Consider the following 55,696-nt stretch of genomic DNA (forward strand, 5'->3'; position numbering starts at 1 on the left):
ACGTACGGGTCCAGGCGGAGGTCCTGGACCTGTTGCGCCGGCTGCAGCGGGACCGCGGGCTCGGCGTCCTCCTGGTCACCCACGACCTCGGGGTCGTCGCGGACCTGTGCGACCGCGTCGCCGTGATGAGCGGCGGCCGGATCGTGGAGACCGGCACCGTCGAACAGGTCCTGCACTCGCCCGAGGACCCCTACACCCGCACGCTGCTCGATGCCGTCCTCGACGAGGCTCCGGCACGTGGCCCCTGGCAGCCCCGAGAGGCGAGGAGCACCGCCGTATGACCGCCGCCGACGTCACCGAGACCGCCGACCCCGCCGTCGCGGCGGACGCCCTGCTCCAGGTGCGGAACCTGCGGGTGTCCTTTCCCGGCCGCGGCCGGCGCGCCCCGCGGACCGAGGTGCTCAAGGGGGTGTCCCTCGACATCCGGCCGGGCGAGACGCTCGGCCTGGTCGGGGAGTCCGGGTCGGGCAAGACCACCATCGGCCGCGCCGTGCTAGGCCTGGTGCCGGTGCGGTCCGGCACGATCAGCTTCGACGGAGAGCCCATCCACGCGGCCGGCCGCGCCCGCCGCCGCGCGCTGAGCCGGGACCTCCAGGTCGTCTTCCAGGACCCGTACACCTCCTTGAACCCCTCGCTCACCGTCGGGGACACCCTCGCCGAGCCCCTGGTCGCGCACGGGACGGGTCCGCGAGAGGCCCGGGAGCGGGTCCGTGACCTGCTCGACCGCGTCCACCTGCCCGCGGACGCCGCCCACCGGCTGCCCCGCGAGTTCTCCGGGGGCCAGCGGCAGCGCGTCGCCATCGCCCGGGCGCTGGCCCTGCGTCCCCGGCTCGTCATCTGCGACGAGCCGGTCTCGGCACTCGACCTGACGACACAGCGGGCCGTTCTCGACCTGCTGCTGGACATCCAGGAGGAGACCGGGACGGCGTATCTCTTCGTGACGCACGATCTGTCCGTGGTGCGCTTCATGAGCCACCGGGTGGCGGTGATCCACCGCGGGGAGATCGTGGAGACGGGTGACGCCGCCGGCGTCACCCGGGCTCCCCGGCACGCCTACACTCGGGCGCTGATGCTCTCCGCGCCCGTGGCGAACGTCGCCGCACAGCGCCGGCGCAGGGAGGCGGCGGCGAGCCTTACCGACTGACGGGGGACGACGAAGGCCCGGAAATCACTTCGCCCGGGCTCGCCCGTCAGGTACGGTCGTGGATGTTTTCACTGCCGGCAGCCCGTGAACTTCGCGCGTGGGCTGACCGGCGGTTCCCCGGCCGAGAGCAGGTTTCCTATGGCATGTCGTATCAGTGAGCTCGTGCTCGGTTGCCGTGACCCCGAGTTGCTGGCGCGGTTCTGGTGCGAGGTCCTGGACTACGTCGTGCTGGATCGCGAGGACGACGGCACGCTGGAGATCGGACCGCGCGAAGGGTTCGGTGGTCCGCAGCCGACGATCATCCTCAGCTATCGGGAGGAACCGGAGCCGGGGAAGTCCCGTCTGCACATCGACGTCAACGCCACCGACCGCGATCAGGACGCCGAGCTCGAACGGCTCCTGAAGCTCGGCGCGCGCCCGGCAGACATCGGCCAGACGGGGGAGGAACAGTGGCACGTGCTGGCCGACCCCGAGGGCAATGAGTTCTGCCTGCTCAGGGCCCGCCTCGCGCCGCTCTAGCCGTGTGGCGGAGCTGAACCGCCCCGCCGTCAGCGGGCGCGGCGGGAAGCACCGTCGCCGCGCCCACCGGGGGGATCGGCCGCCGAGTCCGGGGCTCGGCCGCCGATCGTCAGCTCGACCTCGTCTCGCGTTCGGACGAACTCCCGGACCAGCCATCGGTGACCGTCGATGGGCGTACCGGCCCCGGTGGTGTAGGCGGGGACGGCGAGCAGGGGCCCTGCCCGGTCGTCGGCACGCAGCTCCGCCTCGGTGACCACGTCGTCCGCGAAGCGCAGGACCAGGCCGATCCGGCTCGGGGCCGCGGCGAAGGCATGAGGGTCGGGGAGTCCCTGGACACGGCAACGGGCACCCGGGAACAGGTGCGTATGACCGCACAGGGCCAGGAAGGTGCCCGGCTCCCCACGTCCCGTCGCGGACCTCGTCATCGCACCGTTCTACCGTGCACGGACGCCGGGCGCCTCCCGGGACGCGACGTGCGCGGCACGTCGCCCCCACCCGCATCTCCTTTCACCGACGTCCCAGGATCTGCGACACGCCGTGTGGGCGCTGTGGCGGCTCAGTACGGACGCCGAGGCGTTGGCCCCGGCGTCACTGCGCACCGTCCTTCTCGACCGCGCCGCCGCGATGGCCGCCCGTTACGAGGCCGCGCATGCGGTGAGCGTCGTTCCCTCTAGACGAAATGCTGGTTCGCCGAACCGTCGCACTTCTGGATCCGCAGCGGCTCGCCAGGACCGGCCAGGGTGAGGCAGAGTCCCGGCGCTGCCGCCGGCCGGATCGTGGCCCCGTCACGGACGAACTTCTGGTGCGTCCCGCCGTGGCAGTTCCACAGGACCAGGCCCGTGCCGGCCGGGTATGCGGTGTCGGGGACGTCCAGGCAGCGGTCCTGGGTCAGCTCGGTGTGGAGGGTGCCCCGTGCCGGGTCGTACCACCAGCCCTGGTTGCGGCCCCCGTGGCACTGCCAGCCGAGGACGCGGGTGCCGTTGGCGCTCTCGGCGGCACCGGCGTCCACGCAGGTGCCGGTGGCCCGGTTCGTCAGCGGCCGGTAGACCGCGTCCCACGCGTACGGGAAGAGGACCGGCTTCCCGGAAGAGTCGACGTCCGCGCAACTCGCCTCGCGGGCGCCCGAGTCGTACAGCTGCGTGAGGCAGGCGGCGAAGGCGGCGTGGCCGCGCTGGTTGGGGTGGAAGGACTGGCGGAGCGAGTTCTCGTCCGGCGTGCCCGGCTTGGAGAGGTCGATGTAGGCGCCCCTGGCCCAGGTGTCCTCCATGCACACCTCATGGCCGTGGAAGAGCCGGGAGTTGTCGAGGTAGACCGCACCCGTGTCGGCCGCGGCCTCGCGCATGCCGCGTTCGAAGGCGGGGACCGCGCTGTTGCGGCCCCAGGCGGTGTCGGAGTCGTACCCCAGGCCGCCGCAGGCGAGCTTGCCGGAGAAGTTCGGGTTGTCGCGGAAGTCGGGGCCGATGGGGCTGGGATAGCCCATGACGACGAGCTTGTAGTCGCCGTCGGCGTATCCCGCGTCCCTCATCACGCTCTTCAGGTCGCGCACGGTCTGCTCGACCTTGGGCACGAGGGCGTCGACGCGGGCCTGCCATCCGGGGGCGTACTTGGGTTCGCAGGCACCCTGGAGGAGCAGGTAGCGCGTGACGCAGTCGGTCATCACGGGGCCGAACTGGAGGTCGTCGTTGGCTCCGGCGACCAGCACCACCATCTTGACGCGGGTGTTGCGCGCCTTGATCGCGAGGCTGTCGCTCTGCACGAGCTCGTCGGCGTACTGCTTCGACCCGCCGATGCGGATGTTCCCGGTGTACGCGCCGGAGCACGACACGTTGAACGTGAGGTCGGCGGGGATGCCGGTGCGGTGGATGGCGGCGTCCGGCGAGCGGTGGCACCAGTTGTCGGGCCCGTTGGTGCCGGGTTCGTAGGTGCCGATCCCCTCGCCCGAGATCTCGCTGTCGCCCAGCGAGATCAGGCTGGTCCTGCGGTCGCCGAGAGGTCGCTCCGCCGGGTTTCCGTAGAGCTTGGTGGCCTCGGCCGCGCGGATGGCCTCCAGCTCGGGGGAGAGCGGTACGGAGGAGACGGACTCGGCGGAGCCGGGCCGGGCGGCCTGCGCGGGAGGGGCGGCGGTGATGCTTCCGCATGCCACCGCCACCGCCGCTGCGGCAGCCGTCAGCCAGTGGTGTCTGTGCCGTGTGCCCTTCACTGCACCTCCTGGTGGTGGGGTTACCAGGGGTTGTACCGGCCGGTAGGCACCGTGGGAACACGTGAAACAAGACAACTGCTCAACTTTTGCGGGGAGTGACGACGACGGTGACGTGCGCACCGGGCCGGGCCCCCACGCGGGCGGTCGACGCGCGGTTCCCCGGGAGCACGGAGGTGGCGGTCCGGGCGCCCCTGGTCAGTTCGAGGCGCCAGCCGCCTGCCCGGGGCGGCACGGAGATCTCCGTGACACCGCCCCCGGCCCGGTACGACAGCCGGAAGACGCCGGTGTCCGGCTCGTACGCCTCGGCGGTGATCCGGCCGGCGACCGCCGGGGCGTAAGGCGCCGCGGTCTGCTCCTTGTTGGTGCGGAAGCGTCCCTCGGCGTCGACGGCGCAGTACCCGCCGCCGTAGCACCAGACGTAGCCCGCCCAGCCGGAGCTGTAGCGGTTCAGGGACGAGAGGGCGTCGCGGTAGAAGCGCCCCATGTTGGGCAGGGAGTTGTTGAGCGGGCCCCACTCCCCCACCACGACGGGGACGCGGTACCGGCGCGGGTAGACGGTCACCGCGGCCTCGTACGCCTCGATCCAGCCGGCCGACGGGTCATGGTCGGCGCCCGCCTCCATCGCCGTGTTGTAGAAGTGGGGCGCGTAGACGGCCTTGGGGTCGTCGATGCGGCCCAGACCGGTGGGGACGCCCTCCCCGACGATGGGGGTCGGTTCGAAGAAGACCCAGGAGTCGTCGTCGACGGAGCGCACGGCGTCGGCGAGGCGGTTGTACAGCGGGGTGAGCTGGTCGCGCTCGATGCGCCGGGCGGCCGTCGGCAGGTCCTCGCCCTGCGCGATCTCGCCCATGGGCTCGTTGATCAGGTCGTAGCCGAGGACGGCCGGATGGTCCCCGAGGCGTCCGGCCAGCACCCGCCACATGTCCGCCTGGGCGCGCCGCAGGTCCGGGTCCTCGTAGAGGTGGGTGAACGCGCGCTGCACGGCCGGTTCGAAGTACTCGGCGAACCAGTCGTCGGGGTGCGGGGTGAACGGCAGACCGTCGGTCCGCGTCGCCCACCCGGGGATGCCGCGGTGTCCGAACGCGGGCCCGAAGACGTCCTGGTGCGCGTCGATCAGCACCTGGATGCGGTGCTTGTGCGCCCAGTCCAGGATGCGTTCGATCCTGCGGAGGTACCGCTCGCTGTAACGGCCCCTCTCGGGTTCGAGGTCGTCCCAGAAGACCAGCAGCCGCGCGAAGTTGAATCCCCGGGCCCGCAGGTCCCGGAAGTGACGTTCGCCGATGGCGGAGAGAGCGGCCTCGCCGTGGTGGGCCTTGTCCTCGACGTTCCAGCCGCGCAGCGTCAGAGCGCGGCCCCGGTCGTCCGTGAGCCGGGAGATGCCGGGGAGTGGATCGCGGTGGTCCTGGACGGCGGGCTTCGCGTGGGCGGCTCCGGTGGACAGCAGGACGGTGCAGACGAGCGCGGCGAACAGACGGCGGTACATGAGACCTCCGGCACGGTCGGTCGGCAGTGCGGCAGATCACATCAGGAAAGCTGAGGATTGTTCAAGAGTGCGGGCCCGCGTGAACGAGGTCACCCCGGCTCGACCGGGCCGCCGGCTCGCCCGCCGATCATGCGTCCGCGCCTCTTGCCGAGGGGGCGACAGGACCGTTACGTTCCCGGCGAGCAGGTTCATCTACGCGCGTCACTCCTCAGGGGGAGCTCCATGCACCTACGCAAGGCCGTCCTGTCCACGATCGCCCTGCTCGGCGCGGGAGTCGCGGTCGCCGCTTCCACGGGCGTGACCGCCGCCCGGACCGGTGACACGGCGGCGCCCACGGCCGCCGGATGGCAGCAGGTCGGACTCGACATCAGAAGCGGCGTCAGCGGGCTCGCCGTCACCTCGCACTCGGGCCGCACCTACCGCGCCCTGGTCGTCCTCGACAACAAGCGCCCCGGCGAGAACCGCATCGCCCAAGTCACCTACCGGCCCGGCGAGTCCGGACACGCGACGGACGTGCACCCACTGGAGTGGAAGGGCGGTGCCGAGCCGATCGACCTCGAGGCGCTCGAAGCCGTGCCGGGCGCCTCCGACGAATACCTCGCCGTGGCGAGCCGGGGCCTCGTCTACCACCTGAAGAGCACCGATGACGGCAAGGCGGTCGAGGTCCGCGACCTCTCGCCGCTCCCGGCGATCGGCCGGGGGGACAACTTCGAGGGCTTCACGCTCGTTTCGCAGCACGGCGGACTCGCGGCGGTCTGGGCGGACCGGGGCGAGGGCAACGACCGTCCGGCGACGCTCTACGCGGCACCGCTGTCGTTCAACGAGTACGGGGAGTCGACGTTCGGTGCCGTGACCAAGGCCGTCTACCGTGCGCCGTATCCCGCGGGCGACGTCCGGCACGCCTCCGACCTCTCCGTCACCGACTCGGGCCGCCTGCTGATCTCTTCGGCGTCGGACGAGGGGGACGACGGGCCGTTCGACTCGGCGGTGAGTGACGCGGGCTCGGTCTCGGTCGACCGGTCGGGCCGGGTGCGGCTGAGGGTGGCCAGGCATCCCGAGGTGCTGCGGAAGTTCGAGGACCACAAGGTCGAAGCCGTGGACTGCGTGTCCGGTTCCGGCACGGCGGTCCTCGGCACGGACGACGAGAACGCCGGCGGTGCGGTGACGACTGCCCGCATCTGCGACTGACCACCCGTTCGGCACGAGGTCCTCCGGCATGCCGACCCCGCCGAATTCGCCCCCGGCGTACGCCGTTCCGTGTGATTCCCGGTGGGCGCCGGTTCCCGGAGGACCGGCTGAGCGGCCTATCGTTACGGGCATGGCCTTCCACCTGACGACGGAACCCACCGTCTTCCGCGCAGCGCTCCGGGAGCAGTTCGAGACCTTCCTCGACGAGCATCGGAGCGCGCTGCACGACAGCCTGAACGGACTGACGGAGGAGCAGGCGCGCCGGTCGCTGGTCACCTCCAAGACCACCTTGCTGGGCCTCGTCAAGCACGCCACGTTCGTCGAGAAGGTCTGGTTCGACGAGGCGATCACGTGCCGGCCCCGCAGCGAGATCGGGATTCCGGGCACGCCCGACGAGTCGTTCGATCTCCACGACGACGACACGGTCGTCTCGGTCCAGCGTGCCTACCAGGAGACCTGCGCGGCGTCCCGTCGCGCCACGGCCGACCTGACGCTGGACGACCTCGTCCGGGGCAACCGCCGAGGCCCGCTGCCGCTGCGCTGGGTCTACCTGCACGTCCTGCGGGAACTGGCCCAGCACTGCGGCCACGCGGACATCCTGCGCGAGCAGATCCTCGGCGGCCCGACACGCACCGTCTGACGGCCGGCCACGGGGCTCTGCCGAGAGCGTCCACCGCCCGGGCGTCGACGGAACCTGTGGCACGATCATGTTGATCTTGTGCACCTTTACGGTCGACGGCATGGAACCCGGACAAGGCCCCCATCTCTGCACGTGATCCGGGACGGCTCCGTGATAACACGAAGTGATCACTTCCGAGAGGGGCCTACGATCTCATGGGTATCTTCAGCCGCCGCCCGTCCACCTTGGTCGAGCCCACGTCGACTGTCCGCTCCCATGCGCACGTTGCGGAGGGCGAGACCGACGGTGTCACACTCGACCCGACGCTGCGGTCCCTGACCGGGCAATGGACCATCGACCGCCCGCACAGCCGCATCGGGTTCTCCGTACGGCACGCCATGGTCACGACGGTGCGCGGGGCTTTCACCGACTACGACAGCACCCTGTACTTCGACGGAGTCCGGCCTTCCGAGTCACGGGCCGACCTCGTCATCCGGGTCGCCAGCGTCGACACGGGTGTGGAACAACGGGACGCGCACCTCATCGGCGCCGACTTCTTCGACGTACGACGCTTCCCGGAGATGGTGTTCCGCAGCACCTCCACCACGCACGAGGGCGGGGAGAGTTTCCGGATGACGGGCGATCTGACCATCCGTGACGTCACCCGGCCCGTCGACCTCCAACTCGACTACCTCGGCTCCGTCATGGACCCGTTCGGGTTCGAACGCGCCGGCTTCGACGGCACGACCACCATCGACCGCACCGAGTGGGGCCTGGTCTACAACCAGCGCCTGAAGGCAGGCGGCACGATGGTGAGCGAGAAGGTCCGGCTGCAGTTCGACATCTCCGCGATCCGGGCGACGTCGTAGCAGTCGGCTCGACAGGCGGAGCCACTGCGCCGGTCATCCCGCGGAGGCGGGCCCCGGCGGCAGGTGGACGGTCATGATCAGGTGGCAGGTCTCGTCCCCCGCACCGCGGTAGGTGTGGGGGGCGTCGCCGTCGAAGGTGGCGGTCTGTCCCGCGTGGACGGGGTGCTCGGCGCCGTCGACGACGAGGGTCATCCGCCCTGACGTCACACTGACCGTCTCGACGACTCCGGCCTGGTGGGGGTGGCTGGGGTACTCCTCGCCCGGCTGGAGCCGCCAGCGCCAGACCTCGACCGGGGCGGGGCCCGACGTCGTCAGCATCAGCCGGGCTTCGCTTCCCCCCTCCCCCGCCCACAGCGGCATCACCGCGTCGGCGGACACCACACGGACACGGCCTTCGGCCGGCCCCTCCATCAGGGCGGACACCGAGACGCCGAGGGTGTCGGCCAGCCGCACCAGGGTCGCGAAGTTCGGATTGCCCTGGGCCTTCTCCAAGCCGACCAGAGCCCCCTTGCTGACCTTCGCGCGCCGGCCCAGCTCGTCCAGGGACAGGCCGGCGCGGGTGCGGGCAGCCCTGACGTTGTGCGCAAGCGTGCGGAGAGCCGCCTCTGTCTCGGTCATCCGATCCCCATCCCGGCGAGTGGACCACTTCAATGCACCGCCCGGTCGTTTGGTTGACAGCGGGCGGTCGTTTCAGTGTACGGTCTAGTCGTTCCACTGAGATAGTAAGGGATGTACGCCCGTGATCGCTCTGCTGCTGGCCCTGGGCAGCTCCCTCGCCTACGGCTGCGCCGACTTCCTCGGCGGCCTCGGTGCCCGCAAGGCGCATGTCCTGCGCACCGTCATCGTGGCGGCGCCCGCCTCCCTCGCGGTCGAGCTGCTGCTCTGGCCGGTGCTCGGTGCCACGTTCAGCACCGGCGCACTCGCCTGGGGCACCGCGTCCGGCGTCGCCTCGGCCGCCGCCTTCGCCCTGCTCTACCGGACGCTGGCGATCGGGCCGATGAACGTCCTGTCGCCCCTCACCGCACTCGTCTCCGCCGTGCTCCCGGTCGGCGTCGGCCTGCTGCAGGGTGAGCGTCTCGGCCCCGCCGGTCTTCTGGGCCTGCCGCTGGCGCTGGTCGCCGTGGTGCTGGTCAGCGCCGGACACGGCGGCGGAGCGGCCCGGCCGTCGCGCACCGCGCTGCTGCTTGCCTTCGGCGCGGGCGCTGCCATCGCACTGCAACTGGTCTTCCTGCACCAGGCGCCGTCCGACAGCGGCGTCGCCCCGCTGATCATCGGCCGTGCCGTCTCCTCGGTCGTCACCCTGGCCGCGGCCGGACTGATGTTCCGCAGGCTCGGGACGGAGAAGCCCGCGTACGCGGTGTCGGCCGCCGCCGGTGTGCTGGACTCAGTGGCGAACCTGCTGTTCCTGCTCGCCGCCCGCAGCGGGGACCTGGCCGTGGTCGCCGTCGTCACCGCCCTCTACCCCGCCGGTACCGTCCTGCTCGCGCGCGGTGTCCTCGCGGAACGCGTCCACCGCGGCCAGCTCGTCGGCCTGGGCACCGCCGCCGTCGCCGTCAGCCTCCTCGCCCTCACCTGACCCGCGCCCCTCACCACCGCCGCGCAAGGAGTACCGCATGTTCATCCAGCCCTGGGACGCCGGCCTGGACGACGCCGAATGGCAGACCTGGATCGCCGAGGGACACGACTTCGGCATCCTCAGCGTCAACGGCCTGCCCGGCGAGCCGCCCGTCGCCGTCCCCACGCACTTCACCGGCGGCCCCGGCCACCTACTGATCCACTTCGCCCGGCCGAATCCCGTCTGGAAGGCGATCGAGAACGACCCGAACGTCCTGTTCACCGTCTTCGGCGACTACGCCTTCGTCCCCGGTCCCTGGCGTGCCAGGCCGGACACCCCGCCCGACGACGGCGTCCCCACCAGCTACTACACCGCCGTCCAGTTCACCTGCCGCGCCACGGTCGTCGACGAGCCCGAGGCCAAGGCCGAGCTGCTGCGACGCCAGATGGCGCATTTCCAGCCCGACGGCGATCACGCGCCCCTCGCCGTCGACCGGCCTCCGTACGGCCGGATGCTGTCCGGCATCCGCGGGCTGCGTCTGGAAGTGACCGATGTGCGGGCGAAGTTCAAGTACGACGACCACAAGCCCGTCGGACACCGCGCCGCCGTCGCCGACCACCTCACCGACCGTGCCCGGGGCCTCGACCTCCCCACCGCGGCCCAGCAGCGCCGCCGCCTGGACCGCATCGGCACCTGGCAGCCCTGAGCGCTCCGCGAGGAGGGCCGTACTGCGGCTGCCGGTCCGTCGTGGCCGTCGCGCGGTTCCCCGCGCCCCTTTCGGACGCGGCCCCTCCGGGACGCCGGAAAGACGCCCCGGAACTCCGGCAGGCGACCGCCCGCTCGGATACCACCCCGCCCCCGCACGAAGGACGGAACACCGCCTCCCATGATCACCTTCCGCATCTCCCCCGATGTCGCCGACGCCTTCCCCGACACCCTCGTCGCCCTGGTCACGGCCGACGGCCTGCGCGGCGGTGAACCCTGGCCCGACACCGCCGCCGCCCTGGGGTCACTGGAACAGCAGCTCGCCGACGGCACCTGGCAGCCCGCCGCTGAGACCGACCCCCGTATCGAGGCCTGGCACACCGCCTACCGCTCCTTCGGCACCAATCCCCGCCGCGTCCGCCCGAGCGTCGACGCCCTCGGCCGCCGCATGACCAAGAAGGGCACCCTGCCCCGCATCAACCCGGCGGTCGACTCCTACAACACCGTCTCCGTCCGCCACGGCCTGCCCGCCGGTGCCTTCGACCTCGGCCACGTCACCGGCGACGTCGAGATCCGGTACGCGGACGGCACCGAGGAGTTCACTGCGCTCGGCGAACCCGGCACCGTCGAGAATCCCAGGCCCGGCGAGGTCATCTACGCCGATGCCGCCGGCGTCCTCACCCGTCACTGGAACCACCGCGACGCCCACCGCACCCGCGTCACCGAGGACTCCACTCACGTCGCATTCGTCCTCGAAACCCTCCACGCCACCCGCGACGGCCACCTCCTCAAGGCGGCAGCCGAGGAACTGCGGGGCCTGCTCGTCCGGCACGCCGCCGAGACCCGGATCCTCCACCTCAGCCGGGCCCAGCCCCGGGCCACGGTCTGACCGCCGGCCGTGCCGCACAGCTCGCCGCCGGTGTCGGGCGCGCAGGGTTGCTCCTCACTCAACCGCTCCGCTGACGCAGGGCGGCTGCCGCGAGGTTCTCGAGGGCCTCGCGGGGCACTTCGCCTCCGCACACGAGCCGGTCGAAGACCAGCCCGTCGACGCAGGACAGCAGCGTGCGCGTGCGGTTCTCGACGTCCGTCACGCCGTGCCCGGCGAGGAACGACCGGACGGCCTCGCGGCCGGCGTTCTCGCGGGGTACGAGGATCTCCCGCAGTTCCGGGTCGCGCACGCTCTCCACGGCGCAGGCGTAGCGGGCGATCGAGCGGCGGCGGCCCTCGCCCGTGAGTCGCTGCCGGACGAGCAGCGCCATGCCGTTCACCAGGTCCTCGGCGGTGCGGAGGGGCGGGAGCTGCTCGGCCGTCGTGTGCAGCTCCGCCTGGTCCAGCTGGACCAGGCGCGTGACGAGTGCGGTGAGCAGCGCGGCCCGGGTACGGAAGTACGCCGACGTGGTGCCGGGCGGCATGCCCGCCCGGCGGTCCACCGCACGGTGGGTCAGGCCGCGGATCCCTTCGTCGGCGAGGACGTCGAGAGCCGCGTCTGCGAGAAGGGTGCGCCGATCCGTAGCCATGCCCCTTTTCTACACCTGTAGGGATTCGGCTAGGATCACCTTCTACAGGTGTAGAAGAAGTGGGGGCTCGCCATGGGTGACACAGCAGTGGTCGTCGGAGGGGGCATCGGCGGACTGGCCGCCGCGATCGGTCTGCGCCGCGCCGGATGGGAGGTGACCGTCGTCGAGCGCGCGCCCGTGCTCGACGACGTCGGGGCGGGCATCTCGCTGGCCGCCAACGGCCTTCGGGCACTGGACGAACTCGGCGTGGGCAAGGCGGTGCGGGAGGCGTCGCGGGGCCAGTACAGCGGCGGCACCCGCACGCCACGGGGTGGCCGACTGGCCCGGATGGACGGCGCGGCGCTGGAGAAGGCGGTCGGCACGCCCATCATGGGCATCCCCCGCGCCACCTTGCACCGGCTGCTGCGCGAGGCCCTGCCTGCCGAAACACTGCTGATCGGCTCCGAGGCCGACTCGGTTCGGCAGATCGGCCCCGGGACGGTACGCGTCGGTTGCGGCGACACGGTCCTGGACGCCGATCTGGTGGTGGCGGCCGACGGCATCGGCAGCACGGTCCGCGCCCGCCTCTTTCCCGCCCACCCCGGCCCGGCCTACAGCGGCTCGACGGTGCTGCGCGCCATCACCGAGCATCCTGTCGCACTGCGCACGGACTTCGAACTGACCTGGGGACACGGCGCCGAATTCGGGCACATCGCGTTCCCCGACGGGCGCGCCGAGTGGCACGCGGTCCTCAACCTTCCCGCGGGAACACGGTTCGCCGACCCCCTGGCCGAACTGCGCCGACGATTCCGCGCCTGGCACGACCCGATACCCGCCCTGCTCGACGCGACCCGAGCCGACGCCGTACTGCACCACGACGTCAACGAACTGCGCACACCGCTCCCCGCGTACGCGGTCGGCCGGATCGCGTTGCTCGGTGACGCGGCACACGCGATGACCCCGAACCTGGGCCAGGGCGCCTGCCAGGCGCTGGAGGACGCGGTCACCCTGGCCGCCGCGCTCATCACGGAGGCCGGCACGGACGCCGCGCTCGCCCGGTACGACGCCGAGCGCCGGCCCCGCAGTCAGGCCGTCGCACGCGCCGCCCGGCAGGCCGGGCGGATGGGCCAGCAACTCTCCCACCCGTTGTCCGTCGCCCTGCGCAACACGGCGATGCGACTGACGCCCTCCCGCGCCGCCATGCGCATGATCCTCCGCCACCACGACTGGACTCCCCCGCGGCTGAGCCGATCCGAGTGAGCGCGGGCCGACCCGTCCGCAGGAAGACGGCGATCTTCGGAACCGGTTTGCCGGAAAGCGGGTTCGTCCCGTGACGGCAGGAGTTACAGTCGGCGGGCAGTGTTGCCCGGCGGCGGGGGCCCCTACCGGGAGCCGTGAGTCATGGGCCGTCGGTCATCGTCGTGAACCGTGAGCCGTCGTAGAGGTGGTAGCCCCGTGAGCATCGTCGACCTGGCCGCACTCGGTGACTCCTTCACACGCGATCCGTACCCTGTGTACGCCCGCTTACGGGCCCAGGGTCCCGTGCACCGCATCCGGATGCCGGAGGGGAACGCGGAGGCCTGGCTCGTCGTCGGCTACGAGGCCGGGCGCGCCGCGCTCGCGGACCCGAGGCTGTCGAAGGACTGGAGCAAGGCGTCCCCCTCGCTTCCGCTCGGCGCCATCTCCTCCGGCCCGCACATGCTCAGGGCCGACCCACCCGACCACACGCGGCTGCGCAAGCTGGTCGCCCGGGAGTTCACCGCCCGCCGGGTGGAGGAACTCGCCCCGCGCATCCAGAAGACCACCGACGCCCTCCTGGACCGGATGCTCGCGGCGTCCGACGGGCGCGCCGACCTCGTCGACGCCCTGTCCTTCCCGTTGCCCATCTCCGTCATCTGCGAACTCCTCGGAGTTCCGGACCTCGACCGCGATTCCTTCCGCACGTGGTCGAACGACGCCCTCGGCGCCACCGACCCCGAAGCCCGCAGGGCGGCCGCGGCGTCGATGGCGCGGTACCTGGAGGAACTGCTCGCGAGCAAGCGGCAGCAGCCGGGCGACGATCTCATGAGCGCACTGATTCACGGTCCGGACGGCGACGGCGGTGGCGGCGACCGGCTGTCTCCCGACGAACTCCTGGGTATGGCGTGGCTGTTGCTGGTGGCGGGCCACGAGACCACCGTGAACCTCATCTCCAACGGTGTCCTCGCCCTGCTCACGCATCCCGAGCAACTGGCCGCGCTCCGCGCCGACCTCACGCTCATCGACTCCGCCGTCGAGGAGATGCTCCGCTACGACGGACCCGTGGAGACCCCGACGTACCGGTTCACCACCGAGCCGCTGACCATCGGCGACACGGTCGTTCCCGGGGGCGGAGAGCTGGTCCTCGTCGCCCTGGCCGACGCCGACCGCGATCCGGCGCGCTTCGCCGGGCCCGAACGCTTCGACATCACGCGCGACGCCCGCGGCCACGTGGCGTTCGGCCACGGCATCCACTACTGCCTCGGCGCACCGCTGGCCCGCCTGGAAGCGCGCATCGCGATCCGAACGCTGCTGGAGCGCTGCGAGAGCCTGGACCTGGACATCCACCCGGCTGCCATCGCCTGGCGCCCAGGGCTGATGATCCGTGGCCCGCTGCGTCTGCCGGTGCGGTTCACCTCGTAGGCACGTCCGAGCGGAATTGAGCTACGGCTTGCGAGCCAGCCCCGCGGCGATGAGGCGCTCCCAGACGGTGAGTTCCCGCTCGCCGTCGCCGCTCCACGGACCGTCACCCTCGTCAGGACGCCAGAGGGACGCCGGGACGACGCCGGGGGCGAGGATCTCCAGGCCGCCCAGCAGGGACTCGATCTCCTCGTCGGTCCGCCACCGGCCTCGGCCGAAAGTCCCCTGGAGTACTTTCTCGGCCTCCGCCGTCTCGAGGTTGTGCCCGGAACGGAAGTGGCTGACGAAGAAGTGGCTCCCGGACGGCACGTGGTCGCGCCAGTAGCGGACGATGTCGCCGGGACCCTCCTCGTCGTTGACGTGATGGAGAATGGCGCTGAACATGACGGCGACGGGGCGGTCGAAGTCGATCAGCGCCTGGGTGTCCGGGTGGGTACGTACACCCTCGGGGTCACGCACATCGACCGGCACGACCCGCGTCCGGTCGTTCTCCTCCAGCAAGGCCCGCCCGTGCACCAGCACTTGGGGATCGGTGTCGACGTACACGACCTGGGACTCGGGGGCGTACCGTTGCGCGACCTGGTGCACGTTGTCGGCGGTCGGAAGACCACTGCCGAGGTCGATGAACTGCCGTATCCCGGTGGTCGTCACGATCTCTCGCACCGCCCGCGTCAGGGCCGCACGGTTGGCGAAGGCGATCGCCACCGAACCAGGGAGGTCACGCTTGAACACGTCTCCGACGGCCCGGTCCACGGCGTAGTTGTCCTTGCCGCCGAGCAGGTAGTCGTACACGCGGGCGATGCTGGGTTCGGTGCTGTTGATGGAGGAACGCTCTCCCGTCATGGCGCCCATCCTCTCCCGCGACGACGACCGCTCACCACCACTTCGGCAACACCCCGGGTTAGGGCCACGCGTGTATCGCGCGTCGGGCCGGGTAGGCGCCTCAACCGGATCATCTGATTCCGTTTTTAGTCTGCCGTCGCGTGAAGCCGGAGGAACGATCATGAACAAGCCGATGCCGATGCGGCACGCCGTGACCACGGGGATCGCAGCCATAGGAGTCGGAGGTGCGCTTCTGGCCGGCGCGGGCTCGGCGACGGCGGCGGCCCCGCAGCACCGTGGGCACGCCGACCGTCCTGCCACGGTGACAGCCGGGCACCAGCACGCCCGGAGGTCCGCCTCGCACCAGCGCATCGACCCGTGGGTCATGGACCAACTGCGCATGTTCGATCCCGCGGCCGCCCGGCGGATCGCGGTGTACGACCCCTGGGTGAAGGACCAGCTGGCCCAGTTCGCCGGGCCGGTCGACTGAGCCTCCGCCCGGGCGGCGCGGCGACCGACGCCGCGCCTTCCGTCCGGCGCCACGCGCCGCCGTCAGGCCCCGTCGAGGGCGGCGGCGACCCGACTCATGACGCGCTGCCAGTGCTCCCGTCGCCGTTCACGCTCCTCCGGGCCCGCCAGGTGCTCCTGGTGGAATCGCAGCATGGTGCGGGCCCCTTCGACGGCGGGAGCCAGGGCGACCTGGACCGTGGTGGTGCCATGGGTGACGCGGATCTTCTTGCCGGCGTGGTAGCCGCGCACCTCGCCGGCCACTCCTTGGGTCGTCCGGTAGGGAGTTCCCCGTTCCGGGGAGAGGACCGTGCCGGGGCCGAGCCAGAGGGCGAGCCCCTCGGCACCGCTGATGAAGTCCCATACGACGGACGGGGGGTGGGGAAGGGTGCGAGACACCCCGATCTGCCAGCCGGCGTCCTGGGTGAGTCCTGTGGGCATGGTGGTCATCCTTCCTCGGTGTGGCGGGCACGCAGGGCCCTGACCTTGTGGCGGTTGCCGCAGTGCTCCATGGAGCACCAGCGGCGGCGCCCTGGCCGTGAGGTGTCGACGTAGACGAGGTGGCAGTCCTCGGCGGCGCAGGTGCGGATGCGGTGCGCGAAAGGGCCGGTCAGGAGCTCGACGGCGTCCCGGGCGACAGTGGCGGCCAGGTGGGTGCCGGTAGGGGTTCCGGCCCACTGCCGCTCGCCGGTCGGGGTGATGGCGGGGGCCAGGGCCGGACGGGCGGCGGCCTCGTTGACGACCTCCAGATCGCCCGGCGGACGTGGCTCGTCACGGGTGTGCGCGATGACCACGCGGAACAGCGCGTCGCGCAGCCTTCGCATGCCGCTCACCTCGTCCGCCGAGATCTCCAGCGCGGGCGTCGGGGTCAGCCGCGACCGTTCCGCCCAGCCGGCCAGGTCGGCAGGCTCGTGCAGGACCTCGTACCGGCGGTAGGGGCCGGGACCTCCGGTGGTCAGCAGTTCCAGGCACAGTGCGCCGGGGTCGAATCGGTAGGCGACGCCGGTGTGCGAGTGCAGCGTCAGCCCCTTGGCGGGGGTCGAATCCATGTAACCACTATAACTGGTTACGTGAGGACGGGGTGGAGTTCGGCCATCTCCGGCACACGTTCGCCGGGCCGGCGGTGGTGTGGAGCGCTTGACCCTCACGTGGCGTGATGCCGCATGGTCGGGGGCGTGGAAGAGCATCTGACCGTGGGACGGGTGGCCGAGCTGGCCGGCGTGAGCGTCCGCACGCTGCACCACTACGACGAGATCGGCCTCGTGCGGCCGTCCGCGCGGACCGCCGCCGGATACCGGACCTACTCGGCGGGCGACGTGGAGCGACTGCGGGAGGTACTCGCCTACCGGCGACTGGGCTTCGGGCTGCGTGAGATCGCGGATCTGGTCGACGACCCGGCCACCGACGCGGTCGCGCACCTGTACCGGCTGCGCGGCCTGCTGATGGAGCAGCGCGACCGCGCCGCCGCCATGGTGACGGCCATCGACAGGGAACTGGAGGCACGGGCCATGGGGATCAGGACGACACCCGAGGAGCAACTGCGGATGGTCGGCGCCCAGTTGTACGAGACGATCGGGTCCGCCTACCCGGCGACACGACGCACCGAGCCGCGGATCGCCGCGCAGGTCTGGGACGCGCTCGGGGACGCGCGGACGGTACTGAACGTCGGTGCCGGCACCGGCTCCTACGAACCGCCGGACCGCGACGTGACCGCCGTGGAGCCGTCGGCGGTCATGCGGGCGCAGCGTCCCGCGGGCGCGGCGCCGTGCGTGGCCGCCGCCGCGGAGAACCTTCCGTTCGCGGACGGTGCCTTCGACGCCGCGATGGCCTTCAGCACCGTTCATCACTGGCACGACCCGATCGCCGGGCTGCGTGAGATGCGCCGCGTGGCCCGCCGCGTGGTGGTGTTCACGCACGACGCCGGTGACACCGGCTGGCGTCACCGGTTCTGGCTGACCCGCGACTACCTGCCCGACGTCGCCGGCCTCGTCGCCGACCGGCCGTCGGTCGACCGGCTGGCTCACGCGATCGGGGCCCGCATGGAGCCGGTGCTCATCCCGTGGGACTGCGCCGACGGCTTCTTCGAGGCCTACTGGCGCCGGCCCGAGGCGTACCTGGAGGAACAGGTACGCCGCGCGGTGTCGGTGTGGACCAGGGTCGGGCCGGAGGCCGAGCGGCGGGCCGTGCGCGGACTCCGCGACGACCTGGCCTCGGGCCGGTGAGCCGAACGCAACCGCGACCTCGTCGCCCTCGACTCGGCGGAGCTCGGCCTGCGCCTGCTCGTGGCCTGAGCCTCCCGCCGTGCACCGGCGGCCGTGCCCGTGCGGCTGCAGCCGTCCTCCCTCGGCCCCGCCACGCCCGGGGGAAGGCGCAGGCTCACCGTGGCGGTGCGCCCGGTCCGTCGACCAGCAGCTCCCGCGCCCGGTCGGCGGCCTCACCGAACGGGTCGGGGAAGACGCCCAGCCCGTGCGCGACCAGCGCCCCCTCGTGCAGCAGCATCAGCGCTCGCGCCAGCCGGTCCGCGCCGGACTCGTCGACCTCCCGGGCGAGGCGGGTGAACAGGTCGAGCATCCACCGCTTCTGCCCGGTGATGACCGCGTACGCCGGATGGGCCGGGTCGCCGATCTCCGCATGGGCGTTGATCATGCTGCACCCCCGGGGGCCGTGTTCCGCCGCCCACGCTCGCGACGCCTCGAAGACGGCCAGGACCCGGGCGGCCGGCCCCTGCCCCGCGACCGCGTCCAGATGGCCGCCGAGGAGTTCCCGCCAGCGCTCGTCGCGTCCGGCCAGGTACTCCACGACGATCTGCTCCTTCGAGCCGAACCGGTCGTACAGCGTCTTCTTGGTCACCCCGGCCTCGGCGGCGATGAGGTCCACGCCCACGGCATGGATGCCGCGCGCGTAGAACAGCCGCTCCGCGGCTTCCACCACGCGGCGCGCCCCGGGCGTCATGCGGACGCGGCGCGGCGTCTCCATGGTCTCCATGGGTCACAAGTATACCGCTCTGTATAGTGGGCACCCGAGACCAGTAAACCGATCTGTATACCTTTCTCGTCCACGGGATGTGATCCACGTGAACGCCCTGCTCTCGGCCGCCTTCGTACTGAGCTGGAGCTCCGGTTTCATCGGCGCCAGACTCGGCGCGGGAACCGCGGACGCCGCCACGCTCCTGATGTGGCGTTTCCTGCCGCTCGCGCTGGTCCTCACCGCCGTCGCCCCCGTCTCGCGGGCGGCATGGCGAGGGCTGAGGCTCCGGGACGCCGGCCGGCAGATCGCCGTCGGCGCGTTGTCGCAGAGCGGGTATCTGCTCAGCGTCTACTACGCCATCCAGCTCGGTGTCTCCAGCGGCACCACCGCGCTGATCGACGGCGTACAGCCCCTCGTCGCCGGCGCGCTCGCCGGGCCCCTGCTGCGGCAGTACGTCTCGCGCCGGCAGTGGGCCGGGCTGTGGCTGGGGCTGGCCGGGGTCGCCACGGTCACCCTGGCCGACGCGGCGGCGACGGGCACCGACGTCGCCTGGTGGGCGTACTTCGTGCCCTTCCTCGGCATGCTGTCACTGGTGGCGGCCACCTTCCTGGAGGGCCGCTCACGCGTGCCGGTCGCGCCCCGGACGGCGCTGACGCTCCACTGTGTGACCAGTGCCGTCCTCTTCTCCGGGCTGGCGGTCGGCACCGGGGTGGCGGTTCCGCCGGCCGACTCCTCGTTCTGGGTGGCGACCGCCTGGCTCGTCGTGCTGCCCACGTTCGGCGGGTACGGGCTGTACTGGCTGATCCTGCGCCGGTCCGGCATCACCGCGGTCAACACCCTCATGTTCCTCATGGCCCCGGTCACGGCGGTGTGGGGTGCCCTGATGTTCGGTGAGCCCTTCGGTGTGCAGACCGCCCTCGGCCTGGCCGTCGGCCTCGCGGCCGTGGTCGTCGTCCGCCGCGGAGGTGGCGCGCCCCCGGCGCGTCCCACTCGGTCCGCCGCGGACCACGCGGTCGAGTCCTGCGCCGAGAGGCGCTGACCTCCGACGGCGTCGGCGCCGACCACCGCGGTCAGCCGCCCTCGGGCGCGTCCACGACGGCACCGTTCTCGTCGATCATGTGGGTGCGCCAGTACACGTCCCACTTGTCGTCGACCTGCTGCGGAACCTTGCCCTCGGGGTAGCGCGTGTAGCCCTGAGGAGGCTGCTCGCCGTCCGGGACGCACCCGGAGCCGGTGCCTCCGATCGACGTGACCGGGTACTCGCCTCCGCTGCAGATGTCCTCCCGGTACTCCAGCGAGCATCCGGTGAGCACCAGAGCCGCGGTGGCACACCCGAGAGCGGCGGCAGCCGTGACGCGGGCAACGCCGCGCCGCGCACGGTCGGCAGGTCGGCGGTTCCTGCTGGTCTTGCGCACAGGGTCTCCTAGCGTCGGTGGGCAGGTCCCCTACCTTCGCCGACGCCCGGCGGTGGGTCCTGAGTACGAGTACTCAGCGGACGCACTCACCGGTACTCACTCGCCGGTACGCCCTACAGTCCTGGGCCGTTGTAGGCGCCGCGGTGGGGCTTCGTGGTGGCGGAGACGGGGTTGCCCCAGTAGTCGCGACCGCCGTTGTCCGTCACCACCGCGCCGTTGCCGAGCGCGGGTGAGGAGGCCTTCAGCTTGTATCCGTCCACGGAGTGGATCGTGTCGCCACCCGTCCCGGGGTTCAGGAACCCGGGGTCGCCGGCGATGCCGTTGGCGGTCGGCCGGGGCACGCCCTGGAAGACGTTCCACTTCCAGGAGATTCCGGTGCCGGTGGGCAGCCGGGAGTCGCTCGTGCCCACCCAGATGTTGTTCTCGAGCACGCTCTCGTCGGGGAGCGTGATGTCGAACTTCTTGTCCGTGCAGTACATGACGTTGTTGTACATGTGCAGCGCGGACCGGCCGCTGCCGCCGCTGCTCATGCGGCAGTCGTTCTCGGAGATGTTGTAACGGATGATCTCCTTCGCGCCGCCGACGGTGCCACAGCCGTCGCAGTCGAGGAAGAAGCCCCCGATGTTGTCCCGGCTGAAGTTGTACTGGATGGTGCAGTAACCGGTGTTGCCCCAGTCGCAGTCGAAGGCCTGGCTGTCGGCGACCGACATCTTCGTGATGCCGTGGACGGCGTTCTTCTGGATCGTGGGGTTGTGGGCACCGAGCACCCAGATGCCGGCGAAGTTCCCGCCGGAGAAGGGGTATGCGCCGTTTCCGGTGCCGGAGGCCACGTTGTACTGGATCAGAGGTGCGTCGGCGTAGCTTCCGATGATGGCGTCACCGCCGACGTCACGCACGGTGTTGTGCTCGATCAGCACGCCGGACCCCTTGGTGGCCATCGAGCCGACGCGGATCTTGATCCCGCCGCCGCCGGTGTTGCTCACCTGGTTGTGGTGGACGTGGACGTCGTCGAGGGTCGAGCCCGCTCCGGTCGCCCCGGTGACGATGCCCGCGGACTGGACGTAGTCCTCGGTGGTCGAGCCGCTCTTGTTCGTCTGCCCCGCCACACGGTCGATGACCAGGTTGCCGATGTCGAACCCACGGTGGGACCTGCCGTCGGTCGCGGAGATGCGCACGCCCGTCCGGCGTGCCAGTGACCCCGCCGGGTTCGTCACCTTGAGGTTGCGGATCGTCCAGTGGTCCTGGTCGGTCAGCCTCAGCGCGTCCGCCGCGCCGTTGCCGTCGATGATGGGCAAGGTGCCGGTGCCGTAGCTGGTCACGGTGATGGGGGCGGCGGCCGTGCCACTGCCTGCCGGGGCGAGCGTGCCGGTGCAGGTGGTCCCGGCCGCGAAGGCCAGGGTGTCGCCCGGCCCGTACGTCTTCGCGTTCGCCTGGCTGATGCTGTTGAAGGGGCTGCTCTGGCTGCCGGTGCCGGCCTGCGACACCGAACAGTCGACGTAGCTGGTCGTTCCGGCGGCCGCCGCCGGTACGGCCGGCAGGGCGACCACGCTTGCGCCGGCGAGTGTCGCGGCGAGGAGTGCGCCGTTCAGCGCCTGCCGCCTGCCACCGGTGACTTTGACCCTCATGGGTGCGCCTCTCTGCTGGAGTCCGCCAGAAGCTAGGGCCGTACATGGACCGAGTCAATGGCTTTGTATCGTTCGATCAAATATCGATCGAATCCCTCGGGGATCGTCTGGGGATCGCAGAGACAGCCGGAACACTCTCGGACATCGGCTCCCGGCGGGGGAGCCGGAGGCGGAGAATTGATCAGATGACCTGTGCGTGATCGGATAAGGTCTCCGGGGAGACACCGGATCCGATCACCAGGAGGAGTGTCGATGGCTGCTTCGGCCGAACGACGTCGCTCTCGCATCCTCGACGTCGTGCGCGAGACCGGCTCCATCCGGATCGTGGAACTCGCCGAACGCCTCGGCATCCCGGCAGTCACCGTCCGGCGCGATGTCGCCACGCTCGCCGACGAGGGCAAGGTGGAGCGGACCCACGGCTCGGTGGCCCTCCCCGTCGGCACCTCCGGTGGGCAGGCCGCGGGGCACGGGCGGGTGATCGGCATGCTGGTGCCGACCGTCGGCCAGTACTTCGACGAAGTGATCGCCGGGGCCAGTGCCGCGGCGACCGCGGCGGGGGCCCGGCTGGTCCTGGGCATCGCACCGTACGGGGCCGGCAGTGACCGCGCCCAGGTGGAACGGCTGCTGGAGTCGGACGTCGACGGGCTGCTGCTCACGCCCGGCTGGACCCCCGACGGAGGGCTGGAGGGCGGCGACTGGCTGGGCGAACTGCCCGTCCCCGCCGTCCTGGTGGAACGCCGGGCGGCACCGCTGAGCCCGGCGGCGCAGTTGGACGCGGTCTGCTCCAATCACCGCCACGGGGTGCTGCTGGCACTGCGCCGCTTCGTCGAGCTCGGGCACGACTCGGTCCTGCTCGCCGCCCGCGCCGACACCCGAACCGCCTGCGAGGTGCGCGCCGGCTATGCCGAGGCCGTGGCACAGCTCGGACTGCCGACGCTGCCCGTGGTCGACGTGTCCAGCCCCGAGAGTTCCCGTTCGCCCGGCGACGACGCGGACCTGGCCGCCCGGATCGCCGAGGCCGCCCGCTCCGGCGTGCGGGCCGTGCTCGTGCACAACGACCAGGACGCCCTGCAACTGCCGTCGTTGCTGCGCACGCACGGGCTGACGGTGCCGGAGGACGTGGCGATGATCGCCTACGACGACGTGTACGCATCGCTGTCCGAGCCGCCGCTGACGGCGGTGGCTCCGCCGAAGAGGGCGGTCGGCTCCGGCGCGTTGGACCTGCTGCTGCGGCGACTCGACGCGGGCGGCGCGCTGCCCGTGCACCAGATCGAGCTGCTGCCCACGCTCAAGCTGCGCAAGTCGTGCGGAGGGCCGGCGTAGCCAGCCGACGACGGCCGGGAACCGGGGGCCCGGTTCCCGGCCGTCCGCGTCGGTCCGGGAGCGGCCTTGCCTCCTGGTTCCGATCGAATAATCAATCGGTCACACCGACTCACCCCCGGCCGCCCTGCACCCCGTCCCCGCTGGGATCGGAGCACACTGGCGGGCAGGGCGAGCCCGAGGATCCCCGGTCTCCGCGCGTTGCCGACTGATCAATCAGGTCATTTGATCGAAAGGTATTGACTTCGATCGCAGCGCATCTCAGGATGGCGCTCACCTCAGCGTGACCTCGCAGCGCCTGGCCGGACGCCGGTGCTCGTGACCTCTCCAAGGAGCCGCGCCATGCCTTCCTCTTCGCTTCCCCGCCGCAGAACGTACGGTTCGGGCCTCGTCGCGGCCGCGACCGCGCTGTGCCTCACCACCCTCTCCGCCTGCGGTTCGGGCGACGACACCGACACCTCCGCCGGTAAGGGGCCCGTCACCATCACCTTCTGGGGCTGGGCCAAGGGAACGCAGGAAGTCGTGGACGCCTTCAACTCCTCCCAGCAGGAGGTCCGCGTGAACTTCCAGGAGATACCGTCCGGCAACGCGGGCGGCTACGCCAAGATCTCCAACGCCGTGAAGGCGGGCAACGCCCCCGACGTCTTCAACGTCGAGTACCCGCAGCTGCCGGACTTCGTCAGCCGCGGCGCGGTCCAGGACATCGGTGAGCACGTCTCCGACGGCCTCAAGTCCAAGTACCTGCCGCAGGCCATGCAGATGACCACCCTGGGCGGCACCACCTGGGCCCTTCCGCTGGACGTGGCGCCGCAGACCTTCTACTACCGCAAGGACGTCTTCGAGAAGGCGGGGATCACGGCCCCGCCGAAGACCTGGGACGAGTTCCGGGCGGACGCGGAGAAGATCAAGAAGGCCGTTCCCGACACGCGGATCGCCACGTTCTTCCCCGACGACCCGAGCACCTTCGAGGCCATGGCCTGGCAGGCCGGCGCGCAGTGGTTCAAGGCGGAGACGGAGTCCTGGAAGGTCGGCTTCCAGGACGCGGCCACCAACAAGACCGCCGCCTACTGGCAGAAGATGATCGACGACGACCTGGTGCAGGTCGCCCCGTCCTTCTCCCAGCAGTGGACGGCCTCCCTGCAGAAGAACCAGACCGTCGGCTACCTGGGCGCGAGCTGGGGCGCGGGCGTGCTGGGCAGCACGCTTCCCGACCAGAGCGGCAAGTGGGCCGCCGCACCGATGCCCACGTTCGACGGGGCGCCGGCGAGCGGCATGCTCGGCGGCACCACGTTCGCCGTGTCCAAGGACAGCGAGAAGGCCGAGGCGGCGGTGAAGTTCGCGGAGTGGGCGACCACCACCGAGGACGGCATCAAGGCACGCATCTCCACCGGCACGTCCTCCGCCTACCCGGCCGCGCCGGCTCTCGTGCCGATCGCCCAGGGCACCTTCAAGAGCACCCTCTTCGGCGACCAGGACCTGTACGGCATGTTCCAGGACGGCGCGAACTCCATCCGGGCCGACTGGGCATGGGGCCCGGTCATGGGCACCACCAACAACTCCCTCAAGGACTCCTTCGCCAAGGTCGACGACGGCAGCGACATCATGACCGCCGTGCGGGGCGCCGAGACGGCCACGAAGAAGGAGCTGGACAACCGCGGGATCAAGGTGACGGGCTGATGGTCGCCCCCGCGCCGCAGAAAGCCGGATCTCCCGCCGCCCGCCCCGCTCCCCGGCGGCCGTGGCGGCCGGGGGCCCCGGCCCTCCTCCTGCTCCCGTTCTTCGTCCTGTTCACCGCCTGCACGCTGATCCCGATGGGGAACGCCCTCTACCTCAGCCTCTACAGCGAGAAGCGGTCCGGACTCGGCTTCGGCGGTGTGGAACGCGTCTTCAGCGGCCTCGACAACTACACCAGCGCCCTGCACGACCCGGCGTTCCGTGACGGTTTCGTCAACCTCGCCCTCTACTGCCTGCTCTACATCCCGCTGATGGTCGGCCTGTCGCTGCTGCTCGCCCTGCTGCTCGACTCGGCCCTCGCCCGTGCGAAGCGGTTCTTCCAGCTGGCCCTGTTCCTGCCGCACGCCGTGCCCGGCATCATCGCGGCCCTGATCTGGATGTACCTCTACACGCCTGGCGTGAGCCCCGTGATCGGCGCCCTCGACTCGGCCGGCCTCCAGGTCGACATCCTGGGCAGCCCCGTACCGGCCGTGGTCAACATCGCCCTGTGGGAATGGACCGGGTACAACCTGATCATCTTCTTCGCCGCGCTCCAGGCGATCCCCCGCGAGGTGCTGGAGGCGTCCGTCGTCGACGGTGCCGGCCCGCTGCGCACCGCTCTGAGCATCAAACTTCCGCTGATCCGGCCGTCGTTGGTCATGGTCGGGCTCTTCACGGTGATCGGCTCGCTGCAGCTGTTCACCGAACCGACGATCCTTCACGGCGCGGCCCCCGGCGTCGTCACCACCTGGACACCCAACATGTACGCCTACACCGCGGCCTTCGAACGCAACGACTACGGCCTGGCCGCCGCCTCCTCCGTGCTGCTCGCACTGGCGGCCGCCGCCCTCTCCTTCCTGGTCACCCGGCTCTCCGGCCGCCGCTCCACCGAGGCGAAGGGAGCCGAGGCATGAGCACCGTCGCACCCGTGAGACCCCGGCAACGCCGAGGCCCCGCCACTCCCCCGCCGCTGGACACCAGGCGGCGCCACTGGTCGATGTCGAAAGCCGCCGTGAACGGCGTGCTCGTGCTGGCCACGCTCTACATGCTCCTCCCGCTGCTGTGGCTGCTGACGGCCGCGGCGAAGAACACCGGCGACCTGCTCGGCGGGCGTACCCTCTCGCCCGAGCGCTGGCACCTGGGCCAGAACCTCGCCGACCTGGCGTCCACCGGCGACGGGGTCTACTTCCGCTGGTACCTCAACTCGCTGCTGTACGCCGGGGTCGGCGCCGCCCTGTGCGCCCTCGTCTGTGTGGCCGCCGGCTACGCGTTCCACGTGTACCGATTCCCCGCCAAGGAGAAGCTGTTCGGTCTCGTCCTGCTGGGCGTGCTCGTGCCGACGACGGCGCTCGCGCTGCCGATGTATCTGCTCGCCTCCAAGGTGGGGATCGTCAACAGCTTCTGGGCCGTCTTCCTGCCGTCGCTGGTCAACCCGTTCGGCGTGTACCTCGCCCGGGTGTTCTGCGCCGGATACGTGCCCGGGGAGGTCCTGGAGGCGTCCCGGATGGACGGCGCCGGGGAGCTGCGCACCTTCTGGTCGATCGGGCTGCGGATGGTCATGCCCGGCTTCGTCACGATCTTCCTGTTCCAGTTCACCGCGATCTGGAACAATTTCTTCCTGCCGCTGGTGATGCTCTCGGACACCAAGCTCTTCCCGGTGAGCCTCGGGCTCTACTCGTGGAACACCCAGACGCGCTCGTTCCCCGAGTACTACCCGCTGGTGGTGACCGGCTCGCTGCTCGCGGTCGTCCCCCTGGTCGTCGCCTTCGTCGGGCTGCAGCGGTTCTGGAAGGCGGGTATGACGGCCGGAGCCGTCAAGTAGGGCCCTCCGTGTCCGCGACCGTCCTCCGCCCACGCCACACGTCACCCGGGAGAATCCCGTGCACAACCCCGCTTCCGTCACCGGTGCCGCCCTGGTTCCGGTACCGGTGCCCGGCCGCCGGCCCCGGGCCCTGCTCGCCATGCACACCGAGCTGGCGCCCAAGCTGATCGACGCCCCGACGATGCGCCGGCTGACCGAGCTCTGCGATCTCGACCCGGCGCTGGTCGCCGACGACTTCGGCGCACCGGCGGTCTCGGCGGCCCTGAGCGAGGCCGAGGTCCTCATCAGTTGCTGGGGCTGCCCGCCGCTGACGGAGGAAGTCCTCGCCCGGGCGCCCCGGTTGCGGGTGGTCATCCACGCCGCGGGGTCCGTCAAGCACCACATCACCGACGCCTGCTGGCGCCGGGGCATCGCCGTCACCTCGGCGGCCTCGGCCAACGCCGTGCCGGTCGCGGAGTACACCGTCGCCTTCGTCCTCCTTGCGGGCAAGGACCTGCTGCGCATGCGGGACGACTACCGTCGCCGGCGCGCCGACCACGACTGGCAGACGGCCTACGAGGGAGCCGGCAATTACCGCCGGACCGTGGGCGTCGTGGGGGCCTCCCGGATCGGCCGTCGTGTCCTGGAACTCCTGCGGCACCACGATCTGGAACTGCTGCTGCACGACCCGTATCTGCTGCCGGGCGAGGCGGAACGGCTGGGCGCGAGGGCCGTCGGGCTCGACGAACTCTGCGTCAGGAGCGACGTGGTGAGCGTGCACGCGCCCGAACTGCCCGCCACACACCACCTCATGAGCCGCGAGCGGCTGGCGTCGATGCGTACCGGTGCGACACTGATCAACACGTCCCGGGGCTCGCTGGTCGACCAGGAGGCACTGACCGAGGAGCTGGTGTCCGGGCGGCTCGACGCCGTGCTCGACGTCACCGTCCCGGAGGTTCTGCCGCCCGACTCCCCGCTCTACGACCTGCCCAACGTGGTCCTGACCCCGCACGTCGCCGGTTCCCTGGGAACCGAGCTCCACCGCATGGCGGCGGCAGCGGCCGACGAGCTGGAGAGATATGTGAACGGCCGGCCCTTCGCGCACCCGGTGTCCGCCGAGGAGTGGGAACGCTCGGCCTGAACCGCCGTGGCTCCGGCGACCGGATCACCGACGAGGCCGCCTCCCGACTCGCCCCCAGCCGGGGAGGAGCGGGTGACTGCCCCGAACAGAGGGCGGCGGCGGTCCGTTGCTGCGCGTGGTCGGCCTGGCAGGTGCTCGTGAACTCACGGTTCAGGCAGCTGGACTGGAAGCCGTTCCGCAGTTCGCGCAGGCACCGGCACCAAGCGCCTTCGAGCCCGGCCGCACCCTCACCGTCCACACGGCCGAACCCGGCTCCCCCTCCGAGGAACGGCTGCGTCTGCTCGCCTCCCTGGCCGCCACGCAGGAGGCCGGCACCGCCACGGAACCGTCTCGCTGAGGGGGCCGCCGCTCAGCCCGCCAGGCGCGCCATCCATGCCTCGATCTCATCGGCGTCGCGGGGCAGGCCCGCCGACAGGTTCTCGTGGCCGTCGTCGGTGACGACGAGGTCGTCCTCGATCCGGACGCCGATGCCCCGCCACTCCTCGGGCACGGTCAGGTCGTCGGCCTGGAAGTACAGGCCCGGTTCGACGGTCAGGCACATGCCCGGCTCCAGTACGCCGTCGACGTAGTCCTCCGTGCGGGCCCGCGCGCAGTCGTGGACGTCCAGGCCCAGCATGTGACCGGTGCCGGCCATGGTGAAGCGGCGCTGCAGGCCCAGTTCGTACGCCCGGTCGACGGGCCCTTCGATGAAGCCCCATTCGACGAGCCGCGCCGTCAGGTGGCGCTGGGCCGCCTCGTGGAAGTCGCGGTACGGTGCGCCCGGTTTGACCGTCGCCATGCCGGCCTCCTGGGCCTCGTACACCGCGTCGTAGATCTCGCGCTGCAGGGGCGTGAAGGTGCCGCTGATCGGCAGGGTGCGGGTGACGTCGGCGGTGTAGAGGGAGTGCGTCTCCACGCCGGCGTCGAGCAGCAGCAGGTCTCCCGGGCGCACCGGGCCGTCGTTGTCCGTCCAGTGCATGATCGTGGCGTGTTCGCCGGCTGCGCAGATCGAGCCGTAGCCCACCGCGTTGCCCTCCAGGCGCGCCCGGCGGAAGAAGGTGCCCTCGATCCAGCGCTCCGACGACGCGATCGCCCGGGACAGCTCCCCCACGACGTCGGTGAAGCCGCGCACGGTGGAGTCCACCGCCTTGCGCAGTTCCCCGAGTTCCCAGGCGTCCTTGACGAGACGGAGATCGCTGAGCGCGTCCTCCAGTTCGGCGTCGCGCTCGGCGTCCGTGGTGACGGCGGCCTCGAGGGCGGGGTCGATCCCGCGGACGATCCGGGTCCGCGTGCCGGAGGCGGCGGCCAGGTCGGCGACGGCGCCGCGGACGTCGCGGCACGGCAGGCCGAGCACGCGCTCCGATTCGGCGAGTGAGCGGCGCCGGCCCGTCCACAGTTCGGCGTGGGCGCCGGTCCAGAACTCGTCGTCGTCCCTGCTGTCGCGCGGCAGCTGGTAGCAGTAGGCGTCGTGGCCGCCGTCCGCGCGGGGTTCGAGGACGAGTGCGCCGTCCCGGACCTGGTCGCCGGTCATGTGCACGTAGCCCGTGTACGGCCGGAAGGGGTAGGTGTCGTCGTTGGAGCGGACCTTGAGGTTGCCCGAGGGGATCACGAGGCGTTCGCCGGGGAACCGTGCGGAGAGCGCGGCGCGGCGGCGGGCCGCGTGGGGGGCCTGTTCGGCGGGCTGGAGGTCGTGTCGTTCCGTGTCCGCCCAGCCCGTCCGCATCAGAGCGGACAGCTCCTCGGAGATCCGCGGGTAGAGGCTGTTCTTACGACGGTTCGCCACGTCATGCACCTTCCGTTGGGCATCCCTGGGGTTTCACCCCCGCCGCCGGTCCGGGGCGGCATCCGGACGGTACCGCCTCGCGAGGGGTCTCGGTGCCCGAGCGTGCCAGTGGCACTGATCGGACAGTGGACCGGCCGGAGCAGGGATAATCGCCCCATGGAGAACGGGAGACTCGGCGATGCCCTCCGGATGCTGGGGCTCGGTGACACGACGTGCCGGGTCTACCTGGCCCTGCTGGAGTTGGCCCCCGCTCCGCTGGACGCGATCGGCGCGGCGGCCGGGCTGGGCGGGGCCGACCTCGCCGCGGCGTACGGCGAACTGGTGGACGCCGGTCTGGCCAGTGCCGCGGCCGGGGACGGGGACGTGGTGGCCCCGGTGCCGCCCGCGGCGGGCCTGGAGATCCTGGCCCGGCACCGGGCGGCCGAGCTCGAGGAGTCCCGCATCGCGGTCGGAGGGGCGTTCGAGTCGTTTCGGCGCCGGCGGCTCGCCGCCTACAACGACGATCTGGTCGAGGTCGTCACCGGGGAAGCCGTCGGGCCGAGGATGCGCCATGCGTGGGCCAGTGCCCGCGAGCAGATCCGGCAGTTCGAGTCCCCTCCGTACGCGCCGCTGGCCAGTGCGACCGAGGACGCCCTGGCGACGCTGGCCCGCGGGGTGAGGCAGCGCGTCGTCTACTCGCGGGAGTCACTGGAGCACCCCGGCCATCTGAGGGACGTCATCGAACCCTGCATCGAGGCGGGCGAGCAGGCCAGGGTGCTGCCGTCGGTGCCGGTGAAACTCCTGATCATCGATGAGGCGTACGCGCTGGTGTCGTTGTCGATCCAGGAGGCGGACGTGCACAACACCATGCTGGTGGTGCAGCCGTGCGGCCTGCTGTCCGCGCTGACGGCCCTGTTCGAGCAGGCCTGGCAGAACGCCCTGCCCATCCACGGCCGCACCGCCCGCCCCGCCGGGCTCCCGCCCGCCGACCGTCGCCTGCTGCGTCTGCTGGCCGGCGGTGCGACGGACGAGGTCATCGCCCGTGAACTGGGCGTCAGCCGCCGTACGCTGTTCCGCCGCCTCCAGGTCCTCATGACCCGGCTCGGCGCCGGGAACCGCTTCCAGCTGGCGCTGCAGGCGCAGCGCTCGGGCTGGCTGTGACCGGGGCCCGGGCACGGCGTGTCCGGTGCACGACGAGCCACCCGGCCGCCGCTCCGACCGCGTACCAGAGCAGGTCCGGTGCGTTGAAGGTGGAACCGAGGACGAGGCGGGCCGCGGTGTTCCGCCGGGAGAGCGCCGCCGGCAGGTCGGTGAGCTGGAGGAACTCGACGCCCCAGCTCGCGGCCAGGGCGACTGCGGCGGCTTTCCACGGCGTCGTCCGCGGCGCCACGAGGACGACCAGGGCGAAGAGCAGAAGCGTGTAGAGGGCGTCGCCTCCGTACTTGGCCACCTCTCCCTCCGACACCGCCCTGAGGCCGGTTCCCGCGCCGACGATCACCGAGGCGGCCACCCCCGCGGCGAGCCGGATGCGCAGCGGGTCGCCCTCGACGGGGGCGCGGGTGCGGGGAGTTCGGGTCATGCGGTCATTCTGCTGGATGCCCGACGCCCTCTGGCGTACGCGCGTAGACCTCGGGCACCATCGTCGTGCTCCGCATGCTCAACCATCCCACAGGCAGCATGACGCACTGCATGGAGGTTCTTCGATGAAGGCTCCGAGAGGCACCCGCATCCGCTCCGTCGTCACGGCTCTCGCCCTGGTGGCCGCACCCGGCGCCGTCGTCGTCGGCAGCGCCGGTGACGCGTTCGCGGTGACCAAGATCAGTCACGCCACGGCGACGTCGATGTTCCGCGAGGTCGGGATCACCTGGTCGTCCTCCGGCAACTGCTCCAACCGCAACGTCTCGACCTGCACGTCCTTCGATCAGCTCAACCTGGCCACCGCGCAGGGCGCCCAGACCCTCAAGCGGGCCAGCGGATGCGCGCTGAACATCACGGGCGGCACGGAGACCGGACACGCCTCCGGCACCTACTCGCACTGGAACGGCTACAAGCTGGACTTCAGCAAGTACACCTGCCTCGGCAGCTACATCAAGAACAGCTTCACCTACATCGGCCTGCGCGGCGACGGCGCTCCGCAGTGGCGGTCCGGCTCCGGCAACGTCTACGCCGACGAGGGCAACCACTGGGACGTCACGTACTACAACTGCGGCGGCTGCTGAGCCCTTCCGCCGAGGTCGGGACACGCGCCCACCAGCGCGTGTCCCCCACGCCGTTCAGGCGGTGGCCTCGTCGAGGATCTCCAGCACGTGCCGGTAGGGGCGGCCGGTGGCGCGGGTCATGCCCATCTCGCAGGTGCGGTTGCAGGAGGCGTAGGCGTCGTAGGTGCGCTCGGTGATCTCGGCGGCCTGGGCCGCGGTGGCGGCGGCGGTGATCTCCGGGTGCAGCAGCCCGCGGTCACCGGCGAACGCGCAACAGCCCCAGGAGTCGGGCACGGTGACCTCGTCGCCGACCGCCGCGGCCACGGTGCGCAGGGCGTCGTCGACGCCCAAGTGCACGGTGGAGCAGGTGGGGTGCAGGGCTAGGCTGCCGACCCGGCGCGGTGTGGGCAGCGCGGGGAGCAGGTGCTCGGCGGTGAAGACGACGCTGTCGACGAAGCGCAGCGACGCGAAGCGGGCGCGGTCGGACTCGTGCAGGACGCCCGGGAGTTGCTCCAGACCGTGGGTGCACGAGGAGGCGTCGCAGACCACGGGCAGCCGGCCCCGATCGCTCGCCTGCCACAGAGCCCCCAGTGTGCGGGCGGCCATCGTGCGGTGTCCCGGGCCGGGTCGCCGACGCAGCCGGCCAGCAGTTCGGCCAGGTCACGGGGGTGCCCGGCGGCGGGAGGTGGGACGGCGGTGGTGGGCACGGCTCCTCGGTGCGGCTGGTCAGCGGACGGGGGTGGCCGGATCGGTGATCCGCAGCAGGCGTGGCGGGCGGGCCGCGGGTTCGGGCAGGCGCAGCGCGGACCGTCCGGGGGTGATGCTGCCCAGGAGGGTGGCCCGGCGGGCTCCGGTGCCCGAGGGGAGGGTGCCGGGCAGGCCGTGGACGGTGAGGAAGCCGAGGATCGCGAAGGCCAGGGCCTCCTTGGCGTCGGAGGGCATCCCCAGAGCGTCGCTGGGGCGCAGCGGGACGCCGGGCAGTTCGTCGCCGAGCATGCGCATCAGGACGGGGTTGCGCAGGCCGCCGCCTGAGACGACGAGTTCGGTGACCCCGTGGTCGCGGCAGGCGTCGGCGACGGTGACGGCGGTGAGCCTGGTCAGCGTGGCGAGGACGTCGTCGGCCTCGGGTGTGGGCGCCTTCTCCAGGGCCTGCCGCAGGTAGGGCAGGTGGAAGTGTTCCTTGCCGGTGCTCTTCGGGGCGGGCCTGAGGTAGTACGGGTCGTCGAGCAGGGCGCGCAGCAGTGCGGGGCTGGTGCGGCCCGCGGCTGCCCGGCGGCCGTCCTCGTCGTAGGCGGCGGCGCCGTCCGTGAAGTGCCGTACGGCCGCGTCCAGCAGGGCGTTCGCGGGTCCGGTGTCGAAGGCGAGCGGCTCGGCGCCGGGCGCGACGACGGTGACGTTGGCGATGCCGCCGAGGTTGAGGGCCGCCGGTGTGCCGGGCAGCGCGCGCAGCAGCATGGTGTCGGTCATGCCGACCAGCGGGGCGCCCTGGCCGCCCGCGGCGACGTCCCTGCTGCGCAGGTCGGAGACGACCGGGAGTCCGGTGGCCTCGGCGATCCAGGCGGGCTGGCCGAGTTGGAGCGTGCCGCGGACGGTGCCGTCCTCGACCCAGTGGTGCATGGTCTGGCCGTGCGAGACGACCAGGTCGGCGGCGCCGTCGCACAGTTCGCCGAGGGCGCGCCCGGCGGCTTCGGCGAAGGCCTGTCCCACGCCCGTGTCCAGGGCGCAGACGGCCTGGGTGGTCGTGGTGGCCGGCGGCAGGGTGGCGGAGATCAGGTCCCGCAGCCCGGTCGGGTAGGGGACGGAGAGGTGTCCCAGGGGCCGCAGGTGGAGGGTGTCGCCGTCCAGGGTGAGGTCCGCGGCGGCGGCTTCGATGGCGTCGTAGGAGGTGCCCGACATCAGGCCGATCACGCGCACGACGCCTCCCGGCGCGTGGCGCGGCCCGTGGCCGGGGTCTGTTGTGGCTGCGGCATGGCTGCTCCAGGGATGTTCTCGGCAGGGTACGGCGCCGGGGCCTTGCCGAGGTCCCCGGCGCGGCGGCGCGTGCGTGCCGCTATTTCCGGACCGTGGCCGTCTCGATGCGGTCGGGGCCGGTGTCGTCGATGCCGTCCGTGGCCGTCGGGGCGCTGTGGAACAGGCTCATCAGGGCGCCGACGGCCAGGGTGACCAGGACGCCGATCGGGACCAGCCACTGGGCGGCGATGCCCGTCGGCACGGTGGCGCCCGCGACGGTGACGTCGATCTTCACGCCGCGCACGAGGTACGTCATCACGGCGATGGTCACGAGGAACGCCACGACGGAGTCGGTCTCGTTGGCCCGCCGGACGAGGCGGCCGAGCAGGAACGCGCCGAGCAGTGCGCCGTACGTGTAGCCGGCGATGGTGAGGCCGGTGAGGTAGACGTTGCCGGTGCTGGTGCTGAAGGCGCAGGCGAAGACGGCCATCAGCACCGCCCACACGAGGGTCATCACGCGGGCGATCCTGAGCAGGAACTCCTCGGACGGTGTGCTGCGGAAGAAGCTGTGGATGATGTCGGCGACCGTCGAGTTGGACATGGAGTTGAGCGCCGACGACAGGGAGCCCATCGCTGCCCCGAGGATGCCGGCCACGAGCAGTCCGGAGACGACCACGGGCAGCCCGTGCAGGATGAACTCCGGGTAGAGGTTGTCGGTGCTGCTCAGGCCGAGTTCCTCGAAGCCGCGGCCCTTGTTGTAGGACCACAGGAGCGCGCCGACGAGGGAGAAGGCGGCGAACTGGACGGTGACGAAGACACCCGAGGCGATCATGGCCTTCTGGCCGTCGCGCAGCGAGCGGGTGGACAGGACGCGCTGGACCATCAGCTGGTCGGAGCCGTGGCTGGCCATGGCGAAGATGGCGCCGCCGATGATGGCGGTCGGCAGGGCGAACGGGCTGGTGAGGATGTGCGCCAGGCCGAAGTCGGTGTCGAACAGCTGGAACTTGCCGGCGTGCAGGGCCTGCGCGTATCCGTCGCCGCCGACGTGGGCGGACAGGACGCCGATGGCGAGGAGGGCGCCGCCCACGTACAGGACCATCTGGATGGTGTCGGTCCAGATGACCGCCTTGATGCCGCCGAGGTAGGTGTAGAGGACGGTGACCGCGGTGACGGCGATGATGATGACGCGGTAGCTCGCGTGGACGCCGAACTCGTCGAGCAGCAGCTTGATCGGGATGGCGGAGGCGAACAGCCGCACGCCCTCGGCGAGGAGCCGGGTGAAGACGAAGGTCACCGAGGCGAGTCCCTGCAGTCTCAGCCCGAACCGGCTGCCCAGGTACTGGTAGGCGCTGACGAATCCGCCGCGCTTGTACAGGGGGATCAGCACGGCGGCCACGACGACGCGGCCGATGACGTAGCCGAGGGCGAGCTCGACGTTGCCGAAGGCCTGGCCGCTGTACGCGCCGCCGGGCACGCTGATGACGGTGAGCACGCTGGTCTCGGTGGCCACCACGGAGAAGGCCACGGTCCACCACGGCATGTGGCCTTCACCGACGAAGTAGTCCTTGGAGGTCTTCTGCCGGCCGGCCAGCCGCAGACCGATCCAGGCGATCGCCACGAGGTAGACGACGATCACCACGAGGTCGAGTTGACGCACGCTCACTCCTAAGCAGCGGCCGGCGGTGTCGCCGGCCGGGTGGGGACGGTGGGGGCGGACGTCGGCCGCCCGGCACGGACGACGTGGGGTTCGTGGGGAAGCGAGGGGTTGAGTGCCAGCAGGCGTGCGCCGTCCAGCGGGTCCCCGAGCGGCTCCTGGGGCCGCAGGGGTAGCGGGGCGTCGGCGAGGGACGCCCGCAGCGGACCGAGGAGCACGTCGCCGAGGCCGGTGAGTCCGCCGGTCAGGGCGACGGGCAGGGCGTCGGCGCCGCCGGTCCGGCGGGCCGCGGTGAGGACGGTCTCGCCCAGTGCGGCGGCGGCCCGGCGCACGATGCCGGCGGCGGTGTCGTCCCCCGCGGCGGCGGCGCGCGCCACCTCTGGAGCGAAGGACGCGGCGGTGCGTGCCGGGTTGCCGTCCCGGTCGACGGCGAGGGGCAGCCGGTCCGGGGCGCCGAAACGCTCCACGGCGGCGTCCAGCAGCGCGGTGGCCGGTCCGCGCCCGTCGTGGGCGCGCAGCGCGGCCCGCAGTCCGGCGGCGCCGATCCAGGCGCCGCTGCCCTCGTCACCGAGCCATGGGCCCCAGCCGTCCACGCGGGCGAAGCCGCCGTCCGCCCCGATGCCGACGGCGACGGAGCCCGTCCCGATCGCGAGCACCACGCCGGGCTGCCCGCCGAGAGCGCCGGCGTGACCGGTGACGGCGTCGCTGGTGACGGCGACTCGGGGCACGGGCAGGTCCGTCAGGAGCCGCTCGGCGAGGGCGCGGGAGGCCTCCGGTGCGGAGGCGGCTCCCGCGGCGCCCACGCAGAGGGCCGCGGGCCGCAGCGCGGGCCGCCGTTCCAGCAGTGGCAGGACGGCGGCGCACACGGCGGCGCGGGCCGCGGCCACTCCGTCACGGGTGGCGAGCCCGGGGGCGCCGGGCACGTCGTGCGTCTCGTGGACGGGGCCGGTGTCGTCCCACAGCACGGCTCGGCAGCCGGTCTTGCCCAGGTCCACCGCCACTGCTGATGTCATACGGCACGCCTTCGTGTCCAGGGATCCGTCGCGTCGGTCGGTCACCGTGCGGCCCGGAAGGCCGGTGACGGGTGCGGATCACGGTCCAGCGAGTATCGGAACGCCGACATCCGCATGTCAATAAGTAACGTCGCTCGATTTTCTGCGTAACTTTTTGACGCGACGCGGGGGTCTGGCTACTGTGTCGGCCACCAACCCAGGAGGGAACGGCCCATGCCGCACCAGGAACCACGCCCCTCGACGGACCGGCCCGCCGAGGATGCGTCCCCGGCCGGAACCCTGGCGGGCATCCGGGCGGCGCTGCCCTCCCTGGCGCCCTCGGAGCGACGGGTGGCGGAGGCCGTGCTGGCCGATCCGGCGCAGGCGTCGGAGCTGTCCATCAGCGCGCTCGGCAAGCGGGCCGACACGTCGGTGGCGACGGTGATGCGCTTCTGCCGGGCCATAGGCATCGCCAACTATCCGCAGCTGCGGCTCGCGCTGGCCGCGGCCGCGGCCCGCGAGGACGCGCGCGGGGGCGACCGCCCGGCACCGGGCACCGACATCAGCGCCACCGACACCCTGGACGAGATCGTCCGGAAGATCGTCTACAACGAGATGCACGCGCTGGAGGACACCGGAGCCGGGCTGGACGTCGAGGTGCTGGGCCGCGCCGTGGACGCCGTGGCGGGCGCCCGGCGGATCGACATCTTCGGCGTCGGCGCCAGCGCCTTCGTCGGCCAGGACCTGCACCAGAAACTGCACCGCATCGGCCACACGGCCTTCGTGTGGACCGACCGGCATGCCGCGCTCACCGCCACCGCCCTGCTCGGACCGGGCGACGTCGCCCTGGCCATCTCCCACTCCGGGGAGACCGAGGACACCGTCGAACCCCTCCAGGTGGCCGCCGAGCGCGGCGCGACCACGATCGCGCTCACCAACGCGCCGCGCTCCGCCCTCGCCGTGAGCGCGGACCTCGTCCTGGCCACCTGCGCCCGGGAAACCCCCTTCCGCTCCGGCGCGACCGCCAGCCGCATCGCCCAGCTGGCCCTCATCGACTGCCTGTTCGTCGGGGTCGCGCAGCGGTCCTACGACGCCACGACCGCGGCGCTCGAGAAGACCTACGGAGCCGTCCAGCGCCGCAGGCGCCCCCAGCCGCAGCGCCGCTCCCCCGGCGACTGACCGCGGCCCCCGATCCCGACCGCACGCCCAGCACCGAAAGGACGACCGCGCCGTGGACCTCAGCACGCTCGGCACCGAGAGCCGCAACGAGCGGACCACCGACCTGGACCGCATGCCGGTCACCGAACTGCTCGCCGTCATGAACGCCGAGGACCAGAGCGTCGCCCTGGCCGTACGCGACGCCCTCCCTCGGATCGGGGCGGCCGTCGAGGCGATCACCCGGTCGCTGCGTCGGGGCGGGCGGCTGATCTACCTCGGCGCCGGCACCAGCGGGCGGATCGGCCTGCTCGACGCCGTGGAGTGCCCCCCGACCTTCGGCACCTCCCCCGAGCAGGTCGTGGGCCTGCTCTCGGGCGGCCCGGGCGCCTTCGCCGTCGCGGTCGAGGGGGCCGAGGACGATCCCGCGCGGGCCGTCGCCGACCTGGACGGGATCGGCGTGGACGAGCGGGACACGGTCGTCGGCCTGGCCGCGAGCGGCCGTACTCCGTACGTCGTCGGCGGACTGCGGCACGCCGCCGCCAAGGGCGCCGTCACGGTGTCGGTCGCCTGCAACGCGGACGCGGTGGTGAGCCGCTGTGCCGACATCCCGATCGAGGTGCCCACGGGTCCCGAGGTGGTCACGGGGTCGACGCGGCTCAAGGGCGGCACCGCGGAGAAGATGGTCTGCAACATGCTCTCGACGGCGTCGATGGTGCGTCTGGGCAAGGTCTACGGCAACCTCATGGTCGACGTGCGGGCCAGCAACGACAAGCTCGTCGACCGGGCCCGCCGCATGGTCGTCCAGGCGACCGGTGCCGGCCCCGACGCCGCCGCCGAGGCGCTGCGTGCGGCGGAGGGACACGCCAAGACCGCCATCGTCATGCTGCTCGCACGGTGCACCGCGGAGGAGGCCGCCCGTCGCCTCTCCGCGGCCGGGGGCGACACGCGGACGGCGGTCGGGGCGGGCTGATCCGGTCGTGCCGGGCGGCCCGGCCCCGCTGGGGCCGGGCCCTGCGGAGGAGGACGGTCGGGCTGTCCGCCCCGTCCGCGCCGTGGGTCAGGAGGCGACGAAGCGGGCGATCTGTCCGAGCACCACCGTGTCGGCCAGGTAGCCGATGTGGGTCTGGCAGAGCACGTTGTTGTTCGTCGCACCGCTCAGCCGGGTGCTGGTGTACGGGATGATGACGCCGTCGCACGCCGAGTACCAGGTGGCGTACTTGGTGGAGCCCGGCGTCTCGTCGCCGGCGGTGATCTGGGAGATGAACGAGGAGCCCGGGTACATCTGCTGACAGGTGGTGTAGATCAGGCAGGCACCGGCGTAGGTGGTGCCGTGGTTCGCGCCGGCGATCGAGGCGAGGTGGCTCACGCTGGTGTTGCCGCCCAGCACCTTCAGGTAGTACTGGCTGACCAGGCCGCCCATCGAGTGGTTGACGACGGCCACCTTGCTCGCGCCGGTCCGCGCCTTGACGTTGTCGACGAACGAGGCGAGACCGCGGGCATTGGTGACGTTGTCGCCGTACGAGTCGTACTCGTAGGCGAAGAGGTCCGAGCTCGCCCAGCCGTTGAGCCGGAAGACGCTCATGGCGGTGACCCAGTTGGACGCGTTGCCGGTGTATCCGTGGACGAAGACGACCGGCGTGCCGGTCGACAGCGGCTGAGCGGCCGTAGCTGCCGACGAGGCGGAGACGGCGGAGGCGGGGGCGGAGTCCGCCGCGCTGACCGCCGGTGCCGACGAGAACAGGCTGAAGGCGACGGTGGCGGTGGCGAGTACGCCGAGAAGCCGACGTGGGGAGCGGAGACGCACGGAGCCCTCCAGGAAGTGGGGTCGGGGGGTGCGTTGACCCGACCCAGAGTCCTGGGGGGCGGAACGGTTGCCATCGGTGAAATCACCAGTGCCGGCGGGGCGCCTTCCGCGCCCGGCACCGCGACGCCGGCCGGGGCGGGCCCGGCCGGCGCGTGGCTGCGGGTCAGCCGTCGGAGTAGCTGAAGTCGCCCACGGTCCAGGCGCTGACGTCCTCGATCGCGACGCGGTACATCCCGCCCGTCTCCGGGATCCCCACCGTGCCCTGCAGGATCCGGGCGACGTGGAAGTGCAGATGGGTGGGCGGTCCGTCCCTCTTCACGGGAGCGTCGAACACGGTGGAGAAGTCGCTCAGCTGGGCGGAGTCCGTCAGTACCTCCGACACCCTCTGCCGCCACACGGCTTCGGGAGCCAGGCGACCGGTGACGACGGCACCACCGGCGACCACGGTCAGGGACATCTGACTGCTCTGCCCCGACTCCACGAGGGCGGCGATGTCAATGATCAGCTCGTCAGGCTTCGGCATGAGACCGGATTCTATGCGCCGGAGGCCACCGCCATGAGCGCCGGTGGTCGAAGGGGCCCTGTGGCGGGCTCGCGCGGGACCCCCGGTTCCCTCCCGGACGGTGCCGGCCCTGCGCCACGGCCGCCTCACTCAGACCTCGATCGTCCTGCCGTCCAGGAACGCCAGCGCCACCGTGGGACCCCCGGTGTCCGCCCGCACGGACACCACGTCGCGCAGCGCCTGCGGATGGATCCCGTCGCGGGACAGCACGATCAGGGACACGTGCGTGCTGCGACCCCCGGGGTGACCGTCGAGACGCAGGTACGGGATCGCGGAGCGCGGCCCGAAGGCGTTGGACTGGACGTCCCGGGCCACCTCCGCGGTGCCCTGCCGCGTACCCTCGCCCCAGCCGTGCAGAGCGATCACGGCGCTGCTCAGGCCGTCGGCCGTACGGGTCAGCGCCCAGCCCGGCCCGGTCAGCGCGGCGGGGCTGTCCGCGTGCGCCACGGCATGCCCGCCCTCCCGCACCGACGCCCCTTCGGGTGCTTCGACCCGGTGGACGCGGATCTCCCAAGGGCCGTGCAGCACGCTGGTGGTCTCGATGCGGTACCGGTGGTCGTCGCCCGGGAACCGGGCCGCGTACCAGGACGCGGCGACCCCGTCCTCGCAGCGCAGAGGGTGGATCCGGGTGCGCCGTGACGGTGTGCCGCCCGGCGACAGGAGCGCCAGGTGGTTGTCGACGGCCCGCGCCACCGCGTGCGGGGCCGTCTCCGGGGCCGTGGCGGTCGAGTAGGCGAGCCGCGCGTAGTGCGGGTCCTCGGCGCCTTCGGCCGGGTCGGCGTCCGCGCCCTGGGGCGACTGGTGGTCGCTGCCGTGGTTGATCAGCCTGACGATGCCGTCGTGCCGGGTGCCCTGCAGCAGCCAGCCCGGCGCCGGGAGCGCCCTGCGGGTGTCGGACTCCTCGACGGGGAGCGGCAGTTCCCGTTCCGTCCAGACCGGGTGGTCCGCCGGGAGCAGCAGGCCGAGGAAGGCCTTGCTCGCCCAGTACGGGGAGGCCGGGCCGGAGTAGGGCTGGGTGGCGGGGAGGAAGGTGTCGTACCAGCCGAGCGGCAGCAGCCCCCGTTCGTCCGGCACGCCGCGTTCGACGAAGTGCCGCAGCGTGCCGGAGGCGAGGCGCCGCGACAGCCCGGGGGCGAGCGGCGAGCAGTCGGCCAGCACGCCCGTCCACACCGGGGCCACTGCGGCGAACCGGTACGCGAGCGACCGCCCTTGGTGCACGGGAGCGCCGTCCGCGCCGAAAAAGTGCGGATAGTCCTCGAGGAATCTGCCCAGGCGCTCCCGGTACACCGCCGTCCGGCCCCCGTCGTCCTTCGCGATCCGCGACCACAGGAGCGGGTACAGGTGCAGTGCCCACCCGTTGTAGTAGTCGAAGTTCCGGCCGTCCCCGTCGGTGTACCAGCCGTCCCCCCGGTACCAGTCCTCGATCCGGTCGAGGCCGGAGTCGATGTCCCGGCGGCGGTGCGGGGCGCCCACCGAGGCCAGGAACTCCTCCGACACCACTTGGAACAGGCGCCAGTTGTTGTCCCAGGTGCGCCCGCCGACGAAGCCGGAGAACCAGTCGACGACACGCTCCCGCACCCCGTTGTCCAGGCGGTCCCAGATCCACGGACGGCTCTCGTGCAGGGCGACCGCGATGGAGGCCGCCTCGACCATCTGCTGTGAACAGTCCGTCAGCGCGGGCCACGCCTCCTTGCCGCCGCGGTCCGTTCCCGCCTCCAGGCCGGCCGCGTAGCGCTCGGTCAGTGCCGGTTCCACGGCGCCGCCCGCGCCGGCGGTGCGGAAGGCCGCGAGCAGGAAGGAGCGGGCGAAGCCTTCGAGTCCGTCCGACACGACACCCGACCAGCTGTGCCGCCCCGGCAGCCGGTACTGGGCGAAGCCGGGTGTCGCGTACGGCACGAGCGCGTCCAGCATCCGGTCGGCCGTCGCCTCCCAGTGGGCACGGGTCCAGCCGGTCCGTGAGGACAGGACCCGGTCGGTCGGCGGCAGGTGCAGATGGGGTGCGACGGGCATCGTGCTTCTCCTCGGGACGGTCTACCGGGTGAGTTCCGCGCGGTGGGTGTGGCCGCGCGACCCGCCGACCGCGACGGTCAGACGGCCCCTGCGGCCGGGGGTGACACCGACCGAGTCGTCCGCCTCGACCACGGCGCGCACGCGGAACGGCAGCTCGACACTGACGGTGGCCAGAGTGCGGCCGGGGTCGGACACGGCCACCGAGATCCGGTCGCCGCGCCGCAGGACCAGCACCGAGGCGGGGCCCGAGGAGCTGATCCCGGCCGCCGTGCCCGCGGTCCAGAAGTTCGCCGCGGTCAGGCCGAGCCGGCGAGCCTCCACGGCCTGGACGGCGGCGTCGTTGGCGACGACGTGCACCGGACGGGAGCGGGCCCAGACGGCGGTGGCGGTGGCGGACGCACCGGGCAGCAGCGCATGGGCGTACCCGGCGCCGGTGGGCGAGACCCCGTGGTCGATCCAGAGGGTGAGATAGCGCCGGGTGACCGGGGTCGTCGAACCGGCCGTGTCCGCCCCGGTGTTGATGTCCCGCCAGGTGCCGGTGCGTTCCTCCCGCAGGGCGTGCAGTGCGGTCGCCCCGGGGAAGACGTAGCCGCCGACGCCTTCCACGTGCGCCCATCCGGCCCGGCCGAACCGCTCCGACCAGCCCTGCTCGTCGGGTTGCCGGGCTCCGTCGACCACCAGGCGTGGTCGGCCGGCGCGCCCCAGGTTGCGGTTCTCGACGACCGTCTCGACGGTGCGGCCGTCCGTGGCCGTGATGCCCGCGCCGAGGGAGATCACCGCGTCGTCGATCAGGAACCAGGACTTCTTCGCCCGCAAGGTGCTGCCGGGCGCGCCGATCAGTTCCATCGCGACGGCACCGTACCGCTCGTGGAGCACCGAGCCGCCCGCGACGGTGTTGGCCGGGCGGTAGGTCGACGTGCCCCCGCCCGTGCCGAGGTCGGTGCGCTGCCGGACGTCGACCGTCGTGCCGGGAAGCCGGTACGGGTCGACGGTCGGCCAGAAGGCGTCGTTGAACTGCGCCAGATCGTCCGCGTCGTAGAGGTAGGCCATGCCGTCGCCGGTGTACCAGCCGTGCAGGTTCTCCCCGTTGCCCGCCTCGTACGCCGCGATGCGCTTCGAGGAGAGCGAGAGGGCGTAGGCCCAGCGCGGACGGTGGTGCACCACGCGGTCCATGTCGGCGAAGACGTGGAGGCCGCCGGTGCGTTCCCGCGCGACGACGCCGTCGTCGTCCAGGACGTCCTTGGCGAGGGCCAGTTGGGGCAGGCCGGCGAGCGCGGCGAAGGGTGTGGTGCGGTTGCGTGTCAGCCAGCCCTTGGCGAGGGCGCGCCAGCGGGTGGCGTACGTCCCCGGTGCTCCGCTCGCCAGCAGCAGGATCGCCGCGACGGCCGCCGCACCGTCGCGGTGGTCGCCGGCCCGCTCCCGGGAGACGGCACGGCCGCGCACGGCGTCCATCATCAGTCCCTCGAAGATCACCGGTGTGAAGCTCCGCTCGACGGCCTCGTAGAGCACCGAGACGTCGGGGTCGGCGACCTCCCACGGGGAACCGGCCAGCAGCGCGAGAAGGTGGGCGATGCCGCCGAGGAGGACCACGCCGTACGTGCCGGTGTAGGCGACCGCACTGTGCTGGACGAACGAGCCGTCCTCGTAGAAGCCGTCGCCCGAGGTGACGTACCGGAACAGGCTGTTGCGCCCGGCGTCGCGTACGTCGGACAGGGCGTCCCGGGCCGACGCGATCTTGGTGGCGTCCTGGCCGAGCAGGCCGCGCAGGGCGACGATCACGGCCTTGTCGGCCCGGTTGGCGCCGGTCTCGGCGAGCGTGGGGGCGTTGGTGCGGCGGTCCGCGTCGGGGCAGAACCGGTCGACGACGGACAGGTAGTCCGTCAGGTCGGCGGCCGGCAGCCGGTCGCGCAGCAGAACGGCGCTGTCCATCAGGGCGCGGGGAGCGCCGATCTCCCAGAACCACCAGTTGCCGGTCTCGCGCCTGGCCGGGTGGTAGGCGGCGTCATGGGTGAAGCGCAGCGCGGCCACGAGCGCGTCGGCAACGGCGGAGTCCGCGGTGAGCGTGGTGCCGGGGGTGGCCCAGGCGGTGGCGAGGGTGCGCAGCCTGGTGTAGCTCTGGCCGAAGTTGCCGGGGTCTGCCACCGGGGCGAGATCGGCCCAGAGGGCGGTGCGTGCGGGGCTGCGGTCGAGGGTCTCCCACAGGGCCCGGGCCGTGGTGTCCAGCGCGGTGACGGCCGCGGCGAGGCCGGGGTCGGCGGGGTCGAGGTCTCCGCCGGTGAGCAGGGCCTCGGCCCGCTCGAGGAGCGCGGGAACGTCGGCCTCGGTGGCAGCGCCGGTCCCGGTGGCCGTCGCCCTCCCGGTGGGTGTCGCGGCGGGTGCCGGGCCTGCCGGGGTGACCAGAGCGGCGGCCCCGGTCGCCGCGGTCGCTGTCAGGAGGGAACGTCTGGTGAGTCGCACGGAGGGTCCTTTCGTCCCGGTCAGTCGGTGAGCGTGCTGGGGTCGACGGGCGGCTGCGGCAGGTGCAGCGCGGCCAGTTCCGCCCTGCCGGTCTCGTCGATCGGGAACGCCCAGGTGTGCACGAAGAAGTCGGTGAGGTCGTATCCCGCGATCCGGCTGGAACAGGTGGCCAGGGCCCGGTAGCGCTTGGCGTTCTCCGTGTAGTCGGACCGGGGGTTCTCCTCGCGCACCAGCCTGTGCAGGCGGGGCCAGAAGTCGTCGCCGAACGCCAGTTCCAGCTGGCGCAGGGGGACGAGTTTCTCGTACGCGCCGAAGGACTTCTCGTAGGTCAGTCCGGCGGTGCCGAACTTGCGCCGGGCGGACTGGAAGTAGTTCAGGCCCGTCGTGGCGTCGACCGTCAGCAGGTTGGAGGGCTGCCCCAGGGTGCGCTGCGCGGCCAGTGAGTAGATGTTGACGGTGACCTCGGTGAGGCCGCCCGGCTTGTAGGCGAACTGCTGATGCAGGTGTCCCAGCTCGTGATAGAGACCCCAGCCGCGGGTCCGCAGTCCGGTGACCGTGGTGGCACGGTCCAGGTACGCGCGCGGGAAGCCGTTGTAGCCGTGCGTGGCGTAGGCGCCGACACCGGTCGGCACCTTGCTGACCTCGGTGAAGTGGTACGGCCCCGCCTTCCTCCGGTGCACCGGCCGTGAGCCGTCCAGGCCGCTGATCCGTGCGTGCGAGTCGATGATCGTCTCGATCAGCTCCAGCAGCGCGGCGTGGTCCTCGTCCCGGTACAGGAGCGCGCCCTCGCGGGTGAGGGTCATGATGGTGTTCGGGGCGTGGAGCTCGACGTACGGGCTGTCGGTCAGCGTGTCGAGACGCTGCTGGTACTCGGCCTCCGTGGTCTCCCCCAGGGTGAACACCGGCATCGGCACGGCGCCCGAGCGGAACAGGACGCCGGCCTGCTCGCCGTCGCCGGTGAGCGTGAGGTAGACCGGGCCGCCGTGCGGGTCGGTGACTGTGTTGGCGCCGGCGACCAGGGGGTAGCTGCGGGGCTGCGTGATCTCCCCGTAGTAGTCCCAGGCGCCGACCCAGAGGGTGGGGACGAGACCGTCGTGCGGCCGGACCGTGAGTGCGAGCGCGGAGCCGGGCCCGGCGTACAGCCCCGTGGGGTGGAACTCGCTGCCGCGCAGTGCCTGTGCGAGACGGAGTCGTTCGGTCTCGGCGCCCGGCCGTGCGGTGACGAGGACGGCCGCCCGGGGCCGTCGGTTCTGTGCCGAGGCCGGTCCGGCGCCGGCACCGAGCGCCGCCAGGGCTCCGGCGCCCGCCGCCGAGGCGAGGACGGCGCGGCGGCTCACGGAGGACGACGGGGGCGTGGCGGGCGCGGGGGACGAGGAGGGCGTCGGAGTGCGCATGCGGAACTCTCCCTGCGGTGGATGGGCGCGGGACGGAGGCGTGCCGGACGAAGAACTCCGCGACAGCATGTAAGCGGTTGCTATGAGGCCGCAAGAGGGGTGGGGAAGTTACTGTCTTTTTCTATGGCCGACTGCGGTCAACTAGGGACAAGGGGCGCAGTAATCGGTCACACCGGGCGGCCCTTCGCGGCGCGGGGTGCCACGGATTCGCGTACCACGATGTGCGTGCCCAGCCGCAGGGCACCGGTCGTCGGCTCGCGCCAGTCGTCCTCGTCGCCGCCCGACACGGCCAGGCGCACGGCCTGCCGGCCCATCTCCTCCAGCGGCACATGCACGGTGGTCAGCCTGGGCCGCATCTCCTGGGCGACCGGGATGTCGTCGTAGCCCACCAGGGAGATGTCCTTCGGCACCCTGCGTCCCGCCTCCTCCAGCGCCTGGGCGGCGCCGGCGGCGACCACGTCGTTGGCGGCGAACACGGCGGTGAATTCCGGCCCGTCCCGCAGCAGTTCGGCCATGCGCCGCTGACCGAAACCGCGGCTGAACGCTCCGGGCTGGATCAGTTCCGGGTCGGGTGTCACGCCGCGCAGTTCGAGCGCGCGGCGGTGCCCGGCCAGCCGGTCCCGGGTGGTGGAGAGCTTGGGCGGGCCGCCCAGGTACAGGATGCGCTCGTGGCCCTGCATCAGGAGGTGGTCGGTGATGGCGAAGGCGCCGCCCTCGTTGTCGTACTCGACGGACACGGTCGGCACGTGTTCGCCGAGCGGCGGCCTGCCGCACAGCACGAGCTTCGATCCGTCCGCGGCCAGCTCCCGCGCCCTGCGGGCCAGTTCGGAGGTGTAGGCACGGTCGGCGATGCTGCCGCCGACCACGATGACCGCGTCGGCCCGCCGCTCGTGCATCAGCTCGACGAAGGCCAGCTCGCGCTGCGGGTCGCCCTGGGTGCAGCAGACCAGACAGAGCCGGCCGCCCAGCGTGGCCTCCCGCTCCACTCCGCGGGCGATGTAGGCGTAGAACGGGTCGACGACCTCGTTGACGATGATGCCGACCGTGCGGTTCGAGACGCCGGCGAGGGCGCGGGCATGAGCGTTGACCACGTAGCCGAGTTCACGCATCGCGGACTCGACCCGTTCCCGGGTGGCCTGCGCCACCGGGTAGTTCCGGTTCAGTACGCGCGAGACGGTCGCCGTGGAGACGCCGGCCAGGCGTGCCACGTCGGTGACCGTGGCCCGCCGCTGGCCGTCCGCGGCCGTGCTCTGCCTGCGCATCCGGTCCACCCCCTGCTGGCTGTTGTGTGACGTCGAGCCTAGAGCCTGCGGCACCCCGGCGCTCACGCGATCCGCCCCAGGTCGCCGCGGTGCACCGGGTGCGCGAACGCGGTGCCGTGCGCGTACCGGTTCAGCTCCTCGACGGCGAGCGCGCCGAGGCGTCCCACCTCGTTGCCCTGGGCGCCCGCCAGATGCGGGGTGATGAAGACGTTCGGCAGGTCCCACAGGGGATGCCCCTCGGGCAGCGGCTCGGGCGAGGTCACGTCGAGCACGGCGTCCAGCCGCCCCTCGACCAGGTGTTCCGTCAGCGCCTCGGTGTCCACCAGGGCGCCCCGCGCCGTGTTGACCAGCAGGGTGCCCGGCCGCATCAGGCGGATCCGGCGGGCGTCGATCATGCCGCGGGTCTCCGGGGTCTCGGGGGCGTGGACCGTGACCACGTCACTGCGGGCCACCAGCGTGTCCAGGTCGGTGGGGGTGACCCCGAGCCGGAGCGCCTCGTCGTGGGTGACGTAGGGGTCGTACAGCAGGACGTCGGCGTCGAGGATGCGCAGGAGTTCGACGACCCGGCGGCCGGTCCGGGAGGCGCCGACGACCCCGACGGTCAGGCCGTGCGTGCCGAGCCAGTGCTGGCGGTCCAGGTCGGCGCCGGTGCGGTGGGTGCGCCGGGAGCGGAACAGCTCGGCCAGCGGGAAGACCCGCTTCGCCCCCATGATGATCGCGGCCAGCGTGTACTCGGCGACCGGCACGGCGTTGGCCGCGGCGGCGGAGGAGACGAGGACGCCCCGGTCGAAGGCGGCCGGGGACAGGAACGTCTTGACCGTTCCCGCCGCGTGGATCACGGCCCGCAGGGCGGGCGCCCGTTCGAGCAGCTCCGCGTCGACCGGCGGGCACCCCCAGCCGGTCAACAGGACCTCCGCTCCGGCGAGCGCCGCCGCGGCGTCCGGCGAGTCGAACTCGCTGATGACGCAGGGGTTGTTCAGGTCGGCGATGTCCTCCAGCCGGGCCCGCACCGGGGGCGGGAAGACCGTGTCGAGCAGTCCGGGACTCATGACCAGCACCGTGCGCGGCCGCCTGGGTGCCGGTGTCGTTCCATCGGCCCCGGAACGAGCCGGCACCTCTTCGGTGGTTCGCACCCTGCCTCCGGACAGTAATCGTGTTCTATGGAATGACCGGCACGCTAGGGAGCCGCGGGCCCGGCCGTCAAGCACCGAGGAGCGCTCAACTGCGCTTTTTCGGCTGCCTTTTGCGGGTACGTCCTGCGGAAATCTGAACGAAGGAGCGGCCCGTAACACAGCCGTTCCTTCGCATCTATTGACGATGGGGTTAACCGCTTACTAACTTGCCGCCGCAGAAGGTCACCAAGCGCCACCCAGCCGAACAGGACGCGCCATGGCTGAATCAGCACCCTCGCTGCCGAAGGATCGGACCCTGTGGCAACGGATCAAGCGGGACCGGGTGATGCTGCTGCTCACACTGCCCGGCCTGCTCTACTTCATCGTGTTCCACTATGTGCCGCTGCTCGGATACGTCGTCGCGTTCCAGGACTACGAGCCGTACCTCGGGTACATGCACAGCGTCTGGGTGGGCTTTTCCAACTTCACCGCGGCGTTCGGTGAGACGGCGTTCTGGACGGCGACGTCCAACACTCTGGAGATCGCCCTCATCCAGTTGGTGTTCTTCTTCCCGGTCCCCGTCGCCCTGGCCCTGCTGCTCAACAGCATCACCAGCGACCGCATCAGGCGCTTCGTGCAGAGTGTGGTCTACCTGCCGCACTTCATCGGCTGGGTGATCATCGTCTCGATCTTCCAGCAGCTCCTGGGCGGCGCCGGTCTCCTGCCCGACGTCCTCGCGGGGCTCGGTCTTCCGCGCTACGACATGATGAGCGACCCGGACGCCTTCCCCTGGCTGCTCACCCTCCAGGTGGCCTGGAAGGACGCGGGCTGGGGCACGATCATCATCCTCGCCGCACTGCTCAACATCGACCGCCAGCAGTACGAGGCCGCCGCGATCGACGGCGCCGGCCCCGGGCGCAGGCTCTGGCACGTCACCCTGCCGGGCATCGCTCCCGTGCTGGTCCTCCTGCTCATCCTCAACCTCGGGCAGATCCTGTCCGTCGGCTTCGAGCAGATCCTGCTCCAGCGCGACGCGGTCGGCCCGGACGCCGGTGAGGTCCTGGACACGTACGTCTACTACCACGGCATCAAGGACAACGACTGGGGCGTCGCCGCCGCCGTCGGCCTGGTCAAGGCCGTCATCGGCACCGCGCTCGTGCTGGGCGCGAACAAACTCGCCCACCGCCTCGGCCACGAAGGGGTGTACCGCGGTGCTGACCGCTGAGAAGACACAGCCCGGCTCCGCACCCGCGCAGCCGGCGAAGAGCACCGGCCGACCCACGGTGAGGAAGTCCGACGGCCGGCCGCCGTGGATGGAGAAACCGACGCTCGCCGGCCGGCTGGCCAAGGGCCTGGCCCTCGTGGTCGTGGTCGCCGCCGTCGCCTACCCGCTGCTCGGCGTCATAGGCACCAGCTTCGCCTCCCAGACCGACATCATCCGCTCCACGGGCCTCGTCCTGTGGCCCGACCACCCCACCCTCGACGCCTACCGCACCATCTTCACCGGCGGCGTCGTGACCCGGGCGCTGCTGGTCAGCGTCGGCATCACCGTCGTCGGCACGCTCGCCAGTCTGCTCGCGACGATCGGCATGGCCTACGGCCTGTCGCGCCGTGAGGTCACGGGCTCCCGCTTCATCCTGATGACGGCACTGTTCACGATGCTGTTCAACGCGGGCATCATCCCCAACTTCCTGCTCGTCAAGGGCCTCGGCCTGTACGACACCTACGCGGCGCTGGTGCTGCCCACCCTGGTCAGCGCGTTCAACCTGGTCGTCCTGCGGTCCTTCTTCATGAACCTGCCCGAGGAGCTGTACGACGCGGCGAAGGTCGACGGAGCCGGCGACCTGACCGTCCTCGTACGCGTCGTGCTGCCCCTGTCGAAGGCCGTGCTCGCCGTGATCAGCCTCTTCTACGCCGTGACGTACTGGAACGCCTTCTTCAACGCGCTCCTGTATCTCAACGACTCCGACAAGTGGCCGCTTCCCATGGTGCTGCGCACCTACGTCCTCCAGGGCCAGAGTCTCAACAGCGTCTCCGCCGGCGAGGCACTCGCCCCTCAGCAGGCCGTGCAGATGGCGGTCCTGGTGATCGCCGTCGTGCCGATCCTGCTCGTCTACCCCTTCCTCCAGCGCTACTTCACCAAGGGCGTGCTCACCGGGGCCGTCAAGGGCTGAGCGCGAGCAGCTCGGGCCCCGTCCCACCTCTCAAGGAGATTTCCGTGTCGAGCTCCACTCCCCTCAACCGAAGAGCACTGCTCCGCATGGGTGCGGGCGCCGGTCTCGCACTGACCGCCGCTCCCCTCCTCGCCGCCTGCGGCGACGGCGGCGCCAAGGCGAAGGCGGAGGCCAAGAGCGCCTCGCTGCTGCCCCACACCACGGTGCGCAACATCGGTCTCACCCCCGACCTGCCCGGCACCGCCGCGGGCGTCCCGCAGGGCTACTTCCGCTATCCGGCCAGGCCGCTGCGGGCCACGAAGGGCGCTCCGCTGAAGGGGGCGTCCACGATCAGCGCGACGCTGGAGACCTTCTCCCCTCCCCCGCCCGGCCGTTCCCGCAACGCCGCCTGGCGGGAGATCGAGAAATTGCTCGGCGGCAAGGTCGACATCACCGCCGTGCCCGCCGACGACTACGGCACCAAGTTCTCCACGATGGTCGCCAGCGACAGCCTTCCCGACCTCTTCATGTACCCCGAGGTCGGCGGCGTCGACAACAAGGCCGCCTTCCTGGCGGCCAAGTGCGCCGACCTGACCCCGTTCCTGGCCGGCGATGCCATCGAGGACTACCCGAACCTCGCCGCGATACCGAAGGCCGCCTGGCAGGCCGCGATCTTCGGCGGCAGGCTCTACGGCCTCCCGATCGCCCGCACCGGCACCGGCGGAGCCGGGTTCTACCGCCACGACCTGTTCGAGGAAATCGGCATCACGAGCCTCGACCAGATCACCGGCCTGGACCGGTTCGTCGAGGCGTGCAAGGAGCTGACCCGTCCCGGGAAGGACCAGTACGCGATCATCGCGGGGGTCACCAGTGTGCTCGCCATGTCGGCGGGCGCGCCCTACTTCTGGCGGCTGGACGCGAAGACCGGAAGGTTCACCGCCGACCTGGAGACACCGGAGTACCGCCAGGCCGTCGAGACGGCCCGGTCCCTCTACAAGGCGGGTTGCTTCTACCCGGGTACGCTCCAGATGTCCGGGGCCCAGAAGGCGCAGTACACGGACATGTTCAAGAACGGCAAGGGCGCGTACGTCTACGACGGCCTGCCCACCTACCTCGCGCCGGGCGTCGGCTACATCGCCGCGATGAAGGCGATCGACGCCTCGTACGACCCGAGGCCCTTCGTGCCGTTCGGCAAGGACGCCGTCGCCTGGACGGACAACGTCGAGCTGGAGAACACGCACCTGAAGAAGGCGTCCGCCGATCGCGTGCGACAGGTGCTCGCGCTGGCGGACTTCGCGGCCTCGCCCTTCGGCAGCCTGGAGTACACGCTGATCAACTACGGCGTGGAGGGCACCGACTTCACGCGCGATGCGAAGGGCAACCCCGCGCTGACCGAGCAGGGCAGCCAGGACGTCACCGTCCCCTGGAAGTTCCTGGCGTCCGCGGTCCCCGCGGTATACAGCGCCGACTCCGAGGCGGGTGTGCGCCATGTGCACCGGACGCTGAGCGCGATGATCCCGATGATGGAGCAGTCCCCCACCCTCCAGTACTCCTCCCCCACCTGGGACTCCAAGGGCAGCGGCAGCCTGCTCACGCTCAAGCAGGACGGGCTCAAGGACATCATCGCCGGCCGCAAGCCCATGTCGGCCTACGACCAGCTCGTCAAGGACTACCTCGCCAAGGGCGGCGAACAGGCCCGGGGCGAGTTCGAGGAAGCCGTCCAGAAGGGGAAGAAGTGACCACGCGACGCTCCGTCCTCGGGTTCGGCGGCGCCGCGGTCGCGGCAGCCGTGGCCGTGCCGGCGTCCGCGGCGCCCGCCTCCGCGCACCTCTGGGGCTTCGACCCCTCCCCCGGCTCCGACGGAGTCGGCGATCCCCTCTTCCCGACCCTCGGCAACGGCGGCTACCAGGTCGTCCACTACGACCTGACCTTCGACTTCACCCCGGTGACGTACGACTTCACCGCCGTGGTGCGGATGAACGCCAAGGCCACCCAGGACCTGTCCGCGTTCAACCTCGACACCGACGGCCACACCATCGACTCCGTCTCCGTGAACGGCGATCCCGCCGCCTGGGCGATCACGCCCGGCAAGAGCGGTCAGGAACTCACCGTCACACCGGCAGCCCCCCTGCGCGACGGCCGGCCCTTCACGATCGCGATCCACTACCGCGGCAACGGCAAGGCGCCCCGGCTCGGCCTCACCGGCTGGAGATTCGGCAGCGACGGCGGTTTCGCCTCCGCGGCCCAGTCCTCCCGCGCCGACACCTTCCTGCCCTGCAACGACACGCCCTCGGACAAGGCCACCTGGACCTTCCACATCAGCGCGCCCCAGGGTTTCGTCGCCACCGCCAACGGCGAACTGCTGCACAAGACCCCCGGCGCGAACGGCTCCACCGTCTGGCACTTCGGCCTGCGCGAGCGGATGGCGACCGAGCTCATCGGCATCGCCGTCGTCAAGGGCACGTACCTCTACGGGACCAGCCACCGGGGGCTCCCGCTGCGACACGTCGTCCCGCACGGCAGGGAGGACGAGTTCGCCCCGGTCGTCGCCCGCACGGCCGACCATCTGGCCTGGCTGGAGGGCAAGTTCGGCCGCTACCCGTTCTCCGTCTACGGCGTCCACATCTACGACGGATACAGTGACGCCCTGGAGAACCAGACCCTCTCCCTCTTCTCCACCAACTGGTTCCGGCCCAACGCGAACGGCCACCCGACGTACGAGAACACCATGGTCCACGAGCTGGTCCACCAGTGGTACGGCGACTCCGTCACCCCCGCCGACTGGCAGCAGGCGTGGCTCAACGAGGGCCCCGCCGTGTACTACGCCGCCCTGTACGGCGAGGAGCGCGGCTGGTCCGTCCTCACCGACAAGATGAGGGCGACCTACGGCAAGCTCGACGCGATCCGCGCCAAGGACGGACCGCCGGGACTGCCCAAGGCCCTCGGCGGCACCAACATCTACGACGGCGGCGCACTCGTCCTGTACGCCCTGCGCCGGCGGATCGGCGACCGCGCCTTCGACCGCGTGATGAGGATCTGGCCCGAGCGGTTCAGGGACCGCAACGTCACCAGCAAGGACTTCATCGGCCACGCCGTGGACGTCACCGGTGACCGGTCCCTCGACGGCTTTCTGCGCGACTGGCTCTTCGGAGCCGTCAATCCGCCCATGCCCGGCCACCCGGACTGGAGGGCCGACGCGTGAACTTCCCGACGAACGCCCTGCGGCTGACCGCCGCCGCCTGCGCGGCCGGCCTCGCCGCCCTGCTCACCGCGCCCACGGCCCAGGCCGCCCCACCGCCCCGCACCCTGTACGCGGCCCCGGACGGCGGGGGCACCTCCTGCACCGTCTCCCGGCCCTGCTCCCTGGAAGGCGCCCGGGACACGGCCCGCGCCGAGACCGGCCGCGACGTCCGCGTACTGCTCGAGGACGGTACGTACGAGCGCGCCGAACCGCTCCGGCTCGGTGCCGCCGACTCCGGCGATCAGGGCCGCACCGTCACCTGGGCGGCGGCTCCCGGTGCCCGCCCCGTGCTGTCCGGCGGCCGGGCCGTGACCGGGTGGGCGCCGAACGGCGACGGAACCTGGACCGCCGCCGTCCCGGCCGGCATCACCCCGCGGCAGCTCTTCGTCGACGGGAAACGCGCCGTCCGCGCCCGCGGCGAGTCGTGCGCCGCGGGCGTCTGCGACGCCACCAAGGCCGGCATGACCGGGGCCGAGGCCACCGGCATCGCCCAGTGGCAGCGTCCCACGGACGCCGAGGCCGTCATCCGCGTCCGCTGGCGCAACTATCACTGCCGGATCACCGGCGTCAGCGGCGACCTCCTGAGCTTCGCCCGGCCCTGCTGGACCAACTCCTCCAGCGGCACCGACCGCACGGGCCCCGCCTGGGACTCCACGACGGTCGACTCCACCCGCTACAGCGGAGTCGCCTTCTTCGAGAACGCCCCCGAACTCCTCGACAAGCCGGGCGAGTTCGTCTGGAACTCCGAGACGCGCACCGTGACGTACCTGCCGCGCAAGGGCGAGAACATGCGCAGTGCCAGGACCGTCACCCCGCACACGGAGCAGCTCCTCGTCCTCGACGGCGCCCATGACATCACGGTCAGCGGAATCGGCTTCGCGTACGCCGCCTACCGTCAACCCGGCACCGACGAGGGCTACGCGGGCACCCAGGCAGGTCTCACCCTGACCGGCGCCACCGGGCCCGTCGACCACGCCGGTCGCCACTACACTAAACCGGCGGCGGCCGTCACCGTGCGCGGCGGCCGGCACATCCGTATCGACCGGGCCGGATTCAGCCGGCTCGGCGGCGCCGGGGCGATCCTGGAGGCCGGCACCAAGGACAGCTCCCTGACCCGTTCGTCCTTCACCGACCTGTCCTCGGGCGCGGTCTACGTCGGCGACACCGAGCCACGGCCCGGGGACGCACTCGCCGGCGAACGGAACACGGTCGCGTACAACACCATCAGCCGCTCCGGCGTCGAGTACACCGATTCCGTGGGCATCTGGGCGGGCTACGAGGCGGAACTCGCCGTCGAGCACAACACGCTCAGCCACCTCCCCTACTCCGGGATCTCCGTCGGCTGGGGCTGGAACCAGCCCGAGGCGCGGGTCTCCGTCCTGCGGGACAACAAGGTGACGGCCAACCGGATCACCGACGTGATGCAGGTGGCGCGCGAGCAGCACGACGGCGGCGCGATCTACACGCAGGGGGCGCAGCCGGGAACGGTCCTGTCGGAGAACTACATCAACCGCTCCGCGTTCGGCAACACCGAGCGCGACGGCAACGGCATCTACCTCGACGAGCAGTCCTCGCACATCCTGGTCGAGCAGAACGTCGTCACCCGCGTCGGCTACAAGTGGGTGTCCAACTGGGCGGACTACGGCGTCGAGAACACGGTCCGGTCCAACTGGACGGACACCGCGGCGCCCGGGCTGTCCGGCCGGGGCTCGACCATGACGGGCAACCTCACCGGCCTGGACCGGCTGCCGGCCGAGGCGCTCGCCGTCGCCGCCCGGGCCGGTGCCCACGGCGGCCCGGTCGAGCGGCTGCGCACCGACCTGGCCCGCACGGGCACCGCCGCCCAGTCCTCGACCGAGGGGGCCGCCACCGCGGACCTGGCCCTGGACGGCGACATCACCACGGACACCCGCACCCTGTCCGGGCCGGGCGCCTGGTGGCAGGTGGACCTCGGTGACACTCACCGGGTCCGCCGCATCGAGGTCTGGAACAACGCCTCGATGACGACCGCCGACTTCGACGTCGTCACGGACGACCGGACGATCCGCGTCAGTGGAAGGGCCCTGCGCCCGACCGTGGTCGACCTGGACAGCAGTACCCGCACCGTGCGGATCGCGGTGCCCGGCGACGGACGGGTCGCCCTGTCCCAGGTACTCGTCCACCCCTGACCGGCCCACCGAACGAAGGAAGACCCATGACCGATCTCCGTATGGGCGTGCTCGGCTACGGACTGCGCGGCTCACTCGCCCGCACCGCGCACC

At 71.7% G+C, this 55,696-nt stretch carries 53 protein-coding genes and 2 pseudogenes (2 of these 55 only partly in view); 31 read left to right on the top strand and 24 right to left on the bottom strand.

Annotated features, from left to right (window positions below):
* The 3 genes from IEZ05_RS27405 to IEZ05_RS27415 form a co-directional block, all read left to right on the top strand.
* Window positions 1-281 carry the final stretch of a dipeptide/oligopeptide/nickel ABC transporter permease/ATP-binding protein gene (locus IEZ05_RS27405; protein WP_189232931.1) on the top strand. It extends 1,567 nt beyond the left edge of the window, so the window shows 281 of its 1,848 coding nt (coding positions 1,568-1,848); its start codon lies off the left edge, out of view; its stop codon occupies window positions 279-281.
* Window positions 278-1,144 carry an ABC transporter ATP-binding protein gene (locus IEZ05_RS27410; protein WP_189232932.1) on the top strand — a complete coding sequence of 289 codons (867 nt, stop codon included), beginning with the start codon at window positions 278-280 and terminating at the stop codon, window positions 1,142-1,144. Before IEZ05_RS27405 ends, IEZ05_RS27410 begins: the two co-directional genes overlap by 4 nt.
* 138 nt (window positions 1,145-1,282) lie before the next feature.
* Window positions 1,283-1,663: a VOC family protein gene (locus IEZ05_RS27415; RefSeq protein WP_189232933.1), complete on the top strand. Its 381-nt coding sequence runs from the start codon at window positions 1,283-1,285 to the stop codon at window positions 1,661-1,663.
* Window positions 1,664-1,692: 29 nt separating this feature from the next.
* On the opposite strand, the gene IEZ05_RS27420 is transcribed toward IEZ05_RS27415, so the two are convergent.
* A complete protein-coding gene (locus tag IEZ05_RS27420; RefSeq protein WP_189232934.1) occupies window positions 1,693-2,088 on the bottom strand; it encodes a hypothetical protein in 396 nt (131 codons plus the stop codon).
* Between IEZ05_RS27420 and IEZ05_RS37240 the strand changes: the two genes are divergently transcribed.
* Window positions 2,051-2,407 carry a WCX domain-containing protein gene (locus IEZ05_RS37240; RefSeq protein ID WP_457852746.1) on the top strand — a complete coding sequence of 119 codons (357 nt, stop codon included), beginning with the start codon at window positions 2,051-2,053 and terminating at the stop codon, window positions 2,405-2,407. The genes IEZ05_RS27420 and IEZ05_RS37240 overlap by 38 nt on opposite strands.
* Here IEZ05_RS37240 and IEZ05_RS27425 read toward each other — a convergent pair.
* On the bottom strand, window positions 2,334-3,863 hold the full coding sequence (locus tag IEZ05_RS27425; protein WP_189232935.1) for a ricin-type beta-trefoil lectin domain protein: 1,530 nt from the start codon (window positions 3,861-3,863) through the stop codon (window positions 2,334-2,336). The genes IEZ05_RS37240 and IEZ05_RS27425 overlap by 74 nt on opposite strands.
* 79 nt (window positions 3,864-3,942) lie before the next feature.
* Window positions 3,943-5,346, bottom strand: a complete 1,404-nt coding sequence (locus IEZ05_RS27430) for a cellulase family glycosylhydrolase (protein WP_189232936.1) — start codon at window positions 5,344-5,346, stop codon at window positions 3,943-3,945.
* Between the two features lie 222 nt (window positions 5,347-5,568).
* Between IEZ05_RS27430 and IEZ05_RS27435 the strand changes: the two genes are divergently transcribed.
* From IEZ05_RS27435 to IEZ05_RS27445, 3 genes are all read left to right on the top strand, one after another.
* A complete protein-coding gene (locus IEZ05_RS27435) occupies window positions 5,569-6,534 on the top strand; it encodes a hypothetical protein (RefSeq protein WP_189232937.1) in 966 nt (321 codons plus the stop codon).
* A 130-nt stretch (window positions 6,535-6,664) separates the two neighbouring features.
* The gene (locus IEZ05_RS27440; protein ID WP_189232938.1) at window positions 6,665-7,174 is read left to right on the top strand and encodes a DinB family protein; all 510 of its coding nucleotides are present in this window, start codon (window positions 6,665-6,667) and stop codon (window positions 7,172-7,174) included.
* 194 nt (window positions 7,175-7,368) lie between these two features.
* A complete protein-coding gene (locus IEZ05_RS27445) occupies window positions 7,369-8,022 on the top strand; it encodes a YceI family protein (protein WP_189232939.1) in 654 nt (217 codons plus the stop codon).
* Window positions 8,023-8,055: 33 nt separating this feature from the next.
* On the opposite strand, the gene IEZ05_RS27450 is transcribed toward IEZ05_RS27445, so the two are convergent.
* Window positions 8,056-8,640: a helix-turn-helix domain-containing protein gene (locus IEZ05_RS27450; RefSeq protein ID WP_189232940.1), complete on the bottom strand. Its 585-nt coding sequence runs from the start codon at window positions 8,638-8,640 to the stop codon at window positions 8,056-8,058.
* Between the two features lie 121 nt (window positions 8,641-8,761).
* Here IEZ05_RS27450 and IEZ05_RS27455 point away from each other — a divergent pair, with 121 nt between their 5' ends.
* The 3 genes from IEZ05_RS27455 to IEZ05_RS27465 all read left to right on the top strand — a co-directional run bounded on the left by IEZ05_RS27455 (window position 8,762) and on the right by IEZ05_RS27465 (window position 11,171).
* Window positions 8,762-9,598 carry a DMT family transporter gene (locus IEZ05_RS27455; protein ID WP_189232941.1) on the top strand — a complete coding sequence of 279 codons (837 nt, stop codon included), beginning with the start codon at window positions 8,762-8,764 and terminating at the stop codon, window positions 9,596-9,598.
* A 37-nt stretch (window positions 9,599-9,635) separates the two neighbouring features.
* Window positions 9,636-10,283 (top strand): FMN-binding negative transcriptional regulator, encoded by a 648-nt coding sequence (locus IEZ05_RS27460; protein ID WP_189232942.1) that lies wholly within the window; start codon window positions 9,636-9,638, stop codon window positions 10,281-10,283.
* Between the two features lie 180 nt (window positions 10,284-10,463).
* Window positions 10,464-11,171 carry a B3/B4 domain-containing protein gene (locus IEZ05_RS27465; RefSeq protein WP_189232943.1) on the top strand — a complete coding sequence of 236 codons (708 nt, stop codon included), beginning with the start codon at window positions 10,464-10,466 and terminating at the stop codon, window positions 11,169-11,171.
* A 58-nt stretch (window positions 11,172-11,229) separates the two neighbouring features.
* Here IEZ05_RS27465 and IEZ05_RS27470 read toward each other — a convergent pair whose 3' ends face one another.
* The gene (locus IEZ05_RS27470) at window positions 11,230-11,799 is read right to left on the bottom strand and encodes a TetR/AcrR family transcriptional regulator (RefSeq protein WP_189232944.1); all 570 of its coding nucleotides are present in this window, start codon (window positions 11,797-11,799) and stop codon (window positions 11,230-11,232) included.
* A 72-nt stretch (window positions 11,800-11,871) separates the two neighbouring features.
* On the opposite strand from IEZ05_RS27470, the gene IEZ05_RS27475 reads away from it, so the two are divergent.
* Both IEZ05_RS27475 and IEZ05_RS27480 read left to right on the top strand, forming a co-directional pair.
* A complete protein-coding gene (locus IEZ05_RS27475; RefSeq protein WP_189232945.1) occupies window positions 11,872-13,038 on the top strand; it encodes an FAD-dependent monooxygenase in 1,167 nt (388 codons plus the stop codon).
* Between the two features lie 195 nt (window positions 13,039-13,233).
* Window positions 13,234-14,439, top strand: coding sequence for a cytochrome P450 family protein (locus IEZ05_RS27480; protein WP_189232946.1), 1,206 nt, complete (start codon window positions 13,234-13,236; stop codon window positions 14,437-14,439).
* A 21-nt stretch (window positions 14,440-14,460) separates the two neighbouring features.
* Here the strand turns inward: IEZ05_RS27480 and IEZ05_RS27485 are convergent, their stop codons facing one another.
* Complete coding sequence (locus IEZ05_RS27485) at window positions 14,461-15,279, bottom strand: SAM-dependent methyltransferase (protein ID WP_189232947.1); 819 nt, start codon at window positions 15,277-15,279, stop codon at window positions 14,461-14,463.
* A 160-nt stretch (window positions 15,280-15,439) separates the two neighbouring features.
* Here IEZ05_RS27485 and IEZ05_RS27490 point away from each other — a divergent pair, with 160 nt between their 5' ends.
* Complete coding sequence (locus IEZ05_RS27490) at window positions 15,440-15,748, top strand: hypothetical protein (RefSeq protein ID WP_189232948.1); 309 nt, start codon at window positions 15,440-15,442, stop codon at window positions 15,746-15,748.
* Between the two features lie 62 nt (window positions 15,749-15,810).
* Here the strand turns inward: IEZ05_RS27490 and IEZ05_RS27495 are convergent, their stop codons facing one another.
* Window positions 15,811-16,206: an SRPBCC domain-containing protein gene (locus IEZ05_RS27495; RefSeq protein WP_189232949.1), complete on the bottom strand. Its 396-nt coding sequence runs from the start codon at window positions 16,204-16,206 to the stop codon at window positions 15,811-15,813.
* Between the two features lie 5 nt (window positions 16,207-16,211).
* The gene (locus IEZ05_RS27500) at window positions 16,212-16,814 is read right to left on the bottom strand and encodes a CGNR zinc finger domain-containing protein (RefSeq protein WP_189232950.1); all 603 of its coding nucleotides are present in this window, start codon (window positions 16,812-16,814) and stop codon (window positions 16,212-16,214) included.
* Window positions 16,815-16,928: 114 nt separating this feature from the next.
* Between IEZ05_RS27500 and IEZ05_RS27505 the strand changes: the two are divergent.
* Window positions 16,929-18,056, top strand: a pseudogene (locus IEZ05_RS27505) (MerR family transcriptional regulator).
* Between the two features lie 85 nt (window positions 18,057-18,141).
* On the opposite strand, the gene IEZ05_RS27510 reads toward IEZ05_RS27505, so the two are convergent.
* Window positions 18,142-18,750, bottom strand: a complete 609-nt coding sequence (locus IEZ05_RS27510) for a TetR/AcrR family transcriptional regulator (protein ID WP_189232951.1) — start codon at window positions 18,748-18,750, stop codon at window positions 18,142-18,144.
* A gap of 88 nt (window positions 18,751-18,838) precedes the next feature.
* On the opposite strand from IEZ05_RS27510, the gene IEZ05_RS27515 reads away from it, so the two are divergent.
* Entirely contained in the window at window positions 18,839-19,771 is a 933-nt protein-coding gene (locus IEZ05_RS27515; protein WP_189232952.1) for a DMT family transporter, read from the top strand.
* A gap of 31 nt (window positions 19,772-19,802) precedes the next feature.
* On the opposite strand, the gene IEZ05_RS27520 is transcribed toward IEZ05_RS27515, so the two are convergent.
* On the bottom strand, window positions 19,803-20,147 hold the full coding sequence (locus tag IEZ05_RS27520; RefSeq protein WP_373298857.1) for an SCO0607 family lipoprotein: 345 nt from the start codon (window positions 20,145-20,147) through the stop codon (window positions 19,803-19,805).
* 113 nt (window positions 20,148-20,260) lie between these two features.
* Window positions 20,261-21,772: a right-handed parallel beta-helix repeat-containing protein gene (locus IEZ05_RS27525; protein ID WP_189232953.1), complete on the bottom strand. Its 1,512-nt coding sequence runs from the start codon at window positions 21,770-21,772 to the stop codon at window positions 20,261-20,263.
* Window positions 21,773-22,024: 252 nt separating this feature from the next.
* Here IEZ05_RS27525 and IEZ05_RS27530 point away from each other — a divergent pair, with 252 nt between their 5' ends.
* The 6 genes and pseudogenes from IEZ05_RS27530 to IEZ05_RS27555 all read left to right on the top strand — a co-directional run.
* Window positions 22,025-23,095, top strand: coding sequence for a substrate-binding domain-containing protein (locus IEZ05_RS27530; protein WP_189232954.1), 1,071 nt, complete (start codon window positions 22,025-22,027; stop codon window positions 23,093-23,095).
* A gap of 339 nt (window positions 23,096-23,434) precedes the next feature.
* Window positions 23,435-24,769 (top strand): ABC transporter substrate-binding protein, encoded by a 1,335-nt coding sequence (locus tag IEZ05_RS27535; RefSeq protein ID WP_189232955.1) that lies wholly within the window; start codon window positions 23,435-23,437, stop codon window positions 24,767-24,769.
* Entirely contained in the window at window positions 24,769-25,719 is a 951-nt protein-coding gene (locus IEZ05_RS27540; protein ID WP_189232956.1) for a carbohydrate ABC transporter permease, read from the top strand. Before IEZ05_RS27535 ends, IEZ05_RS27540 begins: the two co-directional genes overlap by 1 nt.
* Window positions 25,720-25,802: 83 nt before the next feature.
* The gene (locus IEZ05_RS27545) at window positions 25,803-26,627 is read left to right on the top strand and encodes a carbohydrate ABC transporter permease (protein WP_189233008.1); all 825 of its coding nucleotides are present in this window, start codon (window positions 25,803-25,805) and stop codon (window positions 26,625-26,627) included.
* 139 nt (window positions 26,628-26,766) lie between these two features.
* On the top strand, window positions 26,767-27,747 hold the full coding sequence (locus IEZ05_RS27550; RefSeq protein WP_189233009.1) for a hydroxyacid dehydrogenase: 981 nt from the start codon (window positions 26,767-26,769) through the stop codon (window positions 27,745-27,747).
* A gap of 205 nt (window positions 27,748-27,952) precedes the next feature.
* Window positions 27,953-28,084, top strand: a pseudogene (locus tag IEZ05_RS27555) (transcriptional regulator); the annotation flags it as partial.
* 12 nt (window positions 28,085-28,096) lie between these two features.
* Here IEZ05_RS27555 and IEZ05_RS27560 read toward each other — a convergent pair.
* On the bottom strand, window positions 28,097-29,509 hold the full coding sequence (locus tag IEZ05_RS27560) for an aminopeptidase P family protein (protein ID WP_189232957.1): 1,413 nt from the start codon (window positions 29,507-29,509) through the stop codon (window positions 28,097-28,099).
* 156 nt (window positions 29,510-29,665) lie between these two features.
* Between IEZ05_RS27560 and IEZ05_RS27565 the strand changes: the two genes are divergently transcribed.
* Window positions 29,666-30,649, top strand: coding sequence for a helix-turn-helix domain-containing protein (locus IEZ05_RS27565; RefSeq protein ID WP_189232958.1), 984 nt, complete (start codon window positions 29,666-29,668; stop codon window positions 30,647-30,649).
* Here the strand turns inward: IEZ05_RS27565 and IEZ05_RS27570 are convergent.
* Window positions 30,579-31,067, bottom strand: a complete 489-nt coding sequence (locus tag IEZ05_RS27570) for a ribosomal maturation YjgA family protein (protein WP_189232959.1) — start codon at window positions 31,065-31,067, stop codon at window positions 30,579-30,581. The genes IEZ05_RS27565 and IEZ05_RS27570 overlap by 71 nt on opposite strands.
* A 124-nt stretch (window positions 31,068-31,191) precedes the next feature.
* Here IEZ05_RS27570 and IEZ05_RS27575 point away from each other — a divergent pair, with 124 nt between their 5' ends.
* Window positions 31,192-31,707: a hypothetical protein gene (locus IEZ05_RS27575; RefSeq protein ID WP_189232960.1), complete on the top strand. Its 516-nt coding sequence runs from the start codon at window positions 31,192-31,194 to the stop codon at window positions 31,705-31,707.
* A gap of 54 nt (window positions 31,708-31,761) precedes the next feature.
* Here IEZ05_RS27575 and IEZ05_RS27580 read toward each other — a convergent pair whose 3' ends face one another.
* From IEZ05_RS27580 to IEZ05_RS27595, 4 genes are all read right to left on the bottom strand, one after another.
* A complete protein-coding gene (locus tag IEZ05_RS27580; protein WP_229869885.1) occupies window positions 31,762-32,292 on the bottom strand; it encodes a (Fe-S)-binding protein in 531 nt (176 codons plus the stop codon).
* A 120-nt stretch (window positions 32,293-32,412) separates the two neighbouring features.
* A complete protein-coding gene (locus IEZ05_RS27585) occupies window positions 32,413-33,600 on the bottom strand; it encodes an anhydro-N-acetylmuramic acid kinase (protein ID WP_189232961.1) in 1,188 nt (395 codons plus the stop codon).
* A 136-nt stretch (window positions 33,601-33,736) separates the two neighbouring features.
* Window positions 33,737-35,293: a sodium:solute symporter gene (locus IEZ05_RS27590; protein ID WP_189232962.1), complete on the bottom strand. Its 1,557-nt coding sequence runs from the start codon at window positions 35,291-35,293 to the stop codon at window positions 33,737-33,739.
* A gap of 8 nt (window positions 35,294-35,301) precedes the next feature.
* Complete coding sequence (locus tag IEZ05_RS27595) at window positions 35,302-36,303, bottom strand: N-acetylglucosamine kinase (protein ID WP_189232963.1); 1,002 nt, start codon at window positions 36,301-36,303, stop codon at window positions 35,302-35,304.
* 213 nt (window positions 36,304-36,516) lie between these two features.
* Between IEZ05_RS27595 and IEZ05_RS27600 the strand changes: the two genes are divergently transcribed.
* On the top strand, window positions 36,517-37,461 hold the full coding sequence (locus tag IEZ05_RS27600; RefSeq protein ID WP_189232964.1) for a MurR/RpiR family transcriptional regulator: 945 nt from the start codon (window positions 36,517-36,519) through the stop codon (window positions 37,459-37,461).
* Between the two features lie 52 nt (window positions 37,462-37,513).
* Window positions 37,514-38,410 (top strand): N-acetylmuramic acid 6-phosphate etherase, encoded by an 897-nt coding sequence (gene murQ / locus IEZ05_RS27605; protein ID WP_189232965.1) that lies wholly within the window; start codon window positions 37,514-37,516, stop codon window positions 38,408-38,410.
* Window positions 38,411-38,497: 87 nt separating this feature from the next.
* Here the strand turns inward: murQ and IEZ05_RS27610 are convergent, their stop codons facing one another.
* From IEZ05_RS27610 to IEZ05_RS27640, 7 genes are all read right to left on the bottom strand, one after another.
* A complete protein-coding gene (locus IEZ05_RS27610; RefSeq protein ID WP_189232966.1) occupies window positions 38,498-39,244 on the bottom strand; it encodes an esterase/lipase family protein in 747 nt (248 codons plus the stop codon).
* Window positions 39,245-39,407: 163 nt separating this feature from the next.
* Window positions 39,408-39,767 carry a hypothetical protein gene (locus IEZ05_RS27615; protein ID WP_189232967.1) on the bottom strand — a complete coding sequence of 120 codons (360 nt, stop codon included), beginning with the start codon at window positions 39,765-39,767 and terminating at the stop codon, window positions 39,408-39,410.
* 129 nt (window positions 39,768-39,896) lie between these two features.
* Complete coding sequence (locus tag IEZ05_RS27620; protein ID WP_189232968.1) at window positions 39,897-41,816, bottom strand: DUF2264 domain-containing protein; 1,920 nt, start codon at window positions 41,814-41,816, stop codon at window positions 39,897-39,899.
* A 21-nt stretch (window positions 41,817-41,837) separates the two neighbouring features.
* Window positions 41,838-44,273, bottom strand: coding sequence for a polysaccharide lyase 8 family protein (locus IEZ05_RS27625; protein ID WP_189232969.1), 2,436 nt, complete (start codon window positions 44,271-44,273; stop codon window positions 41,838-41,840).
* A gap of 20 nt (window positions 44,274-44,293) precedes the next feature.
* Window positions 44,294-45,667 (bottom strand): M60 family metallopeptidase, encoded by a 1,374-nt coding sequence (locus IEZ05_RS27630; protein WP_189232970.1) that lies wholly within the window; start codon window positions 45,665-45,667, stop codon window positions 44,294-44,296.
* A 167-nt stretch (window positions 45,668-45,834) separates the two neighbouring features.
* A complete protein-coding gene (locus tag IEZ05_RS27635; protein ID WP_189232971.1) occupies window positions 45,835-46,929 on the bottom strand; it encodes a LacI family DNA-binding transcriptional regulator in 1,095 nt (364 codons plus the stop codon).
* 62 nt (window positions 46,930-46,991) lie between these two features.
* Entirely contained in the window at window positions 46,992-47,978 is a 987-nt protein-coding gene (locus IEZ05_RS27640; RefSeq protein ID WP_189232972.1) for a hydroxyacid dehydrogenase, read from the bottom strand.
* 340 nt (window positions 47,979-48,318) lie between these two features.
* On the opposite strand from IEZ05_RS27640, the gene IEZ05_RS27645 reads away from it, so the two are divergent.
* The 6 genes from IEZ05_RS27645 to IEZ05_RS27670 all read left to right on the top strand — a co-directional run.
* Window positions 48,319-49,266: an ABC transporter permease gene (locus tag IEZ05_RS27645; RefSeq protein WP_229869886.1), complete on the top strand. Its 948-nt coding sequence runs from the start codon at window positions 48,319-48,321 to the stop codon at window positions 49,264-49,266.
* Between the two features lie 88 nt (window positions 49,267-49,354).
* On the top strand, window positions 49,355-50,215 hold the full coding sequence (locus IEZ05_RS27650; RefSeq protein ID WP_189233010.1) for a carbohydrate ABC transporter permease: 861 nt from the start codon (window positions 49,355-49,357) through the stop codon (window positions 50,213-50,215).
* A 44-nt stretch (window positions 50,216-50,259) separates the two neighbouring features.
* Window positions 50,260-51,933, top strand: coding sequence for an extracellular solute-binding protein (locus IEZ05_RS27655; RefSeq protein WP_189232973.1), 1,674 nt, complete (start codon window positions 50,260-50,262; stop codon window positions 51,931-51,933).
* Window positions 51,930-53,396, top strand: a complete 1,467-nt coding sequence (locus IEZ05_RS27660) for a M1 family metallopeptidase (RefSeq protein WP_189232974.1) — start codon at window positions 51,930-51,932, stop codon at window positions 53,394-53,396. The genes IEZ05_RS27655 and IEZ05_RS27660 overlap by 4 nt, the downstream gene beginning before the upstream one ends.
* Window positions 53,393-55,603, top strand: a complete 2,211-nt coding sequence (locus IEZ05_RS27665) for a right-handed parallel beta-helix repeat-containing protein (protein WP_189232975.1) — start codon at window positions 53,393-53,395, stop codon at window positions 55,601-55,603. Before IEZ05_RS27660 ends, IEZ05_RS27665 begins: the two co-directional genes overlap by 4 nt.
* 26 nt (window positions 55,604-55,629) lie before the next feature.
* Window positions 55,630-55,696 carry the beginning of a Gfo/Idh/MocA family protein gene (locus IEZ05_RS27670; protein WP_189232976.1) on the top strand. 1,121 nt of this gene lie beyond the right edge of the window, so the window shows 67 of its 1,188 coding nt (coding positions 1-67); the start codon lies at window positions 55,630-55,632; the stop codon falls past the right edge of the window.

Source organism: Streptomyces flaveolus, from assembly GCF_014648815.1.
In the GTDB taxonomy this organism is placed as follows: Bacteria; Actinomycetota; Actinomycetes; order Streptomycetales; family Streptomycetaceae; genus Streptomyces; species Streptomyces flaveolus.

What these genes read in the sequence shown, in the direction of transcription:
- IEZ05_RS27630 (WP_189232970.1), bottom strand. Translation starts at nt 45,667, where the DNA reads ATGCGCACTCCGACGCCCTCCTCGTCCCCCGCGCCCGCCACGCCCCCG.
- IEZ05_RS27435 (WP_189232937.1), top strand. Translation starts at nt 5,569, where the DNA reads ATGCACCTACGCAAGGCCGTCCTGTCCACGATCGCCCTGCTCGGCGCG.
- IEZ05_RS27475 (WP_189232945.1), top strand. Translation starts at nt 11,872, where the DNA reads ATGGGTGACACAGCAGTGGTCGTCGGAGGGGGCATCGGCGGACTGGCC.
- IEZ05_RS27465 (WP_189232943.1), top strand. Translation starts at nt 10,464, where the DNA reads ATGATCACCTTCCGCATCTCCCCCGATGTCGCCGACGCCTTCCCCGAC.
- IEZ05_RS27635 (WP_189232971.1), bottom strand. Translation starts at nt 46,929, where the DNA reads ATGCGCAGGCAGAGCACGGCCGCGGACGGCCAGCGGCGGGCCACGGTC.
- IEZ05_RS27500 (WP_189232950.1), bottom strand. Translation starts at nt 16,814, where the DNA reads ATGGATTCGACCCCCGCCAAGGGGCTGACGCTGCACTCGCACACCGGC.
- IEZ05_RS27600 (WP_189232964.1), top strand. Translation starts at nt 36,517, where the DNA reads ATGCCGCACCAGGAACCACGCCCCTCGACGGACCGGCCCGCCGAGGAT.
- IEZ05_RS27470 (WP_189232944.1), bottom strand. Translation starts at nt 11,799, where the DNA reads ATGGCTACGGATCGGCGCACCCTTCTCGCAGACGCGGCTCTCGACGTC.
- IEZ05_RS27460 (WP_189232942.1), top strand. Translation starts at nt 9,636, where the DNA reads ATGTTCATCCAGCCCTGGGACGCCGGCCTGGACGACGCCGAATGGCAG.
- IEZ05_RS27550 (WP_189233009.1), top strand. Translation starts at nt 26,767, where the DNA reads ATGCACACCGAGCTGGCGCCCAAGCTGATCGACGCCCCGACGATGCGC.
- IEZ05_RS27565 (WP_189232958.1), top strand. Translation starts at nt 29,666, where the DNA reads ATGGAGAACGGGAGACTCGGCGATGCCCTCCGGATGCTGGGGCTCGGT.
- IEZ05_RS27535 (WP_189232955.1), top strand. Translation starts at nt 23,435, where the DNA reads ATGCCTTCCTCTTCGCTTCCCCGCCGCAGAACGTACGGTTCGGGCCTC.
- IEZ05_RS27525 (WP_189232953.1), bottom strand. Translation starts at nt 21,772, where the DNA reads ATGAGGGTCAAAGTCACCGGTGGCAGGCGGCAGGCGCTGAACGGCGCA.
- IEZ05_RS27495 (WP_189232949.1), bottom strand. Translation starts at nt 16,206, where the DNA reads ATGCCCACAGGACTCACCCAGGACGCCGGCTGGCAGATCGGGGTGTCT.
- IEZ05_RS27580 (WP_229869885.1), bottom strand. Translation starts at nt 32,292, where the DNA reads ATGGCCGCCCGCACACTGGGGGCTCTGTGGCAGGCGAGCGATCGGGGC.
- IEZ05_RS27530 (WP_189232954.1), top strand. Translation starts at nt 22,025, where the DNA reads ATGGCTGCTTCGGCCGAACGACGTCGCTCTCGCATCCTCGACGTCGTG.
- IEZ05_RS27595 (WP_189232963.1), bottom strand. Translation starts at nt 36,303, where the DNA reads ATGACATCAGCAGTGGCGGTGGACCTGGGCAAGACCGGCTGCCGAGCC.
- IEZ05_RS27485 (WP_189232947.1), bottom strand. Translation starts at nt 15,279, where the DNA reads ATGACGGGAGAGCGTTCCTCCATCAACAGCACCGAACCCAGCATCGCC.
- IEZ05_RS27570 (WP_189232959.1), bottom strand. Translation starts at nt 31,067, where the DNA reads ATGACCCGAACTCCCCGCACCCGCGCCCCCGTCGAGGGCGACCCGCTG.
- IEZ05_RS27615 (WP_189232967.1), bottom strand. Translation starts at nt 39,767, where the DNA reads ATGCCGAAGCCTGACGAGCTGATCATTGACATCGCCGCCCTCGTGGAG.
- IEZ05_RS27645 (WP_229869886.1), top strand. Translation starts at nt 48,319, where the DNA reads ATGGCTGAATCAGCACCCTCGCTGCCGAAGGATCGGACCCTGTGGCAA.
- IEZ05_RS27420 (WP_189232934.1), bottom strand. Translation starts at nt 2,088, where the DNA reads ATGACGAGGTCCGCGACGGGACGTGGGGAGCCGGGCACCTTCCTGGCC.
- IEZ05_RS27410 (WP_189232932.1), top strand. Translation starts at nt 278, where the DNA reads ATGACCGCCGCCGACGTCACCGAGACCGCCGACCCCGCCGTCGCGGCG.
- IEZ05_RS27450 (WP_189232940.1), bottom strand. Translation starts at nt 8,640, where the DNA reads ATGACCGAGACAGAGGCGGCTCTCCGCACGCTTGCGCACAACGTCAGG.
- IEZ05_RS27490 (WP_189232948.1), top strand. Translation starts at nt 15,440, where the DNA reads ATGAACAAGCCGATGCCGATGCGGCACGCCGTGACCACGGGGATCGCA.
- IEZ05_RS27650 (WP_189233010.1), top strand. Translation starts at nt 49,355, where the DNA reads ATGGAGAAACCGACGCTCGCCGGCCGGCTGGCCAAGGGCCTGGCCCTC.
- IEZ05_RS27415 (WP_189232933.1), top strand. Translation starts at nt 1,283, where the DNA reads ATGGCATGTCGTATCAGTGAGCTCGTGCTCGGTTGCCGTGACCCCGAG.
- IEZ05_RS27440 (WP_189232938.1), top strand. Translation starts at nt 6,665, where the DNA reads ATGGCCTTCCACCTGACGACGGAACCCACCGTCTTCCGCGCAGCGCTC.
- IEZ05_RS27575 (WP_189232960.1), top strand. Translation starts at nt 31,192, where the DNA reads ATGAAGGCTCCGAGAGGCACCCGCATCCGCTCCGTCGTCACGGCTCTC.
- IEZ05_RS27620 (WP_189232968.1), bottom strand. Translation starts at nt 41,816, where the DNA reads ATGCCCGTCGCACCCCATCTGCACCTGCCGCCGACCGACCGGGTCCTG.
- IEZ05_RS27640 (WP_189232972.1), bottom strand. Translation starts at nt 47,978, where the DNA reads ATGAGTCCCGGACTGCTCGACACGGTCTTCCCGCCCCCGGTGCGGGCC.
- IEZ05_RS27430 (WP_189232936.1), bottom strand. Translation starts at nt 5,346, where the DNA reads ATGTACCGCCGTCTGTTCGCCGCGCTCGTCTGCACCGTCCTGCTGTCC.
- IEZ05_RS27445 (WP_189232939.1), top strand. Translation starts at nt 7,369, where the DNA reads ATGGGTATCTTCAGCCGCCGCCCGTCCACCTTGGTCGAGCCCACGTCG.
- IEZ05_RS27540 (WP_189232956.1), top strand. Translation starts at nt 24,769, where the DNA reads ATGGTCGCCCCCGCGCCGCAGAAAGCCGGATCTCCCGCCGCCCGCCCC.
- IEZ05_RS27545 (WP_189233008.1), top strand. Translation starts at nt 25,803, where the DNA reads ATGTCGAAAGCCGCCGTGAACGGCGTGCTCGTGCTGGCCACGCTCTAC.
- IEZ05_RS27510 (WP_189232951.1), bottom strand. Translation starts at nt 18,750, where the DNA reads ATGGAGACCATGGAGACGCCGCGCCGCGTCCGCATGACGCCCGGGGCG.